Here is a 57671-nt window from a genome sequence, read left to right as displayed (position 1 = left end):
ATTGGCGAAAGCCAAACTTCTTTTTTCCATTTCCTAAACTACCCTTCAAGACAGCCACAGGATTAAATGAGGTGAGTACCAGTGCTGGATATAAGCCAGAGCAGAGTGTCCCGATCAGCACGAGTATGAACAAGCCCCCTAAGACTGTCGGACCAAACAGCAATGATTGTTCTAGTGTAATATCCATTGCCTGATTGATCAAAGGCCTGAGCAAGGCAACCAGAGCAAGTGAAGCCAACACAGCGAACAGGTTATACAGGAAAGACTCGACTAAGAATTGAATCAGAAGATTGGATTTGCCTGCCCCAACAACTTTACGTACTCCCACTTCTTTAGCACGCTTAATAGCACGTGCCGTAGCAAGATTAATATAGTTTACCCAAGCAATAATCAGTATCAACCCAGCGATAATGACTAAGAAGTAGATTTGTTGTCCTCCGCCATTTTCGCCCATATCCCAGCTAAGTCCAATAGACTCAAGGTGTACATCTCCTACTTGTTGTGACCAGAGTACTTCTCTAATGCCGCGTTGCGCATAAACCTCAGCCTTCTTGCCGTCTAGGTAGGTTTCAAGTTTCTGATCCAAGGCATCTTGACTGACACCATCCGCGACTTTCACGAACGTATAGAAGTCGTACCAACCCCAGTTACTAATAAAATCTTCATATCCTCCCCAAGTCTTCAAAGAAGTAATGAGTTCAAATTGCATGTGCGAATTCTCAGGAAAGTCTTCAAAAACCCCAGTCACCTTCAATTCGGTAGTACCACGCCAAAATATTGACTGTCCTATAGGGTTTTCATTACCGAAGTAACGTCTAGCTGTAGATTCAGACACCACAATTTGACTCGGTTGTGATAACACGTTTTGCCGATCACCATCAATCAACTTGAAACCGAACATATCGAAGAAGTTCTCATCTGCTAGTACAGCTTTGTCTTCATTATATCGAATCAATGTACCGTCATCCTGACGCACGCTATATACGCCACCACCAAAAGGTAAAATGCGCGCAGACATCTCGACTTCTGGTAAGTCGGTAAGTAGATTAGGACCCACAGCGGCATATACAGGCGCACTTTTAGTTTTCAATTCCCCCTGTCCGTACATATCCATGACCACGCGATACGTTTTATCGGCTTTTGGGTGAAAATTATCATATGTGATTTCTTCCAACACATGGAGACTAATCAGCAGACAGGCCGTGATCCCCACTATAAGTCCTGACAAATTGATAAAACTGTAGCCTTTTTGCTTTCTGAAGTTTCTCAGGCTAACGAGCATGTAATTCTTTAACATTGCGATTTGATTTGAGTTATATGACCTTTTGCCAAATGATGAGGGCCTGAAAAACCTAATCACATCCCAAACAAACCACCATTTGGCTTTGGTGGCTCCCACTTCCGTCTGTCGATAGTAAAATGCTTCTAACAAATCTCCTTGAATCTCATCCAAGAGACTGTTAGCACAATACCACTCTAGGAAGCGGTTGGCCCAGTTTGGGGGTGATATATTATCTGTTGGTCTAATCACTAAGCAGAAAAATTAAGCTTTGGCATCATATCCCATAGCTTCATTCGGTTTGACTGAATTTGCTCCAGCGTAGAAAGACCGACTTTGGTTACTTCAAAAATTCTCTTCCTTCTACCACCTCGTTCAGCAGTCGCTCCGCCCATCTTCGATTCAATGAGCCCTTTCTTTTCTAATCGTTTCAAAACCGTATGCACTGCTGAAATTGAAATGCGATTGTTCATATACTGTCTATAAGACTCCGAAACGGTATAACCATAGGCCTCATCGGGCATTACAGCCACAATTAGAAGAATGGTCTCTTCAAGGTTTCCTAGATTTTGATTCATATTTCTACAACTATTGTAGAACAAATGAAAAGAATTAAAATCATTATTACAACATTTGTAGAACTTATAGATTGGATTAATCTTCTGTTTCTACCACATCTTCTTAATCAGAGTCCTCTACGAGAGACTCTAATTGAGTGTAGAACTTATAGGTTGACTGGAGGGTAAAATTCCGCCATCTTTAATCATGTTTAAGGTGATCCAATTCCAGTCGCATCATGCTGAAGACTTCCGAAAAATCAGTGAAGAATGGATCAACGAGTTCTTGCGCCTTGAAGAACCCGATATATCGATTCTAGGGGACCCGAAACAACACATCATCGACCAGGGCGGTCACATATTCATGGCAGTCGATAATGACAATCAAGCAGTCGGCACTTGTGCCCTGGTCAAGCAATCCGAAAACCAATGGGAGCTCTGCAAATTGGGTATCTACAAATCGCACAGAGGGCACGGCCTAGGACAAAAATTGACACTAAGAACAATCGAACAGGCAGAATCTCTCGGTATTGAGCATCTGTATCTCGAATCGAGCAGCAAGCTGAAAACTGCCATTCAACTCTATAAGAAGCTTGGGTTTGTAGAAGACAAATCTTGTAATGAAGGAACATCCCAATGCGATATTAAGATGGTTCTTCATTTAAATACCTAATAATCTGGTTGATCTCAGAGTCCTCTGTGAGAGACTCTGAGTGATGAAAGATGGTCCTTCGTTTAAATGCTTAGTGATCTAGTTCCAGAATCAAACCCCCATTAACAACAAACCCTTCCAAGGGAGCCCAAACATCCAACGTCTCTGGAGTCATACTGGATCCAAGGTTGATATTCTCAAATCTTGACTGCCGTGTATCTGTGAAATTTTCAAAGTTTAAATAGACACTCACCTTTCTAAATTTTCGGAGCGCCATGAACCCCACGATCCAAAAATCATCCGTTTCAGTAAGATCATTTCGCAGCTGCCGACTGGTATAATATGTCTCCAGGCCGAGCCTCCACTTTCCCTCTTCCTCATAGACCAAAACAGCTCCAATATTATGTTTAGCAGTCAGCGGCTTTTGATCATTCAGGTTTTCATATTCAAGGCGCGTGTCAATCAAAGCGTAGTTGAGAAAAAACTTAAAATCCTTGTAGGTCAACTTCATGTTAGACTCAATTCCTCTAGAACTCACAGGCCCACTCGCATTTTCAAAGAAGAAATTGTCTGCAGGATTTTCAGCCAGTACTAGCGGATCGTTCAATCGAGTATAAAAGAAGAGTTGGTTTAAACTGAAAGTCCAGTCATTCCCAAAAGAAGTTCGGTAATTGATATCAAAGTTTCCTCCGCAGGATCGTTCAGCATCCAAATCTTCCAGGTTGAAACTGTTTAAGCCTCTAAAGGAAAATCTCTCCGTATCCTCTGTGAAAATAGTAGGTGTTTTATAACCCAAACCTCCACTTAGCCTATAGGTCAAGCTGGTATTCGGCTGATAGAAAAGTGACAGCCTTGGGAGAACAAACCAACCGTAATCATTATTTCTATCCACTCGAAAACCTGATTCTATAGAAAAGCGATCGGACAATTTAGATACCTGCTGAGCGAATAAGCCTCCAGTCACCTGGCTATAGCTCCTATCTGAGCTGACCAACTCTCCTTCCTTGAATTCATCTGAGTAGACATTCAGACCTAGTACCCAACTACTCATTTCATCGCCAAAGGAATAGGTAGCCTCACTAAAAGTAGACCACTGCTCTCCATCAAAAGCATAATTAAATTGATTGATACTCCTGTCGAAATGCAGTAGACTGTTTTTGATGACTAACTCCTTATTATCACCCCATTTACTGCTGTATGTCGCTTGATAAGACAATCGTCTGGTCGTATTCTCTTGCAAGTATTGCGTATTACTGGGTCTTTCCGCATCAATGGCATTTAGATTTCCGCCTAAACGATCCTCAAAAGTCCCATTAAGCGAGAGCCTCAGCATACTATTAGTATTAGGGTAATAAAAGAATGTCGGGTTCAAGGTGAGACTCCTTACATTGGGGATTTCTGAAAAGTTATCCGAGTTAGGATCGTAAGCATTCTGTCTATTGCCGGAGGCAAAAAAGCTATAACCAAACTTCTCATTCCTACGGGCACTGAAGGTATTCAAAGTTGTTCCTCCGGCCGATGTCTGGTCAATCATAACCTTAAAGTGTGGTTTTTCTTCAGGTTGAATACTCACGAGGTTCACCAAACCTGCAATCGCACCTCCGCCATAAAGCGTTGAGTTACTACCCTTGATTACTTCTACCTGCTTTAAATCCAATGGTGGGATCTGCATGATGCTCAAGCCACCAGAAAAGCCACCGAACAAAGGAAAGCCATCCTTCAGCAGCTGGGTATACCTGCCGTCAAGGCCTTGAATACGAATACTCTGATTGGCCGAACTGGGTGAAGTCACCTGCATTTGAATACCGGTGCTTTCGCGCAGTAACATAGCAATGTTATCAGAACGCATAACCGCCTTTTCTTCCAATTCTTCCGTACCCAGAAATTCAATTCTAGTAGGAATATCTTCTATACTTCTCGAGTTTCTAGTGGTGGTTACGATCACTTCTTCCATCTCTTCCTCTTCCATCTCCAAAAAGATCAGAATAGGTTCTGAAGTTGTAGATGGCAGCTTCACAGTTCTCGATTCTGCCGCATAACCGACAAAGGAGAAGGTCACCTTTACTTCTGTCAAGTCATTTGACAAATTCAGCGTGACCAATCCGTTGGTATCGGCAATACCTCCTATTGTCGGGCTTATACTGGCCGTTGCCCCAACCAAAGGTTGATTGGTCTCTTTATCTAATATTTTGAATTTTAGCACTTGTTGACCCAATACGCCATGGGCCATGCTCAAGCACAAAAGTGTTGAGACTAATATTCTGACATGCATCAAAGCTTTGTTTTAAAAATGGATACTAATTCTAGAGGACTCAGAACTAGATCTTGGGCGGCTGCCAAATATCAAAAGCAGGGGGAGTGTAGGTGTTGTCTTCCAGTTTTGGTTCATCAAGCGTAATTACAGCTTCTTGAAAATTGAAGGATTGAAGGGGGGCAATTGTGATGGCTGTGCAGCACAAACACGAGCAAAAAGGCAAGCAATCATCAGCCTCATCGGAAGCATCATGTTCGTTTGAAGATTCACAGACTTCTTCAGAATCACATGCAGAACTTTCCCAAGCATCGGCACATGGTGCCATACTTAGCAATAGTATAAAAATCGAAAGGATAGCACCCAAGCGTTGCATAAAGCAAAGATAACTTCAAAATACTTGCAACAGGGCATCAAGTGGTGGAATCATTCCAAATTGCTCATAAAAAATGGAAACCACCCAGGTTACCCCAGGTGGTCACACAAACACACACGACTCATCAGTAAACTGACGAGATTTTTAAATCTAAGTATTTCTATTTGATTGGCATCATTTTTTGGTGTAAACCGCCTCTCCGAATTGGCTAAAAGTGCCATTCCTTTTGACATAGTCTTTCACTTCAATTCGATCGCCTTCAATTAAACGGTATTCTGTCTTACCCTCTTCTTTTTCTGGGTCACCCCAGAACACCGTGAGCTCATTTTCTTTTAGATTATACTCCAAGCCAAACATGACTCCTCTAGAGTCAAACCAATGGCCACTGTTTTTATCAGCGCCCAGCTTATAAAAAGCCTTAGATTCCATAGTTCGAGTGGTGCCACTCTGGTCTTTAAATGAGTTACTGAATTGTAAATGGATAAATTGGTCCGATAGTACCTTTTCCCAGGTCATAGTGAAAGTAGCTGGAGTGCCAAACAGGTTACCACTTCCGACCCAATCTCCTTCTACCTGATCAAAAAATGAACTATTGGTTTGACCCCTTGTACTGAAGAAGGCTACACTAAAAACAAGTGCAAACAACAATTGATTTATTTTCATAAGTCTAAATTCTTATCCAATTGACGTCTAAAGAGCCCTATCGGGACAATCTGGACTTAATCAGCTAAAAGACAAACCAGTCACATTAGCCTCCTATCTTTTCTTGTACACTTCCGCAGTGCAGCATCACATCTCCAAAATACGGATTATTCACTTCCATCTCAGCCGCCAGCCAGAATGCACCCTTATTATTGAAAGCCATTGGGCAGTACTGTTTGTATAAAACGGTGTCACTTCCTCTTCTTCTCAGCATATCATACATTTTCATGGATAGCCCTTCAAAAGCCTTCCGCTGTGCTGCAACGTCATCATTGCTAGCAATCATTTGAAGGTCCGGAGTGAGCTGGTCATTCGTATTTACTTCCAAAAATTTAGTTGCAGCGGCCTTGGCTTTTGAAGCGTTAGTCGCAACTAGTGCGTCTTTTACGGCCAGATAGCTATCGACCAGATTTTTCTGATCACTGACTTGTTCCTTTTCGCTTTTGCTTCCACAAGCTGTTACCAACAGAGTAAAAACTGTGACAGCTAATAAGTATTTGATTCTCATTTTTCTAATTGAATTAGTCATTTCTTTTCCTTTTACTCCTATTGATTACTGATGATGGATTCGACATTTCCACAAGTGAGCATCACATCTCCGAAATACGGATTGACAATGTTTTCTTCAAGGCTAACCCAAGTCGCTCCTTTATCATTGTTAGCCATTGGGCAAAACTGGATATATAATGGATTCTCAAATGAGGTCCCAAATGACTCGATGGCATTGATTAAAGCCTTCGATAGATTGATGAAATTCAATCTTTGCTGATCGCGATCTCCCGTGTTGGTTATCAGAGCCAAACTTTCTTCCATAGGATTTAATAAATCCATCCAATGCATATGTGCCTCTCCTTTTGCTAAAGTCATATCGACATTGTCCAAGGCATTCTTAACCCTAACTCCTGCTTTTCTAATCTTAGCTCCATTGCCTTCTACCATCAAATCTTTCAAGGCAATGTATTCCTTAGATAAGTCTGTGAGCTGCTGCTGAAATTCTGGAGCCACATCCTCACTGTAGTCTTTCGCTGCAGACAGTTCGATCTCGACAAACTCATTTATATTGCCTTGACTTGCAGGATTAGAGACTGCCGTATTCATCATACTAATTTTACCTCTCAGTTGTGCTTCGGCATCCAATGTAAAGGCACCATTTGTCACCACTTCTTCACCTGCACTCAAGCCTTCATTGATAAAATATCTATCACCTACGGCATCGCCCAGTACAACCTCTCTGAGTGAAAAACTCTGTTCGTTAGGCACTTTGACATAAACAATAGATCTTTTACCTGTCCATAGCACAGCTGATTTTGGCACCGAAATACCTCCATCCTTATTCACAAAAATTCCTGTCGAGATAAACATCCCTGGCTTCAAGCTACCTGAACTGTTTTCCAAGTCGGCCCTTACTTCTACAATTCTCGTTCTTGTGTTTACTTCTGGCGAGATAAAGGAAATGGTACCAAGATGAAACTTACCCGTGGCCTTATTTTCAAAATCGAATCGATCGCCTAATTGAATCTTGCCTAAGTCCTTTTCATAGACTTCAAAGACCGCCCATACTTTAGTCAAATCGGTAATCTCCATAAGTCCACCTCCCTCTTTCAAGTGGTTCCCTGTATTCACTAATTTCTTCGTGATTACGCCATCATAATCTGCCAAGAGATCAAAATTCCGAATAGGCTCTTTCGAGGTCTCAATCGCTTGAATCTGTTCAGCCGTCAACTTCCAATGGTGCAATTTTCTTCTGGCTGCTTCTAATAGCACAGGGTTTGTAGCCTCAAGCTTCTTTGCCTCGATCAGTTCCTCTTGTGCTGACACCAACTCTGGAGAGTAGATAGAAGCGACCTTCTCGCCTTTTCTGACCAAATCTCCTTCAAAGCTTTTATAAAGAGCTTCTACTCTTCCTCCAAAATGGGTGGTCTGAACATTTACTCTTCGATCATCTACTTTCACTTTCCCACTCAGGCGTAAAATATCGTCTGCTGTGGTTAATTCGACTTTGGTAGTCTCAATATTGGCCAGTTGCACCGCATTATTAGACATTTTTAATATGGTCGGGTTGTCATCTTCTCCTTCAGCAACCGGTATCAAATCCATTCCACAGAATGGACATGTTCCGGGCTCAGATTGCCGGACTTGCGGGTGCATAGAACAAGTCCAGCTTCCATTCTCATCAAGCTCATGTTCGTGATTCTCGGCCGAAGGCTCTGGAGCATTACTGCCGCCAAAGAATATTGCACCTAGTGCAACGCCTATAACTAGGGTAAGGCCTACCGTTAGAAGTGTTGATCTATTTAATTTCATTTTGGATTTCGTTTAATGTGTAACCCGTCAAGTATTCTTGTTTGTAAACTGCCAACTGATAATCGACACTCCTGCGTACTTGTGCCAATTGTAGTTGTAATTGACGTTGCTGCGTCTCCAGAAGCTTCTCAAAGTCTTGGTTATTGTTGGTATACTCGCTGATCAATACGCTCAGTAATACATCTGTCTTGTTTATTTCAGCTGAGTACAAAGCAAGGGTTTGTCTAGCCGATTCGATTTCATATTCAATACTTGTCCAGTTGTTGCGAAGCTCATCTTTCATAGCTGATAACTCGAAGCCCTTAGCCTTCATTTTCAAGTCGGCTTCCTTCTTAATTGAACGGTTCTTTTTTCCGAAAATCGGAAGGCTCACATTCACCTGAGGTACTAAAATGTCCTTGCCATTATCTGAAATAGATACACCCTCCCGTTTGTCAATGAATCCATATTCAAGTCCGATTCCGATGTTTGGTTTACGGCCTAAATCGGCCAAAACCTTCTCTTGTTCTAGCATTTCTATCATAGATTCGATCGCCTTAAGCTTTGGCTGGTTAACCATCACGGCTTCAATATCAAGATCCCCCGTTTCAAAAATTAGCGTGTCACTGATACCGACAGAAGTTGCTCCATCTCTGTGAAGCAGTGTATTGAAATCGTGCCTTAGTGGTTTTTCTTTCAGCCTAAGCAAGTCGAGTTCCGTCTTGGCCCGATCAATACTGATTTGGACTCTAACCAAATCTGCCAATGAAACGAGGTTGGCTTCATACTTTGTTTTGGTCACCGGCTCATAGGATTTCAGAATGTTCAGATTCTCCTCCATGATTTGAACCTCTTGCTGTAACTCGTAAAGCTCCAACCACTTGGACTTCACCTGAAGAAAGAGCTCATTCCTTGCTTCCTCAAACATTTCGAACTTGGCCTTGGCGAAGCTTGCAGCAGCCTTCTCTTTAGCTTTTAAAGTTCCCATCCAAGGAAACATCTGTGCTACGGAAAGCCTAAAACGTTGAGGGCCTACTCGGGTCTCAACCGGAGAGATAAAGTAGCCAAAGCTCAGGGTAGGATCAGGAAGGACGCCTTGTTGATTTACCTTTTCTAAGGCCGCCAAATAGAGGTTAAACTTTGCTTTCAGGTTTGGATTATCTCTTGCTGCCATCTCTAAATACTCATTCAGAGTGGTCTGTCCATGAATGGAGCATCCAAGCGAAAGGAATATGATTATAGAAACTATTCTTCTCATTTTGATTTCACTTTAGGTAGCCATAATTCAATCGATCCATCATTTCTCAGGGCATCAACATGTCCCATAACACGCTCACTGCCATCAATGAAATGCATATGTAAGAAGCTTCCGTGATGGGTGAATACTCCTTCGTGCTGACTAGAGTAAAAGCCTAAGACCCGTGCATTGGCATAGTCACCCACGCCTTGAAGTCCCGCTTCTTTATAAGCATCGTGGTTTTGGGCCTTGGCTTCGGCAGCGTTGATGATATGCCATTCAATGTGGTCGAAATCTCCCACAAGCATAAAAGGAAAGGCCTTATCGATATTGACGCCAGCCTGCTCGGCCTCCTTGGCAATCAAGGCTTGCAAGTCACCATGGTCATTGATTACCTGATCCAGTTTTACTTTATACCACTCCTCAACCTGAGATGTAATCAGCAATGTTGCTTTGCGATCAAAAGTTCTGTCCATTAGCAGATCACCTTTCTGGGCTAATCCATTGAGCGGATCTCCATCGATGACCAGCACCTCACCTGAGAGACCTTCCAGAGCACCTATTGCATAGAGATTTGGCGATTGGCGATAGTCTGCCAGATCGGCATTAGCCTCCAGCTTCTGTTCCATCATGATCTCTCTTAAGACGCCAAAGTGTTCAACCGTGGGGTTTTCGCTTGGGCTTTGACAGGCCAGCAAAGAGAAAATAGCGCTTACTATGAATATGTTCTTTTTCAATTTTCAGAGTTTTTAAGGTTGAACTTCAGCTGTGCTTCCTTGTAGAATGCATAAAGCACAGGCACCACGAAAAGGGTGATCAAAGCGATCAGCATACCCCCGAATGAAGGGATCGCCATGGGGATCATCACATCTGAACCCCTTCCGGTCGATGTGAGAATCGGTAGTAATGCCAATAGAGTCGTTGCGGTTGTCATCAAACAAGGTCTTACCCTTCTCATTCCAGCGGCTATCACTAATTTTTGAATCCCTGATTTATCCGAAACCTTCTTTTGATCGAAGGACTGATTTAAGTAGGTCGCCATTAACACGCCATCATCTGTGGCAATACCAAAGAGCGCTATAAAACCTACCCAAACCGCTACACTAAGATTTACTGGTGCGACCTGAAACAAGTCCCTCATATTGGTGCCGAGTAAAGAAAAGTCCATAAAACCTTCTCTGCCGTACAACCAGAGCATCAAAAAGCCACCACCAAAAGCCACAGCGACACTACTAAATACCATGAGCGAGACTGCTACAGATTTAAACTGAAAGTATAAAATCAATAGGATGATGATCAGGGCTAAGGGGATCACAAGGCTCAGCCGCCTCTCGGCTCTCACCTGATTTTGATAATTACCTGCAAACTCATACGAAACTCCAGGCGGTAGACTTAACTGTCCCTGAGCAATGCGCTGCTCAATAAGGTTTTTGGCATCATTAACCACACTGGTTTCTGATAAGCCTGCCTTCTTATCAAAGATCACATAGCCGACCAAGAAGGTATCTTCACTCTTGATCATTTGCGGACCTTGTTCATATCTGATTGCCGCAAGCTCTCCAAGGGGAATGCTCTCTCCCATGGCCACCGGAATTAGTATGTTCTTCAAGGCCTCAGGGTCATCTCTCAAGCCCCGTGGATATCTTACCCGAATACCATAGCGTTCACGGCCTTCTACAGTTTTGGACAACTCCATCCCTCCAACGCCTACCTGTATATACTCCTGAACTTTAGCAATACTGACACCATATCTAGCCAATGATTCGCGATCTAAATCAATCAGAAGATATGGCTTACCCACAATGCGTTCGGCAAAGACTGACTCTCTTTTTACAGAAGGTAGTTCTTTGAGGATTGTTTCGAATTCTAAACCAACGGCCTCGATGGTCGCCAGGTCAGGTCCTTTCACCTTAATGCCCATGGGTGCTCTCATACCCGTTTGGAGCATGACCAACCGCGTTTCGATCGGCTGAAGTTTAGGAGCCGAAGTGACTCCTGGCAGTTTAGTAACTCGTACTATTTCATTCCAGATATCATCTGGAGACTTAATTTCGTCCCGCCATTGGCGAAAATAGGCCCCACGTTTATCCAGCATCAGATTGCCCAGTTCATCTCGAACGTACTCACCATCTTGTTTTTTGAAGCGTAATCGTCTCCCGTTTTGGTCTGTGATATACTCGCTTTTGTAATTAATCACATTCTCATACATGGAAATAGGCGCTGGATCTAAGGCACTTTCGGTACGTCCAAACTTGCCCACCACGGATTCTATTTCTGGTATTGCCGTGACCGCCATATCCAATAACCGGAGTGTCTCCCTGTTTTGATCTACCCCAGCATGTGGCATAGAGGTGGGCATTAAGAGAAAGGCACCTTCACCAAGCGATGGCATAAACTCCTTACCAATCCCTGGAAAGGTATGAGACAAATTAGAATAGGTGCGATTGGAACGAACCTGATCTCCAAAAGCATTGGGTACAAAGGCGAAGACCTTATCAAAACCCAGCCAAATGGTTATTCCCAAAAGAATAATGAAGGAAGGGATCAATAGGAACTTCCATCGGTTTCTCAAACACCAGCCGAGGATTTTCGGATAGAGCTTGATAAAAAGACTAAAGGCCCCAAGTGTCAATCCGATGATGGCGATAACAAAGACAAAATTGACAAGGATGCTTACTTCAACACCCAAAGGCATCCAATTGTAACTGAGTAAATATGAAACCGCGATCAATGCAATTGCGACATCAGCATACTTCAGGTATGCCGAAAGAGCCTTGCTAAATGCTCTGGTCAAATTCACCAAACCAAAACCAATCAAAACGAAGGCGGCCAAGCCATGACCTAATACTAATACCCAGATGCCGAAAACTACTAAACCAGTATTCAGGAGCGTCTTTACCCATTTTGACTTAGGTTTAAAGCCAAAGAACCAATAGGCAAGGGTAGGGATAATGACCAATGCAACTACGATGGCTGCCAACAAGGCAAATGTCTTGGTATAGGCCAGCGGACGAAATAGTTTTCCCTCAGCTGCCTCCATGGTAAAAACCGGAATGAAGCTAATAACGGTTGTCATTACAGCTGTGATAATGGCTGGAGCAACCTCTTTAGCCCCCTCATAGATTAAAGCCAACAGGGTCTTATCTCCTTTTTCTTTCAAATGACGGGTAATGTTCTCTGTCAATACAATGCCCACATCTACCATGGTGCCTATGGCGATTGCGATACCCGATAAAGCCACAATGTTTGCATCGACTCCAAAGTACCGCATCGCTATAAAGCACATGAGCACAGCAATGGGCAATAGGGAAGAAATCAGGATTGAGGCCCGAAGATTGAGCAGCATAACAAGCACTACTATGACGGTAATGATTATCTCCAAAGTCAATGCCTCTTCAAGCGTACCGATGGTTTCCTGGATCAATTCTGTACGATCATAGAAAGGAACAACGGTAAGTTTCGAGGCTGTACCGTCTGCCAAATACTTGGTTGGCAGGCCTTGACTGATCTCCTCAATCTTCGCTTTTACGTTTTCGATGACTTCAAGTGGGTTGGCACCATATCGGGCGACCACTACACCTCCTACTGCCTCGGCACCAGACTTGTCCAAACCTCCTCTGCGCGAGGCCGGACCCATCATAACTCGAGCCACATCCTTGATTCGGATAGATACATTATCAACTGTTTTAACAGGTGCCTGCTCCAAATCCTCGAGACTCTTGATGTAGCCTAAACCGCGGACCAGATACTCCGCCTGGTTGATTTCCAAGGTTTTGGCACCTACATCAAGATTACTCTCCCTAATTGCCTTGGTGACTTCGGCCAGTGTCACACCATAGCCTTCCATCGCATTCGGATCGATATCTACTTGATATTCCTTCACAAAACCACCAATAGAAGCTACTTCAGAAACACCTTCGGCAGAAGCCAATGCATACTTGATCGTATAGTCTTGAATGGTCCTTATTTCCTGAGGGTCCCATCCGCCAGTTGGATTTCCTTCTTCATCACGTCCTTCTATGGTATACCAAAAGATCTGCCCCAAAGCAGTTGCATCAGGGCCCAGAGCCGGCTGAACACCATCTGGCAATAAGCCTCTGGGAAGTGCATTGAGCTTTTCGAGAATCCTGCTCCTACTCCAATAGAATTCTGAAGACTCTTCGAAAATGATGTAAACCGAAGATAGACCGAAGATAGAAGAGCTTCGAATCGTCTTGACTCCTGGCAAACCCAGAAGTGATGATGTCAGTGGATATGTGATTTGGTCTTCAATGTCTTGTGGTGACCTTCCCGGCCACTCGGTAAAGACAATCTGTTGGTTCTCGCCAATGTCCGGTATAGCATCTACAGGCACAGGGTCAGTCGGCAAACCAGTGGACCATTGGAAGGGTGCAGTGATTATACCCCAAGCCGCCAGTAGCACCAGCAGTATTACCATAACCAAACGGTTCTCCAAAAAGAATTTAATAAGTGTATTGATCATTAATTATGCTTTTACAATCCGATGTAAATGAAATCGCTCGAGAATGAGCTGTGAAGTCTGTTAAGGTTTCTGTGGACTTTAGAAATGAGTGACTCTTAGCCAAAGGCAAAAGAGATGATTCGTTTCAAACAGAATGACGAAACAGAACTACTTCAGGATTGTAAAGCAGCGGGAATTTTGAGGGAATGATAAAGAATGGTAAGATCGGGCGCAGGAATATCAGGCGGCCCTGTATTATTCACCTCAACTTTATCCTGCTCTCCGGCCATCAAAGCCTCGAAATCAGCAAATGGAACTTCGAAAAGCAAATGATAAACGGCAGTAGGAGCATCAGATGATACCGAAATTTGTTGGTCATCTTCAATGATCTTAAGCGCCCATTCATCGTCACAGCAGTCGTCCATACCAGCATGCATCTCCATAGTCATACCACACTTACTCTCCACTTTTTTGAAGAGAGAAGTCTCTTTGACTCGGTCCATACACAAGTGCTGCCCTACCAAAATTCCTGAGGAAGTCAGTAGATACAGCATGGTAAATAATATGGTAGCTGTTCTTTTCAAGCTGTGCAAATATACGGATGTTTCGGAATATGGGTTTAAATGCCAGTATAAGCAGCGTATAATACCACTCAAACAATTTTTCAAAAATTCAGCACTTCCTATTTGCAACATTGTTGCTAATGCACTATTGTTGCATTTCTAAACTCAAAAGATTTGACTCATGAAAAAATTTAGTAGCATTAAGTATTTGTCACTCCTTGTGATGGCCTTAATTATATCGGCATGTGATTCTGATGACCCAGAAATGATTAACGAAGAAGAACTGATAACAACGCTTCGTGTGACATTCACAAGCCAAACCAATCCTACAGTAACGGCTACCTTCAGAGATATTGACGGCCCTGGGGGAAATGATCCTGAAATAATTAACCCAACACTTGCGGCTAATACGACTTACACTGTTGCTGTTGAGTTCCTTAATGAAGAAGAGAGCCCTGCTGAAGATATTACTTTAGAAGTGGCTGAAGAGGATGATGAGCATCAAGTATTCTTTGTTATTGGTACTGGTCTGAATGCGACTTATGCTTACACGGATCAGGATGGTAACGGCAATCCACTTGGACTAGCTGGTACTTTCACTACGGCTGCAGCCGGTGCGGGTAACCTTACGGTGACGTTAATTCATGAGCCAGACAAAACTGCTGCCAATGTAAGCAGTGGTGACCCTACTAATGCTGGCGGAGAAACTGACATTGAAGTTACTTTCAACGTAACTGTTCAGTAGATCACCGAATCAAGAATTTAAAAGGAGTGCAATGCACTCCTTTTTTTATGCGCGAAACCCAAATCACATAGTATTGCGTATGTTAGGTGTTAAATGCTTGAGATAAAAAACTTCCGGAAAGCCTTCAACGATCGGCTGATTCTTGAAATACCATCGCTTCATCTTTATCAAGGCATTCATTGGTTCAAGGGGAAGAATGGCTCCGGAAAATCAACGCTTTTCAACTGTCTCGCTGGGCTTTCTCCATACCTAGGGGAAATCAAACTCAGCGGACATAGTCTTACAAAGCAACCTGTTCTCTATAAGCAGCGCATCAACTATAGTCAGTCCGAACCGACCTTTCCTGAATTCTTAACAGGAAAAGACTTGCTTGAATATTTCGGACAACTGAAAGGTGCTAAACCTGAGCAAATAAAGGAGCTTTCCGACCAACTATCCATCAACAGCTACATGGATCAGCCTGTAGGAAGTTATTCCAGTGGCATGCTCAAAAAACTCTCTATAGGCATCGCATTTTTAGGTGATCCTTTATGGATTATTCTAGATGAACCACTGATCACTTTAGATAAAGAAGCACAAGGCATCATGCTGAATCTTCTGGTTGACTACAATAAAAAGGGTACATCATTCATCTTTGCTACCCATCAGGATTTTGAGAACCAATTGATCAAAGCAGATCATATTTATGAAGTGAAGGATCAAAAAGTTATACTCGTCTCGTGAGTCCCGTTGCCAAGGTCTTAGTAAAAACGATCGTTAAAGAATTCTATAAAGAGAATGCAGGGTTCTTTTTGGTTATCCTCGGGCTCGGCTTTGGATTCTTAAAGACACCCCAGCACATAGATATTGCCTCGGCATTGGCTTTCAGGCCTATCTATTACCTGATTCCGATGGTCCTTTGGATTTTGTACACCCTTAAAACCCTGAATTTCTTTAGCCGGATTAAACGATTACCACAAAACCGTTTTTTGACCAGCATTAGTGGGCTAGAAAACAAGAGGTTAAAGCCCCTTGTGGTCTTCATTCAATTGTTGCTACTCATTCCAATATTGGGCTATGGCATTTTCATGACCATCATTGCCATAGGTCTTCAACAAACATATTCAGCACTAATTCTTGTGGTTTCAAATGTCTTCCTATTGATGGTTGCGGCACACTTTCTCTTTCTACAACTGGTAAAACCGATAGACCCTAAGACCTCCAGCTTCGCAAGTCGTAGGATAGGAATATTGCCCAAAACCTATCCATTTCTACCTATTCATCACTTATTCCAAAGGCATAGTATCTCTTTAATCTTGACCAAGCTGTTTTCTATTGGCCTTATACTGGGCGCCACTGCCATTTTCAATATGGAAGGCGTGGATCTAAGGTACCTTGCCCTTGGCACACTGCTGAGTTCGGCTATCCATGCTAACTTCAGTTATCGGCATTATGAATTTGAAATGAGTTCATTATTGCTTTACAGAAACCTTCCTATGCCGAGAGTTAAGTCCTTTGGACAAAACGCCTTGACTTATATCATCCTCTCAATACCTGAATTTCTGGTATTTTTCGGCAACAATATCCAAAGTGTAGCTATTGTTGACCTAGTTCAAATCGCATTGATAATTCCAGTTATTTCGGTTCTGCATCACGCGATGATCAAACACCAGGCGTTCGACCTGGAAGGCTATTTCAAATACATTTTCTTCCTAACGGCCTTTCTCTTCTTTGTCATCTTGGGTTACGTTCCCATCTATTTGCTTGAGATCATCCTGCTTGCCGTGGCTTTGGCACTTGCTTCTCGAAGCGACACAAGCGAACGGGCCTACTCATAGCGGAGCGTTTTTACAGGATTACTACTTGCCGCTTTCAAGGACTGACCACCTACAGCCAAAATTGCAATAAGTACTGATCCAAATCCAGCAATTAGAAATACCGAAGCCCCTAAGCCTATGCGATAGGCAAAACCTTGTAACCACTGATTAAATAAGTAATAGGCAATCGGTGTGGATAACAGAAAGGAAACGAGTACCAAACGCACAAATTTCTTGCTCACCAATCCGAATATTGAAAACAACGAAGCACCCAGGACTTTGCGAACACCGATCTCCTTAGTGCGTTGCTGCACGGTAAAACTTGCCAATCCAAAAAGCCCTAAACAAGCGATGAAAATCGCAAGCAAGGTAAAGTACTGAATGGCATTGGCCAGACGCTCTTCCTTTACATATTGTGCTTCCAGGGTTTCATCCAAAAATGTATACTCAAATGGCCAGTCAGGAATTACCTTATCCCAAGCTTCATTGATACCACTCAGGGTCGCTGCAAGGCCAGAACCATTTCCTAGCCGTATGGTGATCTCGCCTCCCACGCTTGAAGATGTTCTCCTAAAAACGCTTGGTAAAACAGGATCATAAAGGCTTTCAAAATTGGCATCAGCCATCACACCAATCACTCTGATTTCTTCTGGTTGAGGGGCTCCACCTGGTAAAAAGGATAGCGACTTACCAACACTTTCTTCTACAGTCCAACCCAGAGCCTTAACGGCAGATTCATTGATCAGTATACCAGATTTCAAATCAGAACTGACACTTTCATCGAAATCCCTACCCGAGATTATTTCCAATCCATACATTTCGCGAAAGCCCTCACCTATCCACTTGATTCCCAAGGAGTAAGTACTGTTATCGGGTGCACCAACAATCTTGAAAGTATTGGTGAAGGCATTGGTACCTGCAACATAGCCTCTGTTGATGTTTTCAACCATTGGGTCTTTTGAAAGCATGTCTTCGAACAGATCGAATTGACTTTGCGTTAGATTTTTGCCCAGTTGTAACCGGACCACTCGGTCTTTATCGAAGCCCAAGTCTTTATTCTGGAGGAAGTCCAATTGATTATTGACGACCAGAATTCCGATAATCAATAGGTTGGATACCACAAACTGAGCAATCACCATGGCACTATTGAATCGTTGCTTCTTTCTAACTGCCCCAAATTTGTTAATCAAGCCTTGTACAGCACTCAGTCGTAATACAGACATAGAGGGTCTCAGGGCCGATAAGACAGTCATCACCAAAACGAGCACAATCAAGCCTATTAAGAAGATCAGATTCTGCCCTCCAAAAGACAATGCTTTATCGGTAAACTGATTGAAATAAGGTAGTGTGGCCATGGCCACTGCGAAGGCGATGACCGATGCAAAGGTGACCACCATCAGAGCTTCAGTCATAAACTGAGCGATCAACTGTTTCTTGCGAGCACCCATTACTTTTCTCAAACCCACTTCCTTTAATCGTTTATTGGTTTGCGCAGCCGTTAGGTTGATGAAGTTAACACAGGCAATGAAAAGGATCAGGATCGCTATAGCAGCAAAACTGTATACCTGAGTCATGTTGCCATTGGCTTGGGGTTCAGCAGACTTATCTGATTTCAAATGGATATCAAAAAGCCGTTGCACTTCAATGGAGAAGCCATCTTGGTCTTCCGTATTGAGGTGCTCTTTGGCAATGGCCTGCAGCTTACTTTCAAAAGCATCAATAGATGTCTCTGGTGCCAATAGCGCATAAACCCATGCAGCAGCCCAGTTCCAGTCTTTTTCCAGGTCATAGGTGTATTGACCCCAACCCATCCATCGTTGTCGCTGTAACTCAATGGGCATCAAAAAATCAAAGCTGATATGTGAGTTTTTAGGAACATCCTTCAGTATTCCTGTTACAATCAGGTCGTCTTCATTTTTATAACGCATTGTTTTCCCAATAGCATCCTCAGAACCAAAGTACTTCACTGCCATTTTTTCGGTCAAAACAATACTCCTCGGATCTTCCAAAGCGGTTTTCGGATTGCCTCGGACCCACTCAAAATCGAAGACTTCAAAGACACTTGTTTCTGCAAAGTACATGCCTGGTTCGGTATGCTTCTGTTCACCATACTCCAAAAGAGGAGTATCTCCACCCCAATAATAAAACCTGGCCACATCGATCACTTCAGGATAACTTTCCACCAAGGCTTGCTTCATAGGGAAGGGAAGTTTGGCTCCTTGTCTCGTTGCATTTGGCGTTTCCAGGCGATAAGTCAAACGGACGATTTGATCACCCTTCTTATGAAATTTATCGTAGGAAAGCTCGTCCATCACAAAGAATGACATCAACAGAAATGCGGAAAGCCCAGCGGCCAGGCCGAGGATATTAATGGCAGAGTAGGTGCCATGTTTTTTCATAAATCGAAAACCGATTTTCAGGTTATTAAAGAACATATGGAATGGATTTAATTGTGGATACTGTTCATGAGCCCTCCTAAAAGCGAAAGGCTGAAAAAATGTAATCACATGACCGATAAATCTTATGTTTGCATGCCTGCGACCCTTGGCTTCCGCCCTTCGGGCATAAATCTCAAGCAAATCTCCTTCAATGGCATCCACCAAATCTCTTCGGCAGAACCAATGAAAAAAACGCATGGCCCATTTGGGAGGCATCTTACTCATGTCTTAGGGTTTTGACTGGGTTGAGGGAAGCTGCTCTTAAGGATTGCCCACCCACTGCGATGGCCGCAATGCCAATTGATAGCAATGCACCAAGGACAAAAACCATAGGGCCTATATCAATTCTGTATTCGAATTCTCTAAGCCAGTTATTACCAAAATAAAAGGCCAGCGGCACAGAAATCATAAACGAAATGGCCACCAGTTTGAAAAACCGACTACTGACTAAAAATAAAATGGAGGCAATTGAGGCACCAAGCACTTTGCGCACACCAATTTCTTTTGTGCGTTCCTGAACCGTGAAAGAGGCCAAACCGAACAACCCTAGACAGGCAATGAAGATGGCCAGTACAGTAAAGTACTGAATGGTTTGACCTAAGCGCTCTTCTTGTTGATACTGCTGAGCAATTGTATCGTCCAAAAACTCAAATTCAAATGGCCACTGAGGGCTTATCTCATTCCAAATGCTCTCTATGCTTGATATACCGGCTCTTAGGTCATCTACATTGCCAGCCTCTAAGCGAATAGAAACATCTCCCCACTCAGCAAACTTGAAGACACTTGGGCGAATCGGACGATATAATGACTCTAGGTGAGCGTCCGCCAATATGCCAATCACTTTGCATTCAAAACGTGTTCTATTGTCACTGCCGCCTACATAGCTGAAGGTCTTGTTTAAGGCTTCTTCATTGGTCCAGCCAAAATTCTTGACGGCTTGCTCATTCAATAAGATAGCCTCTCGCCTATCTTTGAACATTTCCTCACTGAAGAAACGACCTTGGACCAACTCAAGACCGAACATTTCGAGGAAGTCAAAACCGACATGTTTGATACCAATACTCTTTGCTTCCTCTATTTCCTGCCCTTCAACACGAAAGGACTGCGTCCAGTCGCGCGTGCCTGCTACATAGCCCTGACTGGCCCCTTGAACAAAAGGACTCGTCTTTATGCGGTCTGAAAAGAGACTAAAATTCTCATCTAACTTATTCCCATGTTTCAGCACAATGACTTGATCTTTGTCGAAACCCAGATCTTTATCTTTTATGTAATTGAGTTGATTCTGGACGATTAGGATGCCAACAATCAAAAGATTAGAAATAATGAACTGTGAGGCCACCAGCACTTGACGCATTCGAGCATTGCCTCTACTTCCGGTGGTCGTATTGCCTTTTAAGGTTTTCACTGGCTGAAATCTCGATAGTGAAAATGCCGGATAAAGACCTGCCATTAGTCCAATCATAACAGCCCCAATAAACATGGCAAGAACCACCATGGGTTGGGTATAAGGAATGCTGAGAGATTGCCCCATAAACCTATTAAAAACGGGCAGCATCGCCTCAACGAGAAATACTCCAATCACCATGGCGATTAGGGATATTAATATTGACTCTGCAATGAACTGAGTAATCAAGTGAGGCCTGAGTGCCCCCATGACTTTTCGAAGGCCCACCTCTTTAGCGCGTTTGGCTGATCTGGCCGTACTCAGGTTCACAAAATTGATACATGCGATAATCAGAATCAGAATCGCGATCACCCCAAATCCATATACCTGACGCAGGTTACCGTTGATTTGAAATTCGCCAGACATGGCAGATTTCAAATGGATATCTGTCAGCGGCATGGCAGAGTAGTGATATTCTACAACACTATTCGGCAGACGCCCGAAATAGTCTTTCCCATCTTCAAAGAGCTTCTGGTTAAACGATGCATGGGCCTCAGGGCTTTTCAATAATGCATATTGCCATGAACCTGACCACCTCCAATCTTCTTCAAAATCATAGCTATTGTTGCCATTACCTCTGATCCATCGCTGGCGCTGAAGTTCCATGGGCACCAATATGTCAAAAGAGAGGTGGGAGTTGGAGGGTACTTCTTCCAAAACCCCAGTGACTTTCAGTAGATCATCATTCTTGTATTGGATCACCTTACCCATTGGGTCTTCTTCTCCAAAGTATTTTTGAGCCACTTTTTGGGTGATGACAATACTATTTACTTCTCGCAAAGCAGTACCTGGATCGCCTCGCTCCAGGCCAAAATCAAATACATCAAACACCTCTGGATCAGCAAAAAGAATATTCTCTTCTGTGAAGTGACTCTCTTCATATTTCAATGTTGTCGCGTCCTGCCTGTTTTGATAAAAGCGAACAATTTGCTCGACCTCAGGATACCTTTCTAGAAATAAAAACTTCAAAGGGAAAGCCGATTTCGCTACTTGTGTGCTATTGCCTCGTGCTTCGTACTGCGAATTAATTCTGAAAATCCTGTCGGACTTACTATGGAATTGATCATAGGACAATTCGTGTTTCACATAAGCGAACATCATGACAAATGCGGCTAAACCGATGGCTAAACCCAGGATATTGATTACCGCATATGATTTGCTTCTGACAAGGTTTCGGTAAGCGATTTTTAGGTAGTTACTCAGCATATCAATGGAGTTTAGTCTATGAGATCGAGGTCTTTTTTTGAGGGCAAAAGGTTGCAGAAAAGTGATGACATTTCGGAAATACCAAAAATTTGCAAGCCATCTACCTTGCTTTCTTTTGGCTTGATAAATAGCCAGTAAGTCTCCCTCCACTGCATCACATAGATCTTCCCTGCAAAACCATCGGAAAAAGCTCATCATCCATTTTGGAGGTTGAAGCGAACTCATGAGCTTCCCCCTTCCCAAACTACCTTAGGTACCGACTGCCACATATTATTGCGCAAATCACGAGAGGCATTAAGTACCTTTTTACCTGAAGCGGTCAATTCATAAAGTCTCTTTTGCCGACCGCCCCTTTCAGCAGTAGCACCACCCAAATAAGATTTGAGATAGCCTTTGTCCTCCAATCGGACCAAAGACTTGTGTACTGAACTGATCATTGGATTACGACCTGTCTGTTTTTCTAATTCATCTTTGATCGCCAGGCCGTAAGCATCATCATTTAAAATGCCAACGGTCAACAACACTAGCTCTTCAAATTCTCCGAGATAAGTACCTTTCATTTGGAATATGTTTCACCTTTGTCTATATAAATACAGAATGCAAAAAGAAAGGTTGCATGATGACCCATATATTTCTTTCACCTTTGTCTTTCTGCTCATTTTGTTGATCCAAACGAATAGTGATAAATTGGCTAGACAAAACACACCATTATGAAAAACCTTAAGCTCACCGCATTACTCGTTCTCTTTTTATCATTCTCCTGTGAAACCCCTGAGAAGGTTGATTTTATCATACTTCAGCTCAATGACGTCTATGAGATAGCGCCCATTGAAGGCGGAAAATCTGCAGGTATGGCGCGCGTAGCCACCATCAGAAAAAACCTTTTGAAAGAAAATCCTAACGTGATTACCACAGTATCAGGAGACTTTGTGAGTCCTTCATTGATCGGCACCCTGACTTATGAAGATGAGAAAATTGCCGGCCGCCATATGGTGGAAGTCATGAATGCTCTTGGGGTTGACTATGTAGTGCCAGGAAATCACGAATACGATATTGATGAAGATGAGCATTTGAAGCGGATCGCAGAGTCTGAGTTTCAATGGACAACTACGAACTGTTTTCACAAAGTTGGTAATGAGCTGGTTCCCTGGCAGCAAAACGGCAAGCCATTCCCAGATCATATTATGCACACCATTGATGGTATTGATATTGCCTTCTTTGGGTCTACAGTTCCTTTTAACAAAAAGAAATATGTTGACTACACGGACAAATATGAGTCTGTTAAATCAGTTTATAACAAAGTAAAAGATGAGGCAGAAGTACTGGTAGCCATCACTCATTTGGAAGAAGAAATGGACGATTCTCTTGCCACCTACTTTGTTCCCCAATTGGACCTCATTCTCGGTGGTCATGATCATACCAATATGAAGTTCCAATTCGGCACCACGATAATGACAAAAGCTGATGCTAATGCCAAAACGGTTTATGTTCATCGTGTCAGCTACAATAAAGCCACTGGCAAGACCACCATCAATTCAGAACTGGTTTCAATTGATGACTCAGTGCCTAGCGATCCTGAAGTAAAAGCCGTTGTAGATAAATGGGTAAACATTGGCAATGAAAGCATGGCGTCCATGGGGTACACACCTGATGATGTAGTAATGGTTACTGCTGATACCTTAGATGGTAGAGAGAGTAGCATTAGATATAGACCCACCAATTATCCAATCATGACAGCCGAATCTTTTCTATTTGTTGCACCAGAGGCTGATTTGGCAGTATTTAATAGTGGCTCAATTCGCCTTGATGATCAACTTACAGGTACGATCACTGAGTATGATATCTTAAGATCATTTCCTTTTGGAGGGGGGATTGCGCTAGTAGATCTGAAGGGTGATGTGATCGAAAGGATTTTAGAAACTGGCACAGTTACCAATGTAGGTATAGGCGGTTACTTACAGCTTGCCAATGCGGAGAAGAAAGCTGATGGTTGGTACATAAAGGGCGCCAGGCTCTCCCAAAATCAGACTTATAAGTTGGCCTTACCAGATTTTGTGATGGGTGGCGGAGAGAAAAATCTTGAGTTCCTTGAAAACTACCAAGATCAATCTACTGCTCCTGAAGATTTTAATGGTGTCAAAAATGATATCAGGAACATTATAATGGCCTATTTCAAGTCTATAGGAAGCTAAATTTCATAATTCACAAAATCGACCATATCAAGATTAAAAAGGCTTCGTAGATTAAGACATGACTAATGCTAAGACATTTTCTCACTGCTCTCCGATTTTTCCTGTTCCTGACGTTCAGGAGACTATAGACTGGTATGTGGCAAATCTTGGATTTCAGGTGGATTTTAAATGGGAAGAGCCTGCGACCTATGCGGTAATGAGTCGTGATGAAATCAAAATTCATTTCAGCCAAAGGGATGACGATTTTACACCCTCTGCTGTTCATACCGCGCTTTACATATTCACTTATGACGTAGATAATGTATTTGAGGAGTTTAAAGCAAAGGGTATAGTCACCAAAGGCCCTGAGACCTATGACTACGGCATGAGAGACTTTGACCTGACCGACCTAAATGGTTTTCGTTTGACCTTTGGTCAATCTGTTAATCATTAGAAAAGATTTGCTTGTCCTCCCTGCTGAGCAGGAATGTGTAAATCATAGCCCAGTTCATTGTTCAATCGCTTGATCAAGTGAGCCGAAAGCAAAGGCGAAGCTTTCTCAAGATTTTGGTGAACGAAGAAGTAAATATCTTTAATTCCTCCTAGGTCGATCCAAGATTTAATACGATCAAACCAATCGTCCAGTCGAGAATAATCACTCTCATGATTGGCCCCAACGTAACGGATAAATGCTGAGGGAGTCGTTAGGCGCATATGCAGCAAGTCCCTTCTACCTGCAGTATCTGTGATGATATTGGCTACTTTATGTTTCTCAAGAAGCGCAAAGAACTTCTCCGATACCTCCGGATCATTAAGCCAATCGGTATGTCTTACCTCCACTGACAAAGGAATGCCTGCTGGAAACTCACCTAAAAACCGTTCTAGCCTATCCCAATTCTTAGGCGCAAAATTGTTGTGAAGTTGTAAAAACACAACACCCAACTTGTCACCAAGGCCCGCTAGGCTATGGCAAAATTCTTCGGTATATCTGCCCACGTCTTCATTTAGCCTTTTCATGTGGCTGATCATCTGATTGACTTTTGGGAAGAACTTAAAGTCTTCAGGCGTCTTGCTACTCCAATTTTCGAATTGCTCTTTGCCATAGAAATTATAGAAAGTAGCGTTTAGCTCAATACTATTAAACTGAGTAGCATAATAGGTCAGTTCATCCTTTGTACCTCGAGGGTAAAACCCTTTCAAGTCTGTCCTATTCCACTTTGCACAGCCTACATAAATATTAGGTTTGCCTTTAAAAAAAGAGTTCTTCAATACCCGAGTGGTATCGGGATGATCTGCTGGTAATTTAAAGTCTACTAGTTCTGGCTGATCAACACTACCGAATTTCATAATCTATGCTTTTAACTCAATCTAATGTAGCCAATCCGGAAGGAGAAGGAAATAAAAAAAGTCCCAATATATCAGATACACTGGGACTGCAAGTAAAGAGTTAGGTTCATCCTTTTTAACGCTGATGCCTAGGATGAGTCAACACCAACGGTTTTCATTAATTTCCGATCAAATCTAAATAGTGGATTCACTTAAAAAAACTATTTTCGATAAATCTTCTTGAAAAATTTGTGCTGAAAAATCTGGTCCAATATATCTACACTGGGTGGTGTGGAATCATGTTCGTGATTCCAATGATCATCTTCACTCCACTGATGGTGATCCCATTGCTTATTTCACGCAAACTTGATGCCATTACCTTCTTTTTTATCCGATGCTGGGTCTACATGTTTGGCATTACCACAGGCATATGGTTTGTTGGTCACAATAAGAAATCCATTGACACCAAAAAGTCTTACATTTTTGTCATCAATCACACTTCATTTTTAGACGCCTGCGCTATCCCGATAGCCATTCCTTCGAGCCTTGTAGGCCTGGGGAAAAAAGAATTATCAAAAATCCCTGTTTTCGGATGGGTAACCAGTCGCTGGGCCGTGTGGGTAGACCGATCTAGTCCCGAAAGTAGACGAGAGGGAAGCCGAAAGCTTAAAGAAATTTTGAATGGGGGTACTTCAGTGCTGATCGCTCCCGAGGGAACCAGAAACAACACCGATGAGCTCTTACTGCCTTTTAGACACGGACCGTTTAGGCTGGCCATAGAGTCACAGATATCTGTTATACCAGTCGTGATTCATAATGCCGCTAAGCTTATGAAAAGAGGTAGCCTTCTGTTAAAACCTGGAGTTGTGCACTCCTATGTATTACCCGAGGTTCCTGTTACTGGCCTTACTGAAGATGATATTCCTGACTTAACCGATCGTGTTTTCAAAATGATGAAAGAAAAGATAGTGGAGCTCAACGGAAGCCATTAATTTTGTTTGGCATCATTTTTTCAAGAACATATGCCAAACCAAACATTGAAGCTTATGAACACTTTTTACAAAACTATCTTACTTGGGTTCATAGCACTTTCCGTTGCCGCCTGTGCAACTGGCAAAAATGCATTTGACAAGGGTGACTATGAAACGGCTTTGGACCGCGCAGTTAAGCGCCTTCAGGCCAACCCAAATAATAAAAAAGCACAAGATGTATTAATCGATGGCTATAGTGTAGCCTCAGCATTCCATCTAAGACGTGTACAGCAATTCAAAAAAGGCGGTGATACTTTTAAATGGGAAGGTATTTATAATGAGTATGCTAAACTGAATCGCTATTACAGGGATATTCAGCGATGCCCTTCCTGTATGTCTTTGGTTTCTCCAAAAGAATACATCCTTCAGCAAGAAGAAGCAGGCCAAAATGCCGCTGAGGTACAGTTAGAACTAGGTAAGGATGCATTGGCTATCAATACCATTGAAACAGGGCGACAAGCTTACAGTCATTTTGAGATGGCACTTCGATATTCCAATAACATTGGAGATATTGATTCGCTATTAACTCAGGCGCGCCAAGTGGCAACCGTTCGTGTTTTGATAGAGCCTATCCCAATTCATTCGAGAAATCTTGAATTGACAAATGAGTATTTCGAAAATAAGATGTTCGAATATCTGGATCGATATAGTCGAGATCGCTTCGTGGAGTTCTTTACTATTGACCAGTCTCAGCAAAGAGACGTTCAGCCTGATCATATTTTGTCCATGGCTTTTGACGACTTTGTTTTGGGCCAAGCCAAAATCGTTTCAAAAACTGTAGAGTTAAAGAGAGACAGTGTGGTCGTAGGCCAGTACACTGATAATAGCGGTGTTGAACATGATGTTTATGGTAGTGTGAAAGCTGAGTATACTTCAAATGAAAAGACCCTGTTTTCTGCCGGAGTCCTCAATTTTGAAATTAGAGATGCTTACACTGGTAAGGTATTAACCAACCGAAAAATCACAAGTGAAGATGTCTGGAGACATGAATGGGCATCTTTTAACGGAGATGAGCGTGCCTTGACGGATGATGAAATAAAAAGGGCCAAGCAAAGAGAGTTACCACCTCCCGGTCCTCAAACACTGTTTATCAGTTTTATCGATCGGGTTTACGGTCAGGTAGAAGGGAACATACGGCAGTTTTATCGAAACACAAAAATCTAAAATAGGCCCTCGAAAAATCGGGGGCTTATTTTTTTAATCATTTCACCCCGCTTTCGAGTTATAGTCATATAAGATAATTATGACTAAGTCCTCGCATCGATTCTGGGCCATACTAAATGCAGTGGTCCTCGCCATAGTCATGTATTGGAATTATTATGCCAATGCTCAAGGCATCAACGAAAATTCGGTTGGTTCTTTAAGCAGGGAGTATGACAATCTTTTTACCCCATCGAGCTATGCCTTTTCAATCTGGGGATTGATATATATCGCATTAATCAGCAATGCCATATTTCAGATTAAGGCCGCATTTAAAGGTACCTATGCTACCTTTTTCGATGATCTTGGCCCATTCCTCGTCTTTGCTAACATTGGAAATGCATTATGGATCTGGGCCTGGCTTACCGAAAGAACAGGCCTAAGTGTACTGATTATGATCGCTATACTGTTGAGCCTATTGACTGCGGTGTTCAAACTAGGAATACGAAGTGGTGATCGTAGCCCTAATGTTATTAAACGTTGGGTTTGGTGGCCCATTTCTCTCTATACCGGATGGATTACTGTGGCAACCATTGCAAATGTTTCCGCCTACTTGGCAAAGATCAATTGGGCTTTTCTTATGAATGAGACAAATTGGGCTTCTCTAATGATCATTGTAGGTGGGGTTGTCTACCTCTTTGTGCTCTCCAAGCGAGGCATGATTACTTTTGCCTTGGTAGGGGTTTGGGCCTTTGTCGCCATAGCGCACAAGCAATGGGGCCTCACCGCACAAGTAGCCGGAATGGCAATAGGTGTTGCTATTGCCATTTCTATATTAGCTATAGTACAGAAGGTCAAAAGCACTCAGCTTAAGTCAGCCATATGATCGATTTTTAATGTGCCTTTGAACTCATTTTCCGTTATTAGGTCATCGGATTTCTAGATCTCAATTTTTCATCAACCTTATGAAGCCTAGTTTCAAAAACATACTATTTCTTTGCGTAATTCTGACAGGCGCTTTTCTCGCATTGAAGCCCAAGTCAATCGATGAACGCCTCGCTTATGAAGAATTCTTAAAAGAGGAATACAGGTCCTTTGCCGGACAAACCAACGATGTGGAAGAAGGTGAAAGACCCGACCAGCCAGATCACGCTTACTTTCTCAATCACTTGCAAACACTAGATCCCATATTGCGGAGAGTTCCGTTGGATGGCTTGGAAAAAGCTCGAAGGCAAAGTGATATTCTAAAAGACAACTCTGGCAACAGAAGATTCAGTCAGGCGGAAACACAAAATGACCTTACATGGACCAATACACCATCAAACTTGGCAGGACGGGTCAGGCCCATCACAATTGACCCTGATCGTACAAGCACTGGCCCTACGAAGTTATGGGCAGGCTCGGTGACTGGTGGGTTGTGGGTTAACCAGAATGCCGGAGATCTTGCCTCATCATGGGAGCCAGTGGAAGGCTTACCAGAAAATGCAAGTATCAGTGCAATTGCCTTTGATCCTGACAACAGTGATATCATGTATGTCGGCACTGGCGAATCTTACACCGCGGTAAACATTTACCGTGAATCATCTTCCGTTGGAAATGGCATTTGGAAGTCTGAAGATCATGGGGAAACATGGACGCAACTTACCTCCACGTCCGGTTTTCAGTATATCAACGATATCGTGATCAAGACTGAAGGAGACAATAGTGTTATCTATACAGCTGTCGTGTCAGGACTTTATAAGGGCCAAACATTCCTGTCAAACCCTTCTGATGGTCTATTTCGCTCTACCGATGATGGGGCCAGCTGGTCTCAGGTGCTTCCCAATATTCCAAATACAGATAACCCGTATGCTCCCTCTGACATTGAGTTAGATGCCATTGGACGACTCTTTGTGGGTACAATGAGAAATAGTGACCTTGAAGGTGCTGGAGTTATTCTCACCTCAGATAATGGAACTGATTGGACTGTTTATGATGAAGTAGCAAATACTCAATTTAACCCCGAAACTGGCTACTACCCTGGTCGAGTAATTGTTAAATCAGCCCCTTCGGACCCCAATAGAGTTTATGCCATTATTAGTGGGGGGCTGACACAGTCTTCGACAGGGTGGATTAGGGATAGTGGACCCAACTCCGTGTTATTCCAATCATTTGATCAAGGCGATACTTGGTCACAATTAGAATTGCCGGATGATCAAGGAGATACTTGGTCAAACATTACATGGCACGCTGCAGACTTAGCCATCAATCCGCTGAACCCGAACACTATTATCATTGGGGCCCTTAATGGGTTCATTATGGAAAATGCCAATTCAATTCCTTTAAGGACTTGGACCAACATTAGCCGATGGAATGCTTTCGGCACAAGTCAGTTTGTGCATGCCGATAATCATACCATTATGTATGATCCATTGAAACCCGATACAATGTTCATCTCTACCGATGGCGGTGTTTTTTATTCGAAAAACATTCAAAATAGTGATCGTGGATTCATCGAGATGAATAGAGATTTTAACACGATTCAATATTACACTTTGGCCATTTCAGGAATCGCGAATGATCAATATCTAATAGCGGGTACTCAGGATAACAGCACCATCCGCTTAGAGAACTCAAACCTTGCCTTTTTTCCAGGCTCTGGAGGAGATGGCGCTTATTGTTTTATTGATCAGGACGAGCCAAACCTTCTCATGTATTCTTCTCAGTATAATGGTTTTAGAGTGGTTTGGGATAGAAGTGTCCCTCAAAACGCTTCGAACATTGCCAATCGCAATAGTGGACTATTTATCAATCCGGCCGACTATGACTGGAAAACCAATACCTTATACACCAATCGGGTGGGCATTGACATCATCAACAACAATAATAACAGTACACAGCCTATTCTAAGGGCGAGGCTCAGCAATCAAACGATTCAGGAGCAAGCGATAAATATAGGCATGGAAATCAACTCACCGATTTCTAATATCAAGATTTCGCCTTACGCTCAAGTGGGCCAAACAAACTTGTTTTTTGGTACACAATCGGGAAGGGTCTATAAGGTTAGGAACGCCCAAGGAACTCCCTCAACCCAAGAAATCACCGGTCCTGATTTCCCAACCTCCAATATTTCCAGTATTGATGTGGGTCGAGACGAAGACGAGTTGATGGTCACCTTTTCAAATTATAACGTCAACTCTGTTTGGTATACAAATGATGGTGGTGCTTCCTGGGAGTCTATAGAAGGCAACCTGCCCGATATGCCTATCCGTTGGGGTGTTTTCAATCCCTTAGACCAACGTCAAATCTATTTGGCAACTGAGCTAGGCATCTGGTTTCTCGACAGAACGGAAGGAGGTAACCTGACTTGGGAGCAAGAGCAGGTAGGCATTGAGAACCTTAGGGTAGACATGCTTAAAATCAGGCGAAGTGATGGGTGGATGGTTGCCGCCACTCACGGGCGAGGCATCTTTGAAAGCCGACTGAACGTGGAAGACTTTGTTACCTCCACCCCAGAGCTTCCGACCATAGGAGTCGAAGCCTTCCCTAACCCTACAACCAACACATTGAATATCCGAATGAATGCCAACTGGCCGGGACAAGCGAATGTAAGCCTTACCAATCTGGAGGGAAAACAGTTCTTAACTAAACGCCATTCTGAATCGACATTTCAAGTCGATGTTTCAGAACTTCCAAGAGGAATATACTTGTTAAAGGTTTGGTCTGATGGTTATCAGTCTGTCACTAAAAGAATCATGGTGCAATAACCAGCTAGTTGCTGGTCATCGCTTTCAGGATATCATGTTGGGTGATGATATGAGGTGCTCTGTTCTCATCTCTTACCATCACCGCTGGATTGTCTTTAGTGATTACTGAAGACAACACATCTAACGTGTTGTCAAGCGGCACAAACTGAAAAGGTTTGTCCATCACCTCAGAAACTGGTTTGCTCTGCAATGTTTCGTCACCGATCATCTGAGCTAGGAGCTTTGAATCTATAAGGCTTCCTACAAAGTTATCGCCATCAACAACAGGTAACTGGGAGATACTATTAGAAGTCATCACCCGGATAGCATCGGCAACAGTTGCAGTTTGAGCAATGGTGGTCAAGTTTCCATTCCCATTCTGGTGTGCTAATATATCAGCAGCTGTTTCAAACTCTCTTTCTTCCACAAAGCCTCTAGCTTGCATCCAATCATCATTGTAGATTTTCCCCAAGTATCGGGTTCCGTGATCTGGCAGAATAATGACCATTACATCGTCATCTGATAAATTCTCTTTTGCCCAATCCAAAGCTCCAGCAACTGCTGAGCCACAGGACCAGCCGCAGAACATGCCCTCTTCACGAGCAAGTCTTCTGGTCATGATTGCACCATCCTTATCAGTCACTTTCACGAAGTGATCGATCACGTCAAAATCAACATTCTTAGGAAGAATATCTTCACCAATACCTTCGGTCAAGTATGGATAAATCTCTTTTTCATCAAATACACCTGTCTCTTTATACTTTTTGAATACAGAACCGTAAGTATCAATACCAACAGAAACGATATCCGCATTTTGCTCTTTCAGGTACTTTGAGGTTCCGCACATAGAACCACCTGTTCCTACACCGGCAGCCCAGTGTGTAATCTTACCCTCAGTATCTCTCCATATTTCAGGACCAGTAGTCTCGTAGTGAGCCTGGGCATTTGAGGTGTTGTCATACTGGTTCGGATAGTATGAATTCTCGATATCCTTGTTCAGTTTCGAGGCCACCGAGTAGTAAGACCTTGGGTCTTCCGGTTCAACATTTGTCGGACACACAATCACTTCCGCTCCCACGGCCTTCAAGATGTCAATCTTCTCTTGTGACTGTTTGTCAGCCAGCGTAAAAATGCACTTATACCCTTTAGCGATAGCACCTAATGCCAAGCCCATTCCGGTGTTTCCTGAAGTTCCTTCAATGATGGTTCCACCTGGCTTTAGATCGCCTCTTTTTTCGGCATCTTCAATCATCTTAAGGGCCATTCTATCTTTCATAGAATTACCCGGGTTGAAGTATTCCACCTTAACCAAAATCGTTCCTGGAATACCCTTATTGACTGAATTTAACTTCACTAATGGGGTATCTCCGATAGTTTCGATGATTGAATTATAATAATGCATTTTCCTTTTTCTCTATAGTTTTTACAAAGCTAAGCTTTCTCAATCGATTGCGAAAAGACAAATGAGTAAACAAACGTTATTTAGAACAAGCCAGCCCTAGTCCATTCTAAGGAAGTCACTCACCTTATCGGCATAGCGATCCTTATACTCTGGACGTGTATATAGCTGGACATGATCAGCATCTTTGAACAAGACGGGATAGACATTGTAAAGTCCTTCGATCTCGGCTTCTAAGACTGTCGATGGTGTCATAGCATCTCCATCGCTGTATAGTACAAGAGCTGGCAACTTAGTATTGGATAGTAAGTAAGAGAACTTCATATTATCACTCCATCCATCAACCACTTTGTCGAATTTCTTCCATGACTGATTAAAAATGAAATCTGGAATACCCATGTCCGCCCCTGCCAGCCGGGTTGTTTCTCGGATATTACTTAATGGGCTCGCTAGAATGAGTTTATCAACTTTGAGTCCTTCTTTTTGCTGATACTCCACTAAATCAGGTCTATTTACCGCTGTTGCGCTGGCCATGGCACCCATAGAGAAGCCCCAAAGCACGAATTCTTCTTGTGCATAGCGATCCTTTAGCATCTTCATCGATGCCGTGATATCTTCGGCAAACTCATAGCCTAAAGCGGTTTTTGCCTCATCAGATTTTCCTGAGTTCCTAAGATCAGGGATAAATATATTGTAGAGCGAGTCGAGGCCTTTGTCTTTCACCAACTCCAAATATTTGAGTGTCTTCAGCCTGTTAGAGGTTCTGCCATGATTAATCATTAGCGTTTTTGAAACCTCAGGAGATGAGGATGGGATATACCAACCATTCAGCTTTAGACCATCTGTTAAGGTCTGATAATCCAGTTCGTCATAGTCAGGAAAGCCATAATCAGCTGGATTGCGATTAGTACCGATGGCATAATCAGCTACCATGGCGGTATCACTCAAGACAAAATCGAAGGTATACCTATCATAGTCAGTGATCATACTAACCGTCTTAGGAACTACTAAAAAATAGAATGCCAATACCAACAGTACTATGATGACTGCCAGAACTTTAAGAAACTTCTTCATGATCAATTATTTAGAAACGGAGGCCAAAAGGTACAAAACGGCCATTCTAACCGCTACACCATTTTCAACCTGATCGAGAATTATTGCATTATCTGCATCTGCCACATCACTGCTCAGCTCAACTCCCCTATTGATTGGGCCAGGATGCATCACCACAATTTCTTTATCTAGTGAATCCAGCAGTGCTTTGTTAATTCCGTAGTACAAAGAATATTCGCGTAGCGAAGGAAAGTATTTGATGTGCTGTCGCTCTAGTTGGATTCGAAGCACATTGGCCACATCACACCATTCTAGTGCCTTTCTTACATCCAATTCTACCTTAACGCCAAGAGAGCCGATAAACTTGGGAAGTAGTGTATTTGGTCCACAGACCATGACTTCGGCACCGAGTTTTTGCAGAGCAAAGATATTGCTCAATGCTACTCTTGAGTGTAGTATATCCCCAATGATGGCAACTTTCTTGCCGGCAACATCTCCTAGCCTTTCCCTGATAGAATAAGTGTCAAGGAGGGCCTGGGTTGGGTGCTCATGTGTACCATCTCCTGCATTGACAATATTAGCATCAATGTGTTTTGATAGAAAGTGCGGGGCGCCAGGACTCGCATGCCTCATCACGATCATATCCACTTTCATGGACAGGATATTGTTGACTGTGTCCAGCAATGTCTCTCCCTTTTTCACCGAGCTACTGCTACTAGAAAAATTGATGACATCTGCCGATAATCTCTTTTCTGCTAGTTCAAAGCTAAGTTTGGTCCTTGTAGAGTTCTCAAAGAAGACATTTGCAATGGTGATATCTCTTAAGGACGGCACCTTCTTAATCGGACGGTTAATCACGTCCTTAAACTCATCCGCTGTCCGGAAAATTAAATCAATATCTTCTGGGGTGAGGCTCTTTATTCCGAGAAGGTGTTTCGTACTCAGTTGCTCCATTTATGCCTCTTTGTTAATTAACCACACAGTATCTTCTTGCGCCTCATTTTCTCCCTTCCATTCTACCAATACCTTTTGACTGTCAAGTGTATTCACCTCTTTGCCCACATAATCTGGAAATATGGGTACATGCTTGGCATACTTTCGAACAACAAGGGATAAAAGCTCTACTTTCTCGGGTCTGCCAAAGGCATTCATGGCATCCAATGCCGCTCGAACGGATCGTCCAGTGTAAAAGACATCATCAACCAAGATCACTTTCTTTCCTTCTATCAGGAAGTCGATTTTGGTCTCGTTAGCCCTAACAGGGCTGTCTCTTCTTCGAAAATCGTCTCTGAAGAAAGTCGCATCTAAGTAACCCAAAGGCACTTCGGCATCGATAAAGGCTGAAAGTTGTTCTCTGATCTTCCTAGCCAGAAAAATACCTCTCGGCTGGAGACCTAAAAGAACGGTGTTACTAAAATTTTGATGGTTTTCTATCAGTTGCTGACAGAGGCGGCCGATGGTGATGGCCAATTGTGGATGACCTAGTAATAGCCTTTTTTGCATTTCAGGAAACAAATATAAGAAAAGGAAATGGTCGGAGAAATGCAGGTGATCAATAAATGCTAGTTATCGTCAGTACCCTCAGTACCAGCGGCTATAGAATTAATGAAAAAAACGGTGCGTACCATTGCTGGTTTAGTGGCGGATTTCACCTGCTGCACACCATATACCAAGAACTTGTTGTCATACCAACTGACAATGCCTCTATACTGGTCGATATCATTCTTAACCTTTTCACCCTCCTCAAGTAATTTGAGAGGACTCTTCTCGCCACTCTTTTCGGTAAGATTATCAAGCGTTCGAACCATCACATCTTTTTTGAAATAATAGGCATAGTGCATGCCGTCTGTTCCGGCTTGAAATGCACCAAAGCTGTTTAAATTGTTTTCGGGGTTTTGGCCAACGGTATAGCTATTGTCCGAAAGTAGTTTTCCTTCTTGATCAAGTGCCAAACTAAAAGCATGGGTTACTTCAAAATTGGGAGGCCTAACAATTACATTAGGGTTGTTTACTGCTATTATCGGCTGGCGGCTTGTCGTGTAGGGGCTGATAAAAGGATCTTCAAAACTACCAACCCTTCTATTTCGGGCACCTGGCAACATGACATCTTCGAAGGGAATAGTCCATGGAGTAAAAAAGGAAGCATTGAAGACTATCTTATCATCCGACTCGCATAAGTTCTCAATAAGTCCTTCCGTCTTATATGACCAATTCTTATCATTCTTTTTTGCCAGCAATGCTCTGGATTTAATCTTTTTGCCTCGCCTTTCCCCAAGGTGATCAAAGAAGGATTCAAACTCTCCAAAATTTCTATACGTCATGGTTTGCTTACCAAGCTTGTCAACATGGTTTACATATATACCCGTGGGGTAGGGATCGTTTCCGAGGCTGTATAATCCAACGACCACTTGAGACTTGTCAACAATAGATGAAGAGACTGCAGACCTTAACTGAAAGGAAGGGAGTGTTTCAAGTGTATACCTTCTCACAGGCTGTCCCTGATAATCATATGTGTTTACAACTACTGTACTAGTATTATCATCACCAACCTCGCTTACAAGAACATTTAGAGTTAAACCGTCATTGTTAATTCTTACTTCTAGCAACTCGGAATTCTTATTGTACAAATTAGGAAGTGTTCGTACCGTGTTTGCTGGAAGGTCAAAAGCAAAAACTGCAGGTAAACCATCCACATAGCCTGCTATTATTGCTGAAGATTTCAGCGTTTTGAATTCGACTATCTCTAGGTTACCGATGCGATCGGTTTGGTAATTGATAATTTCCTCTTTGTCATTGTCTAGTGCCACAATATTCAACAGACTATTGTCTGCAGGTGCATAAAAAAGTAAGTAGGTAATATTCTGATCATAATATTCTCCCACAAGCTGCTGCCCTTGAGGTATCTCAAAATAACCAGACCAACTTTCCTTTAGACTGTTATCAAGGTGAGTAAATTCGATTCTATCACTTTTACCAACCTTCCCTTCGATAGGCTTAATGACCATGACGCCATTTTCCTGATTAGAAATGACATCATATCTTAAATTATTCAAACGATGATCAGACTCGTATCGATGGACTTGATTGATCTGCGCAGTCAGAATATTAGTTAGAAAGATGAATAGACAGCCCAGTATTGCTCTTCTCATTAGGATCATCATAAAGCGCGTTTAACGTGATTATCAACTGAACTGAATGTACTTTTTCAGAACGATTCATACTAAAAAAGGAACACTATCAGATAGCATTCTGTTCAGAAAAAATTAGACGAAAATTAAGCGGTGAGTGATAATTCTGTTTTAGGTACTAGCTAGAGTTTACCCGCCTTTTCGGCAGGACTGACGGCTACAGAATTAATAAAGAAGACCTTTCTACTGGATGATCCGCGGCCAGAAGATTTTATTGTTTGTACCCCAAAAACCAAATATCTATTATCAAACCATCGGGTGATACCACGAAAATCATCTCGCTCAAGCCTAATCTCTTCACCTTCTTCCATTAGCGCCAGAGGCTCGGCACTGCCTTCTTTGTTCTCTTTGTCATTGAGATGTTTGACCACCAGTTCTTCATCATGATAGAACGCATAGAAAGCCTCATCCCCACTCCACTGAAAAGCACCAAAATCTTCAAGGGTAGCTTCAGGATGCTCGTCAATATCAAAGCTGGCATCCCATTTAACGTTTCCCTTTTGATCTATAACCAATGCGAAAGCATGGGTAAATGTAAAATCAGAACGTACACCAAAGTTCCTGTCAAAAGGTGCATTATTGGAATAAGGATTGAAGGTTGGGTCATTAAAGAAGGCTGGATTACCAAATCTATTCAAACTCCTCCAATTGTTTGAGGTGGTGACCGTCCATGGTTTATAAAACTCTCCCGCGACAATCAGTGCATCGTCTGTCTCAATCATTTCCCTAAACAGCGCATCGGTCTTATATCTCCAATCTCTCCGATTCTTTTTGGCTGCCAAGGCACGCTCCTTCATTTTGGGTGCTCGCCTTTTGCCTGTATGGTCTAAAAAAGTTTCAAACTCACCAAAGTTCATATAGTTCATCGTTTGCCTTCCGGTACGATCTACATGATTAATGAAAAAGCCGCTTGGATACGTTCCAGCTTTGACGCTATAAAGCCCTACCACGACCTGTTCCTTATCAATAATGGAAGATGAAATAGCCGATACTAGCTGATGTTCAGTGTCCGTTTGTAGTTCATAGCCTCTCACCACATTTCCTTCATAATCATAGGTGTTGACAAGGACCGTTCTGTCTTTCTTGTCATCGAGTTGGGAGGCTAATACATTAAAGGTCACGCTATCACTGTTGATCCTTACCTCTAATAAATCTGAATTGTTCTGGTAGACATTAGGGAGGGTTCTGACCTCATCTGCTTCCATATCATAGACAAATACAGCGGGGCGGCCTTCTATGTAACCCCCAACCACAGCTGAGCCTTTAATCGCCTCGAACTCCGAAATCTCCAAATCCACAATTTGCTTAGGTTCGAAGACTTTGATGCCCTTTCCCTTAGCATCTAAGGCCACGATTTTGACAAAGCGATTATCAGATCTCATCTGAAAAAGGAGATAGTTCACCCCACCGTGGTAGTGATAGCCTCTCATAAATTCCCCCTTCTTTACCTCGAAAAAACCGTCCCACTCAGATTCCAATTCAGTATTTAAGAAACTGAAATCCACGCGACCATTTCGGCTTGACCCAGGATTCATAGGCCTCACCAGCATCACTCCATTATCTTCGTTTGAAATGACTAAGTAATCCAAATTGTCCCAAGTATTCTCTAACTCATATCGATTCAGATGTTCTATTTGGCCAAAGGCCGGGACAAACATTGTAATTAGTAAACAAACGATGGAGGCTTTTCTTATCACGATTCAGAAAGGGCTAATACAGTATCAAATTCTTCTCTCTTTACAGGTTGAACCGACAATCGAGAGTTCTTTACCAGAACCATGTTCTCCAGACTAGGTGTCGACTTAATCTGATCCAGAGTTACGGGTTTTTTAAGCTTCTCTTTAGGAACAAAGTCTACTACCACCCAGCGATCATCATCAGTCGTTGGGTCGGGATAGTGCTCACTCACACACTCAGCAATGCCCACCACACTTTTTTCATTCACACTATGATAGAAAAGTGCTAGGTCACCCGGTTTCATGGCTTTTATATTATTTCTGGCTTGGTAATTCCGTACACCATCCCAGTGATCTTTACCCAGTTTCACCAAATCATCCCACGAATAAGTATTTGGTTCAGATTTAATTAGCCAGTAGTTCATAAAGACTTATTTTTAACTTTGATTTCCTGAATTTAAGAAAAGCAACAGGGTAAAAAAAGCCATCAAATTCACATCTCATTACAAATCATCAAGACTTGGACAGCGCAACAATACTTAAACAACTGAAACTGCAGGCTGCACTTATGGAGCTGCATGATGAAAACAGCTTTAAAATTCGTGGCTATCAGAATGCGGTATTCAATTTGGACAAAAGCGATGTTGATCTCATGGCTTTAGACCTGAAAGAACTGGAGCAATTAGACGGTGTTGGCAAAGGTATAGCAGCCACCATCTTCGAAATAGCAACCAATGGCATCTCTGAAGCCATGCAGCAATACCTTGAAAGCACACCTGAGGGGATCGTTGAGCTTCTAGATATCAAGGGCATTGGTCCAAAAAAGATCAAGGTACTCTGGAAAGAACTAGGTATAGAGAGTGGCCATGAACTCAAGGAAGCTGCTAACTCCGGTTTGGTGGCCAAACTCAAAGGTTTTGGTGAAAAAACTCAGCTCACTATTATTGAAGCCTTGGAATTCAAAGAGGCAAATGCCAATAAGCTGCATTATGCCGAAGCAGAAGTACTATCTACAGAAATTCTTGAAGTGCTATCTGCAATTACGCTAGTCAAAGAAGCAAGTACCACGGGTGGTTTGCGCAGAAAGCTCGAGGTCATCGACAAAATTGAAATTCTAGTTGCTGGAGATGATTTTGACCAACTCGAAGAGGGTATCTCCGGGCTAGAAGTGTTTACTCAAGACGTTGCCAATAGTGGCCCTAAAACATGGAGGGGTACTTTTAGAGAGCACTTGATTCCTTGTGAGTTTACTTTCACCTTGCCTGACACTTACATAAAAGACCTTTTTCTCAGAACTGGAAGTACCCAACATTTGTCAGTTCCTGTTTTAGAGAAAAATACCTTAAGAATGCTCGCCAATGAACGGTCGTTTGCTTCGGAGCAAGAACTGTATTTGGCCGCTGGCATGGACTATATAGAACCAGAACTTCGGGAAGGTACTTTCGAAATTCAGGCAGCCAAGAATCGTAGTCTGCCAAAGCTGGTGGAAATGGATGACCTTAAAGGCATACTACATAACCATTCGACCTATAGTGATGGCAAACATACTTTAGAGCAAATGGCTACTTACTGCAAGGAGCTGGGCTATGAGTATCTTGGTATCTGTGACCATAGTAAGTCCGCTTTCTATGCGAATGGTCTGGAGGAAAACCGAGTAAAAGATCAGCATGACGAGATAGATCGCTTGAACGAAAAGCTGGCTCCTTTCAAAATCTTTAAAGGCATAGAATCAGATATTCTTTATGATGGTCAGCTTGACTATGACAATGACGTTTTGGCAAGTTTTGATTTTATCGTGGCCTCTGTACACTCTGTTTTGAAAATGAATAAACAGAAGGCCACTCAACGACTACTAACCGCTATCGAAAATCCCTTTACGACAATTCTGGGTCATCCTACGGGAAGACTGTTGCTAAGGCGCGAAGGATATCCCATTGATCATAAAGCTGTAATTGATCATTGCGCCAAGCACAATGTTGTGATTGAAATTAACGCCAACCCCTGGAGGTTAGATTTAGATTGGCGTTGGGTAAACTATGCGATTGAAAAAGGAGTTATGCTCTCCATTAATCCTGATGCTCACCAAATGAATGGCTACCATCATATGAGATTTGGCCTTCTGGCTGGTCGCAAAGGAGGACTCACGAAAGAGATGACCTACAATGCGCTTTCAATGGAGGAAATTTCAACACAATTCAAAAAGAAAAGGGATCAAGCCAAAGCGAATGCCTAAAAAAGTACTGATCATCCGTTTTTCTTCTATCGGAGATATTGTTTTGACCACGCCTGTTATTCGCGTGATTAAAACACAGCTTGAGGATGTCGAGGTACACTACTGTACCAAGAAACAGTACCATAGTATTTTGGAGGCCAATCCATACATTGACAAGTTTCATTTTTTTGATAATGATCTGAATGCGCTGGCCAAAGCCCTAAAAGAGGAACAATTTGATTTTGTAGTCGACCTTCATAATAATTTACGAACGCGTCTACTCAAGAATAGACTGAAAAAGCCATCTGCCGCCTTTCCAAAGTTGAATTGGGAGAAGTGGTTAGTCGTCAACCTGAAGGTAAATAAGCTACCCAACGTGCACATAGTGGATCGGTATTTGGAAGCTGCAAAGCCACTAGGTGTTAAAAAAGATGCCTTGGGCCTCGACTATTTCATCCCGGAGAAGGATCAAATTGAGGATAATTGGCTTCCCAAAACGCATCAAAAAGATTTTGTCGCATTTGCCATTGGAGGGCAACATGAGACCAAGAAACTTCCTTTGGAAAGAATGATTGAGTTATGCGATAAAATCAACAAACCTATTGTCATTTTAGGAGGAAAAGAAGACGCTGAAAATGGCGCTAAAATTGAAGCATTTTTTGAGCGCGGTGAAGAATCAGAAGCCCAGAAAGAATCATTAGATGCCCTAGGCAAGAAAGCCGAAATCTACAATGGTTGTGGCAAGTTCAGTATCAATCAGTCAGCTTCCATTCTCAAGAAGGCTTCTTACGTCTTTACTCATGATACAGGCATGATGCATATCGCAGCAGCCATGAAAAAGAATGTGTTTTCCATTTGGGGTAATACGATTCCTGAGTTTGGTATGTACCCTTATCAAACTAAGTTCACACTGCTGGAGAACAAAAAACTGAGTTGCCGACCATGTTCAAAAATTGGATATGATAAGTGTCCAAAAGGTCACTTCAAGTGTATGAAGGATATTATCTTTGACTTTTGGCTACCATGAGCAACAAGCGATTACAAGCCTTATCCATAGTACTCCTGTTATTATCCCTATTCACAGAACTAAGTGACAGTCAGGGTTGGATAAGTTTCAATAACCCAGAATTGGCCTTTGGACTCTCCTTGGGCTTTGTGCTCTTCTCCTTGTCCTTTAATGTGAAGGTTATCAGAGCAATGGGTATTCCTGAAAAAGAAAAGAAACAAAGTCAGCGACTGACTTTTATCACGGCTGTTTATGCCTTTCTGGTTTTTGGGATTGAGTTGTTTTGAGGCAAAGATTTAAGCCGATCATCTAACCATTATTCCTCTAGTTCAGAAAAAACTTCTCCTAATCGGTCGATGCGTTAATAAAGTATGCGCTTTACTTGTTTTGCGGTCCTATTTATGTTTTTGTCTTTTCAGGCATTAGCTCAGAAGCAAAATGACCTTATCAATACTTGGTTGCCTATAAACGTTGAGGACTATACAATGGAGTCCCTATCATGGGAATCTAAACTAATGCTCTCCTTATTGACATTTAAGAATGATACATCTGGACAAATAGGATATGGAGGAACAAATTTTAATAGACGCTTCTCGTATAGACCGAGTGATGATGGTTTAGAAATTGAGTTAGGGAACAAAGAGTCATTCAAAGTATTGATTCTAGAAAAATCAGTTGGTCACCTACGCATTCTTTATGACTCTTTCAATATTGTGACTTATACACCTCTCCATGCTCCCATAGAGATTATTGATTTGGAAAAACTCAGGACAGCGTTAATCGGAAAAACTTGGGAGTTTAGAATTAAACATCAAGGAAGAAGGGATGAAATACCGGTAGACTTTAGGAAAGGTATACAAGACTCCTCACTAATACGGTCTCAATTTATCAAATATTCAAATGACGCATATTTACCAAGTTTTCTAGAACTTGATGATTACCCTCACCTATGGAATATTAGCCAAAGCAACTCCAATACCATATTAAGATTTGAGGCTGTTGGAATAAGTGATGTATCAGTCATTTCATCTTCTCTTCTTTTCATAGAAACCTACAACAGAAACACTTTAAAGGGTTACCTATGGAAAGAGGGAAGAAAGATCCGGTTTACCGCCAGTCTTAGGAAAAACTCCGAAAGGATCAAAGCACGTAATCTGTCTAATCTTACCGCAGTAAAGTGGAAATTGGAGAATGCAAAACCTGAAAAAATTAGACGAATTAGGAAAAGAGACCTAATTGACTTAGGGACGATTGGTGGAGATTTCATAGAGTATACCCCTCCAAACTATTTGCACGACAGTTCCCGTGTAGTATTGCAAAGCGATATCACCGAAAAGAGGTTGGTCTTTGACTTTAAGCAAGACAGTAGTTACACTATACTCCGGGACAGCCAACTCATTAGTTCAGGAAACTGGCAAGGGCTTTTTAATCTCAGCTCCATCAAATTTGAGAGTAAAACAGGTGAAGATGAAGATGGTATTCTACGCGGCCATATTGAAGTTCTTTCACTATCGAAAAAAAAGCTAGTCATCAAAAGACGCTTTTTCCAAAGATTAAATAACCAGTTTGAATACCCAAAGGGCCTAATTGAAACTTACAGGCCTGAAAAATCTCATTAGTTTTTCTTACTCTTTAAATATCTCTTCTTTTCTCTTTTGGACATTTCTTGAGTGATCAATTCGTCTGGGTATGATGCGGTATAACCAACATTCCGCTTTAAACGGACCCTTTCTTTATTGACAGTTCTAAATAATGGGATGAGATACCGCGTGCTTGACCATTCCCGAGAGTCAATGTCTTTATCGACTACTACCTTCATATAACTTACAGAAAAGTTAAAGTAGAGGGTCCCATCCCTCGACTTAATTCCGGCTTTAGCCATTATATCACCTGCCTTGACAACCTGATCTTCATTAACAGTCAAAGTTCCGTTGACTGCACCATAATAATTCCCCACAGTACCATCTCTATGCCGTACTTGAATAAAACTCTTTTGTGGATCACCTTGAACTACTCTAATGGTTCTAACCTGTCCATCTCTAGTAGACCGAATATCATTTGTATAGAAGCCAACACCATAATAATCCCTATAACCTCCCTCTTCGTCAGGTTTGCTGGTCGGTTCTGTTATTCCTCTTACAAGAACTGTCTCATCTTCAGCTCCAGGAATGGCGTATTCTACGTCACTAATCTCTGGATTACCGACACCATTGTAGAAATAGTATCGATAATCGAAACGTGGCTGACTGGTTCCTACAGGAGTCACCTTAAAAAGCCTGATCTTTCCAGTGGATATTGTCTTTTGAAAGGGCAAAGGGGCATCAGGCCTCCATTGATTCAGACCCGTATTAAATACCACCACTATATGGGTGTCTTTTGCAATAGAATTGAACGCATAAAAGACGTATTCACCATCCTTGGTAGGTTCATGATTGACAACTACATCACCTCTTACCTGACCGAAAACCGGACGCCATAAACCACAGAGTATTATGATTATCGAGAAGAGAATTTTAGGTTTTGACCTTCTAGGCATAAATGTGAGTTTATTAATAATCAATAAACTTAATCTTTTTCAAGCAAAAGGATTAATTGAGTCAGATTTGACTCCTAATCATTCTCGACTACGGACAAATCTCTTCTTTTCAGCCTTAGTCATTTCCTGGGTGTAGATATCATCAGGATATGTCGCGATATACATCTCGCCCTCCTTTAACTGAGACTTCTTCTTTTTGGCTGTTCTGAAAAGCGGCTTGATGTACTTGTAAGTAATCCAGCTTTCCTGATCCTTTTCGGGGTCGACATTCACCTGCATATAGGAGACAGAAAAGTCGAAATAAGTCTTTCCGTTTTCCACCAAACCTGCTACTCCCAATCTGGCACCAGCTTCAATGTATTGCCCCTTGCTGGTCTTCATAGTACCCCGCATAATGCCTTTATAAGTGCCAACAGTACCATCCTTGTGTGTAATCTTTATAAAACTCTCGTTTGGATCTCCGGCAGATGGTTTAATTGACGTCACATAACCGCTTCGTAGTGAACGGATATAGGTCACGAAAAAGCCAACACCATAATAAGCATCCAACTGGGTTTCATCAGACTCCTCTTCATTGAGGTTAGTGACACCCTTGAACTTTACCTCTTGCCCTTCCTCTCCAGGCACGGTATACTCCACTCTATTGACCTCAGGGTTTCCAAAGCCTTCAAAGAAATGGGTTTTGTACTTGAAATTATAGGTGGAATCTGCCTTGCCTTTAAGTTTGAACAGTCTGACTTTACCGGCCTTGATAGTCTTTTGAAATGGCAATGGTTGATCACACTTCCAGCGGCTCATATCCTCCTCAAAGGTCAACACCATATGGATATCATTAGCAATACTATTCACTGCATAAAAGACAAACTCACCGTCTTTTTCAGACTCGCGAATCACCTTTATGTCTTCAAGATTTTGTGCTAACAGGCCGCAGAAGGAGCAACAAAGAATGCCCAGAATCAGACATGCCTTTTTAGAATTGATTAATCTAACGTTGCCAATCATTCAGAAATACTATGTGTATTTGAAATTAACCTTATATGATCTCAAATACAATTTTCTGGATGTAAAATTATTGAGCTAGCTGTTCTAAACTACGTTGCCATTGATCAAAACTAAATCCTACCATTAATTCGGTCATCTGCGACTTAACTTTTTCTAGCGACAGATTACCAATACTTCCTTCGTGGCTATGATTCACTGTTCGTTCAGGGCTGAAGTCTCCTGCTTCAATAGCTAAGCCAACCTGTTTGTATGCATCTCTAAAAGGTACTCCACTCAATACAAGTTTGTTGGTTTCTTCTACGCTGAAAAGATATTGGTATTTCTCCTTCTCAATTAGGTCTTGATTGATCTCTACTTTTTGCAACATGAAATCACACATAAAAAGGCAATCCTTCAAATCTTGAATGGCAGGAAAAAGCACCTCCTTAATCAGCTGCATTTCACGGTGATAACCTACAGGTAGGTTGGCCGTGATCATCGCGATATCATTTGGTAATGCTTGAATGCGATTACATTTACCACGCATCAGCTCAAAAACATCTGGATTCTTTTTGTGAGGCATAATGCTTGAACCCGTGGTGAGTTCATCGGGAAATGACACGAAGCCAAAGTCCTGCCCCATATAAAGGCAAACATCCATAGCAAACTTGCCAAGGGTGGCTGCAATACCGGACATGCCCATCGCCATCGATTTTTCGGCCTTGCCTCTACCCATCATCGCATAGACCACATTATAATTCAGGTCCTCAAAACCAAGCAGATCAGTAGTCATTTTCCGGTTCAAAGGGAATGATGATCCAAACCCAGCGCCCGAACCCAATGGATTCTTGTTGACAATTTTATAGGCCGCATGCATCATATGCAGATCATCCACCAGACTTTCGGCATAGGCACCAAACCATAGTCCAAAGGACGAAGGCATTGCCACTTGCATATGCGTATAGCCTGGCATTAGCACGTTTTTGTATTGATCACTTAGGGAAGTGAGTCGGTCAAAAAGCACCGCAACTCCATCCGTAATTTCCTTGATCTCTTGGCGCATGAAGAGTTTCAAGTCTACCAAAACCTGATCATTTCGCGATCGGCCCGAATGAATCTTCTTACCGACATCACCCAAGCGTTCGGTCAACAATAACTCTACTTGTGAATGGATATCTTCCACACCAGACTGTATTTCAAAATCTCCGGATTCTATGGTTTTAAAGATGGCTTTCAGCTCGCGATGAATCGCGGTTTTCTCATCAGTAGTGAGCAAGTCAATACTCGCCAACATCTCCGTATGTGCCAGTGAACCCAACACATCGTAAGGTGCCAGTTGAATATCGAATTCTAAGTCACGGCCTACTGTATAGCGTTCTACTATGTCCGATACTTTTGTTTCTTTTTCCCAGAGTTTCATTTTGTTTCTTTTCGTCATTGCGAGTATTGTGTCGATGCAAATCGGCTAAAATCGAAGCAATCTCCATGTTCATTTTGGGGATTACTACGTCATTCGTTTCACTCTTTCCTCGTAAGGACGTTGTTTAATAGTTTTATATACAATCCTATCCCCTCCTCAATTTCACTGATGTGGATATACTCATCTGCTGTATGTGATCTGGCCGAATCTCCAGGTCCCATTTTCAAAGTCGGAAAAGGCATTAATGCTTGATCAGAAAGCGTAGGCGATCCATAGGTTTTTCTACCCAGAGCTATGCCGGCTTTCACGATCGGATGGTTGATATCAATACCGGATGGATTCAATCTGGTGGATCGTGGCGTCACTAGCGCTTCAACATTTTCTTTAATGATATCCAATGTTTCCTGATTGGAATAAGCATCAGTAGTTCTGACATCGACTACAAATCGACATTCATCAGGCACTACGTTATGTTGACTTCCGGCATCAATCATCGTTACACTCATTTTTACAGGGCCGAGTGTTTCGGATTGATTAGGAAATTCATAGGTATTAAACCACTCAATATCCTGCATGGCTCTATAAATGGCATTTACGCCTTCATTTCTTGCCGCATGACCTGACTGTCCCTTCGCAACACAATCCAAAACCATCAACCCCTTTTCCGCAATGGCCATGTCCAGCAAAGTAGGCTCTCCTACAATACCGAAATCAATTGTTGGTAAATGAGGAAGTAGTGCTTCAACGCCTCCCTTACCGGAAACCTCTTCTTCCGCTGTCGCAGCCAGTATGAGGTTATAGTTGAGATCTTTCTGATCATAAAAATGAAGGAATGTCGCTATCAATGAGACCAAACAGCCTCCAGCATCATTACTCCCCAATCCATAGAGCTTTCCGTCTTCTTCAATCGCCTGAAATGGATCCTTAGAGTAACCAGCATTTGGCTTAACGGTATCATGATGCGAGTTAAGCAGTACCGTGGGTTTAGTCTCCACAAAGTGCAGATTCTTGGCCCAAACATTATTTCCTAATCGTTCGGTCTGTACACCAATGTTCTTAAAAAATGACTGAATTAAATCGGCAGTGTCAGCCTCTTCCTTACTCAAGGATGGGGTCTCAATCAGCTGTTTTAGTAATGATATGGCTTGATCTGTCAAATTCATAGCAGAAAGTTAGTAGTTAACGTCATTGCGAGGATCAACTCCTGCGACAGCAAGGAATTGAGACGTGGCAATCTGACTGTTTGAAGTCCCCATGACAGAAGATAAAGGCCCCCATCTCGTTTCTTCCCCCTTGGGGGAAGATGGCACAGTGTGCCAGAAATGGCACTTTTGAAATCTAATATTTCTACTTACATCCTTCATGTCCCGATCAGTGTTCCGGCTTCTGCTTGATTCAAATCGGAGAATTGAAGAATCCTCACATTTTTCACCCCGGCATTAAGCGCGGCAAAGGCATTGTCCAGTTTAGGGATCATTCCATCACTGATCACACCGTTTGCCTTTAGGGAGTCATATGCTATCATATCAATGGCCTCAATGACCGTTTGATTTTCGAAGTCACTCAAAACGCCTTTCTGTTCAAAACAGTAAATCAGCCTAACTTCATAGTCTGACGAAAGTGCTCCAGAAATTACACTCGCTAAGGTATCCGCATTGGTGTTCAACAGGCTTCCTTTTCCATCATGCGTCAAGGCACAAATCACTGGTGTCAATCCGCTTTCCAAAAACTGAGATACCCTGTTCTTATTGACCCCATCACTAGTAATGTCACCTGCGAAGCCGTAATCGATAGTCTTCACTGGTCGTTTTGTAGCTTTTAGGACGTTTGCATCCGCCCCTGATAACCCAATGGCATCTTCGCCCAAAGCCTGTAGGTAACTTACAATCTTTTTGTTAACCAAACCGCCATAGACCATGGTTACCAGCTCGAGTGTTTCAGCATCCGTTATTCTTCTACCCTCATTCATTTTAGGTTCAATTCCTAACCGGGTTCCAAAGTCAGATGCGATTTTACCACCTCCGTGAACAAGGATTTTTGACCCTTTAAGCTCGGCAAAGTCTTGAAGAAATTGGTCAAGCAGCGCTTGGTCATCAATGACCTTACCTCCAATTTTTATGACACTTAGTTTTTTCATTCTTTATTCCGTCATTGCGAGGAATGAGCGAAGCGAATTAACGAAGCAATCTCCAATCAATAAGGAGATTACTTCGTTAGGCTTTCAACCTTCCTCGTAATGATGTTCTATTTATAGTTTCATTTTAGCAATTCATTAAAAACCGCCTGAGCAGCATACACTCTATTTTCTGCCTGGTCTAAATGGATAGCGTTCGGTCCATCCAATGCCTCATCCTGAATGACTAAGCCCCGTCTTACTGGAAGACAGTGCATTACCTTAGCATCATTGGTCACTTCCAAGTGTTGATTACCAATAGACCACGTCTCATCTTGAGACAGTACCTGCCCATAATGATCATAGGACGACCAGTTCTTGACATACACAAAGTCAGCACCTTCCAAGGCGGCTTTTTGATCGTGAACAACCGGCACATCTTTTCTAAACTCCGATGCTAAATCATAACCAATAGGATTCGTGATAGTCAAGTCCATATCTGCCGCGATCATCCATTCGGTAAAAGAGTTCGCTACTGCCTGTGGTAAAGCTTTGATATGAGGTGCCCAAGTCAATACAACTTTTGGCTTTCGTGTTTCAGGCCAGTTTTCCTTGATGGTCATCAAATCAGCCAAACTCTGCAACGGGTGACGTGTAGCACTTTCAAGGCTGACTATTGGAATACCGGAGTGATCCAAAAAAGCATTTAGGAGTTTCTCCGTATAATCGGCATCTCGATCTTTCAATTCTGGAAAGGTCCGAATGCCCAACACATCAAAGTATCTTCCCATCACACCGGCAGCTTCTCGGATATGCTCGGCTTTATCACCATTCATTGCAATACCGTCCTCAAACTCAAGGGCCCAGCCATCTTTCCCGATGTCAAGGACAATGGCCTCAGCGCCCAAGTTCTGTGCAGCAATTTGTGAGCTCAAGCGCGTTCTTAGGCTGGGGTTCAAAAAGATCAGGCCAACCTTTTTACCAGAAGCTATTTTCGGTTGAAATGCGTTCTTTTTGAAAGCAATGGCCTTATTCAATAGTGCGTCTAAATCGTTGACGTCTGATATCGATGTAAAGTGTTTCATAATTATCATTACCCCTCAGTCCTTCGGACAGCTCCCCTTAAATAGGGGAGCAACCAAACCAGTCTCCTCCTTTTAGGAGGAGTGCCCAACGGGCGAGGTGGTCAGTATTTCTTTAATTCTATCTCAAGTGCTTCAAAAAACTGGTCTAATTCTTCCTGGGTCACCGCCAATGAAGGCAATAACCTCAAGGTATTCTTATTTGCCGCTGACCCTGTGAATATCTTGTGATCGAAGAGTAGGCTCTTTCTTAACTGAGCGATTGGAAAATCAAACTCAGCACCAATCATTAAACCTTTACCTCTGACTTCTCTCACTTGCGGAACATCACTTAGGCGTGCCAAGGCATATTCGCCCAAGTCCTTTGCGTTTTGAATCAACTTCTCTTCTGAAATCACTTCTAGAACCGTCAAAGCAGCTGCGCAAGCCAAATGATTCCCGCCAAAGGTCGTACCCAACATTCCATGCCAAGGCTCAAAATTGGGTGCAATGAACACGCTTGCCACGGGAAACCCATTACCCATGCCCTTAGCCAAGGTGATAATGTCCGGTCTTATATCCATATGTTGGTGGGCAAAGAATTTCCCTGTTCTCCCTGCTCCGGACTGTACTTCGTCAAGGATAAAGACAGCCTCATGTTCTTCGCACAACTCCTGCGCCTTCTTCAGAAAATCCTCAGATGGAGTATAAAGTCCTGCCACTCCCTGAATGCCCTCTATTATAAAGCCCGCTACGTCATCATCAAAGGCTAGTTCCAAGCCGTCTAAATCATTCAGCGGCACAAATTCGACCTGATGATCGGCATTGAAAGGGGCAATAATCCTGGGATTATGCGTAGCCGCCACCGCACCAGAGGTTCTGCCATGAAAGGCATTTTCTACTGCAATAATTTTCTTTCGTCCTGTGTGAAAGGAGGCGAGCTTCAAGGCGTTTTCGTTGGCCTCTGCACCTGTACTGCATAGAAAAAGTGAATAGTCATAGTAACCAGAAATCTGTCCCATTTTGAGCGCTAGCTCCGTTTGCAATGAGTTCTCAACAGCATTTGAATAGAACCCAATCTGCCCTAGTTGATGACTTAGTCTCTCCATATACTTCGGGTGGCTATGGCCAATTGAAATGACTGCATGCCCACCATATAGATCGAGATATTCTGTGCCATTTTTGTCCCACAACTTAGAGCCCAGCGCCTTGACTGGCTCTATTGGATAAAGGGGGTATACATCGAATAATTCCATGTCTAATTCTTTTCTACTTTCACTTCACTTCTACTCATTATTCATATCCTAAGCCATAGATTCCGGATCAAGTCCGGAATGACGCTGTGGGTGTTAAAATGCACTCCCTTTTAGTTTAAGCCCTTCCGTCTCATTCAGTCCAAACATCAAATTCATGTTTTGAACAGCCTGACCAGAGGCTCCTTTTAATAAGTTGTCAATCACTGATTGAATCATCAAATACCCGTTATGTAAACTCAAATGCACATAACACTTGTTGGTATTGACCACTTGCTTTACATCCAGTGGCTGATCACTCACCCAGGTAAATGGATGGTCTTCGTAATATTCTTTATAAACCTGAATTGCTTCTTCTAAGGGCCACTCGATGTACTGATAAGCAGTCACCAAAATCCCTCGGGTAAAGTTTCCCCGATAGGGGATAAAATTGATCGGTTGATCATACCAAGATTGATATTGCATCAAACTCTTAGTCACCTCAGCCATATGTTGATGGTTGAAGGCTTTGTAAGTCGATACATTTCCATCGCGCCAGCTAAAGTGCGTTGTCTCCGAAGGTTTTACCCCTGCTCCAGTTGACCCAGTAATACCCGAGATATGAACTTCTTTGAGTGCGCCATTATGCGCTAGGGGTAATAAAGCCAGTTGAATGGCTGTGGCAAAACAGCCAGGATTGGCTACAAAGTCCGATGTCTTAATGGCCTCCTTATTGAGTTCAGGCAAACCATAGACCTTATCATCATCCAAACGAAAGTCTTGGCTTAAGTCGATCACTTTGACTGATGCTGGTACCTCGTGCTGCTCGAAAAACGCTGAGGAAGCACCATGTCCCATGCATAGAAAGAGTACATCTATATCGAAACTGACTTCCTTCACAAACTTCAATTGGGTTTCTCCCAACAAATCAGGATGCAACTTGCTGATCGGTTCGTTGGCCTGACTTCGGCTTTGAATGAAGTTAATTTCTACTTTCGGATGATTTAGTAGCAAACGAATCAATTCACCACCTGTATAGCCAGCGCCACCTATAATTCCTGCTCGTATCATAATTCGCTATTCACTTGGTGATAGATCGCATTTTGATTGCCGAAAATTTTCGAGAAACCTTTGACATCTTCGCCTGTCCAAGCATTATTCATCTCTCCATAGTGACCAAATTTCGCGGACATGAGGTCATGATCGGATTCAATGCCATTGACTTGAAAACGATAAGGCAAAAGGGTGATAAAGACTTTACCCGTTACTTTTTGCTGAGTGTTCGACATCATCGCTTCCATGTCACGCATGACAGGATCCATAAACTGACCCTCGTGCAACCAATTACCATAGAATGCCGCCACTTGATCTTTCCAATAGATTTGCCATTTGGTAAGCACATGCTTCTCTAAAGCCTGATGAGCCTTAATGGTGAGCATGGCAGATGCAGCCTCAAAACCGACTCGCCCTTTGATACCGATGATGGTATCGCCTACATGAATATCTCGACCTATACCAAAAGGCCCAGCCAAAGACTCCAGGTATTGGATGGCTTCATGAGGTGTCTCGAATGACTTATCATTGACAGATTTTAACTCTCCCTTTTCAAAGCCCAGCTCTAACGATTCCGATTGATCTTTTGACACTTGGGTAGGAAAGGCTTCCTCAGGCAAAAATCCATTTGAAGTCAATGTCTCCTTACCTCCCACTGAGGTACCCCAAAGGCCTTTGTTCACTGAGTAAGCGGCTTTGGCAAAGTCCATTTCAACACCTTTGGATTTTAGATATTCAATTTCCTCCTCACGAGATAACTTCATATCACGAATCGGGGTAATGATTTCGGCCTGTGGCAAAAAGGTCTGAAAGATCATGTCAAAACGAACCTGATCGTTACCTGCTCCGGTACTACCATGAGCAATGTATGCCGCGTCTAGGGTCTTAGCATATTTGGCAATCGCTAATGCCTGACTTACTCTTTCCGCACTTACCGATAAGGGATAGGTACTATTCTTCAGAATATTTCCGAAGATGAGGTACTTGACTACTTTATCATAGTAGTTAGCTGTCTCCTCAATTGTGGTATGGCTTTTAACACCAAGTTCGTAGGCACGAGCCTCTACTCCTACCAGTTCCTCTTGGGTAAAACCACCCGTATTTACCAATACCGAATGCACCTCAAGGCCCTTTTCTTCGGTGAGGTATTTCACGCAATACGAGGTATCAAGTCCTCCGCTATAAGCCAAGACTACTTTCTTATTTTCCATTTCGTTTGTTCTTTTTTTCTTCTCGTTTGAGCAGCACTGTTTTCTTAAATTTTAACCAGCGTTCGAAGAGTTTAAGGTCTTTATCGAGTTCTCGACCCTTCCACTGCGTTCGTTTTGGTTTTTGATTGTTTTCCCAAGCCGGATTGTAAAGCATAGCCGTACAAATGCAGTTTTGGCGCTTCTTTGCTGTGAGAATGTCAAAGTTTACGCAGCTTTGACAACCAGTCCAAAACTCTTCATCTTGTGTTAGCTCCGAATAGACCACAGGTTTGTAACCCAATTCTGAATTAATTTTTAGGACAGCAGCTCCGGTAGTCAAACCGAAAATTTTGGCTTGCGGAAATTTCTTCCCTGAAAGGTTGAAAGTGGCTTCTTTGATGCGCTTTGCTAAGCCTGCTCCACGAAACTTCTGGGAAACGATCAGCCCCGAATTTGCTACAAACTGTCCGTGGCTCCATACTTCGATATAACAGAAGCCGGCCCACTCTCCTTTCTTCGTGGTGGCAATGATCGCTTTGCCCTCTTTGATTTTCGACTGGATGTACTCAGGCGTTCGCTTGGCGATTCCTGTACCTCGAATCTGAGCTGACGCTGAAATCTCATCTACGATTTCCTGTGCGTAACTGGCATCTGCTCCTTGGGCTTCTTTTATGATAAACTGTGTTTTCATCTTTATTCTGGTCGTCATTCCGGGCTTGACCCGGAATCTCCTAAATGTTTGTGAGCATAGATTCTGAAACAAGCCTGCCTGTCGGTAGACAAGTTCAGAATGACGTATTAAGAGAGTTTTATCTCAAAAATTAATAATACAATACGGATTGGGAATTGATGACCACCACGTAGGCAATCGGTATGATATCGAGGCTTAGCGCCTCCTAGTCCTTGCCCTAAAAGCACTCGCTTCCACCGCTACTAGAGGTAGCTTAATGGTTTGGAAATATGTAGAAGCGTTTGACTGCATTGTTCTATTGAGACGACAAAGGAAATAAAAAGTTTAGATATCCCAAATAAGTCAAGGACTAAAAGCATCCAATTCTGATTTGATTTTCCATTAATATAAAAATATATAGCGATTAAATTATCTAATATTTATATTATTGATTCTTTAGATTTTTATTCGACTGAACAATAAACACTATGAAAAAACTTATACCCTTCATTCTTTTTACACTCCTAGTAATGCCGTCCATGGGTCAATACTGGACGGGCAGCAGCAGTACTACAAATTATATTTACCGAACCGGATCGCTTGCCATTGGCACGAATTATTCTGGTGCGAGATTCACAGTGGGTGGATCGGTTAACAAATCTCATTTCTATCATGGTACCTACGAAGATGTTTATCTAAGACCAGGCACCAATAGCGGTCGAGTAATAATGGACATTGGAAATGTAGGTATTGGCACATCTTCACCAAACTACAAGCTTGACGTAAATGGTCGAATTCATTCAAATGACAGAATTTACGGTGATAGATTGTCGGCCATAGGAGGAGTAATCGATTTGGATGCGGCTTCCGGAAGTAATTTTTGGCAATTGTATGGTGGAGCCGCTTCTTTGTATGTAAGCGGTCAACTTGGTCTATCTCAGAGAGCCGGTAATGTAGGTATTGGCACCACAAACCCGACAGAGAAACTAGACATACATGATGGTGCTTTAGAACTAATGCAAACGAGTGGTGTAGCGGATAATGGTAAAGGGGTCATAAAGTTTGGAGAAAACAGCGTTCGCCTGTTTGCAATTCAATACAACGGTTCGCAAAGCAATCCCAACAATAAGCTGATGATCAAAGGGTCTACTTCGTCTGACGACAGCTACAACCTCAACCTAATGACGTTTGATCAAAATGGTCATGTTGGTGTTGGAATGTCTAGTCCTCAGACGAAACTCAATATATATGGAAAATCTCAAGATTGGGACCCTTCTGTTCAAGGACATTCTCTGGGCACCATCCATCTAAACCCAGGAAGTTCAAATGACAATTATGGGAATGCAATCACCTTTGGTGCATCTGATTCTGGCAGTGGACAAGTAGCTCATGCTGGTATCTACGTCCGAAGTGATGGTGCGTACGGTACTAAAATGTACTTTTCAACTACCAATGCCTATATCACTGGCTCAAAAACTGGTTTGATGATAGACCATACCGGGAGTATCGGTATAGGAACCTCAGACCCAACTGAGAAGCTCTCAGTAGATGGCACAGTATTAGCCAAAAAAATTCGAGTCTCGACCACTGGAGTTGATTGGCCAGACTATGTCTTCTCTCCTGAATACAAACTAAAAACTTTAGGTGAGCTTGAGGACTACATCCAAGCCAATCAACACCTCCCAGAAGTCCCATCAGCCCAAGAGATTGAAGAAAAGGGTCAGGATTTGGGGGATATTCAGGCTACACTGTTGAAGAAGGTGGAGGAGTTGACGCTTTACATCTTGGAGTTAGAAGCTGGGAGAAAGGAGTTAGAAGTTAGAAGCAGGGAGTCAGAGGTCAGAAGTAATAAACTTGATGCCCTCAATTCACAGCTCCAAACGGAAAACGCTGAGCTTAGGGCCATGTTCCTGGAGCTTAAAAAAGAAATCGAACTGATCAAGGCACAAAAACAATAAACACTATGAAAAAACTATTCTTTATCCTCACTGGAATTTTCTGCATTTCCATTTTTACTCAAGCCCAAACCACTCACAATACAGGGCTAACCACATTAACGAATCCGGCAGCTGGTGGGCGAACACTGGAAATTAGAAAAGACAATGACGATGGCTTTATAACATTTCATGACCCTGGTGAATATTGGTACTCCATGGGTTTGCAAAGATCTACTGGATACTTCAAGATCAATCATGGCGGAGACATCAATACAACCAAGCACTTTTTAATGAATACGCTTGGGGATATAGGATTTGGAACGTTTCCTGGTGCCCGTCTTGACATTTTGGGTAAGACTTTTACCCTACCCCTAACAGAAAAAGTGGCAGCGCTAAGACTCAAAAATGAGTACAAGGAACCTGGAAGATATTTTAAGAACTCAGCGGTTGATTTCATGCTTAGCAGATGGGAAGCTGGCGGTAATCATATGCCAGAGACACAACTAGACTTTAGACTCTCGGGTAATGCAAGTCAGACCTATGACAATGATTTACCTAACGTAGATGTAATGACTTTAAGGTCTGATGGTAATGTAGGGATTGGCACCACTTCACCAAAGTCTGCCTTGCATGTCGCAGGCAACACTCCGCTTGATTGGCAGGGAAGTTCAAAGGGCTCAGGGCTATTAACGCTTGCAAACCCAAGCGGCAACGGTTCTCTTTTTATTAATACGCCTACCCATAATTCATTTTACTCTGCGGGGCTAGGTATTGATGGGAGCTACGATAATCGTCATTCTGAAATAAATATCAAGGCTTTTGGAGTCAAGTATAATTCATGGTATTCATCATTGGTTTTTCATACTTCAAATGGTGAAAACCTGAATGAGGTCATGAGGCTGGATCGGTTAGGGAATGTTGGCATAGGCACAAACTCTCCATCAGAAAAACTGGAGGTGAATGGCACCGTCAAAACCAAAAAGGTTAAAGTAGAAGCGAACGGCTGGCCTGACTATGTCTTCTCTCCTAACTACAAACTAAAAAACCTGAGTGAGCTTGAAGCTTATATCCAAGCTAACCAGCACCTTCCAGAGGTTCCTTCCGCCAAAGAGATTGAAGAAAAGGGTCAGGATTTGGGGGATATTCAGGCTACACTGTTGAAGAAGGTGGAGGAGTTGACGCTATATCTGATTCAGGAGAATAAGGAAAAAAAGGAATTGAAAAAAGAAAACCAAGAGCTCAAAGAACTCTTCCTGGAACTCAAAAAAGAAGTTGAATCGCTTAAAACACAAAAACAATAAGCATTATGAAAAAGATATTCTTCTTGCTAATATTACTATCAGTCGCTACCGTGACTCAGGCCCAATGGACCACTGTAGGTAACGAGTTGTACTATAATTCCGGTAATGTCGGAATAGGCACCACTAACCCTGCATACCTGCTTCACTTAGAGAGTAATGCAACAACAAGTATGTTGTTGCATACAAGCTCTTCAAGTTTCAGTTCTAGATTGTATTTCAAGGGACAGCGCGAAACCACTGGTATTTCTACCCATTATAT

Annotated in this window: 49 protein-coding genes and 1 pseudogene (2 of these 50 only partly in view); 17 read left to right on the top strand and 33 right to left on the bottom strand. The window is 42.5% G+C overall.

What is annotated here, in order from left to right; translation table 11 throughout:
- Both BFP97_RS18405 and BFP97_RS18400 read right to left on the bottom strand, forming a co-directional pair.
- Nucleotides 1-1531, bottom strand: partial view of an ABC transporter permease gene (locus BFP97_RS18405; RefSeq protein WP_083262657.1) — the 5' portion only. 1130 nt of this gene lie to the left of the window's left edge; only the first 1531 of its 2661 coding nucleotides appear in the window; the start codon lies at nucleotides 1529-1531; its stop codon lies off the left edge, out of view.
- A complete protein-coding gene (locus BFP97_RS18400; protein WP_069843826.1) occupies nucleotides 1531-1857 on the bottom strand; it encodes a PadR family transcriptional regulator in 327 nt (108 codons plus the stop codon). The genes BFP97_RS18405 and BFP97_RS18400 overlap by 1 nt, the downstream gene beginning before the upstream one ends.
- A gap of 187 nt (nucleotides 1858-2044) precedes the next feature.
- Here BFP97_RS18400 and BFP97_RS18395 point away from each other — a divergent pair, with 187 nt between their 5' ends.
- A complete protein-coding gene (locus tag BFP97_RS18395; RefSeq protein WP_069843825.1) occupies nucleotides 2045-2509 on the top strand; it encodes a GNAT family N-acetyltransferase in 465 nt (154 codons plus the stop codon).
- A 70-nt stretch (nucleotides 2510-2579) separates the two neighbouring features.
- Here BFP97_RS18395 and BFP97_RS18390 read toward each other — a convergent pair whose 3' ends face one another.
- The 9 genes from BFP97_RS18390 to BFP97_RS18350 all read right to left on the bottom strand — a co-directional run bounded on the left by BFP97_RS18390 (nucleotide 2580) and on the right by BFP97_RS18350 (nucleotide 14383).
- Nucleotides 2580-4760 (bottom strand): TonB-dependent receptor domain-containing protein, encoded by a 2181-nt coding sequence (locus BFP97_RS18390; protein ID WP_069843824.1) that lies wholly within the window; start codon nucleotides 4758-4760, stop codon nucleotides 2580-2582.
- A gap of 46 nt (nucleotides 4761-4806) precedes the next feature.
- Nucleotides 4807-5115 (bottom strand): DUF6660 family protein, encoded by a 309-nt coding sequence (locus tag BFP97_RS20960; protein ID WP_069843823.1) that lies wholly within the window; start codon nucleotides 5113-5115, stop codon nucleotides 4807-4809.
- A gap of 174 nt (nucleotides 5116-5289) precedes the next feature.
- Nucleotides 5290-5778: a hypothetical protein gene (locus tag BFP97_RS18380; RefSeq protein ID WP_069843822.1), complete on the bottom strand. Its 489-nt coding sequence runs from the start codon at nucleotides 5776-5778 to the stop codon at nucleotides 5290-5292.
- 85 nt (nucleotides 5779-5863) lie between these two features.
- Nucleotides 5864-6346, bottom strand: a complete 483-nt coding sequence (locus tag BFP97_RS18375; protein WP_083262655.1) for a DUF3347 domain-containing protein — start codon at nucleotides 6344-6346, stop codon at nucleotides 5864-5866.
- A gap of 17 nt (nucleotides 6347-6363) precedes the next feature.
- Complete coding sequence (locus tag BFP97_RS18370; protein ID WP_069843820.1) at nucleotides 6364-8121, bottom strand: efflux RND transporter periplasmic adaptor subunit; 1758 nt, start codon at nucleotides 8119-8121, stop codon at nucleotides 6364-6366.
- A complete protein-coding gene (locus BFP97_RS18365; RefSeq protein ID WP_069843819.1) occupies nucleotides 8108-9358 on the bottom strand; it encodes a TolC family protein in 1251 nt (416 codons plus the stop codon). The genes BFP97_RS18370 and BFP97_RS18365 overlap by 14 nt, the downstream gene beginning before the upstream one ends.
- Nucleotides 9355-10074 carry an acetolactate decarboxylase gene (locus tag BFP97_RS18360; protein WP_069843818.1) on the bottom strand — a complete coding sequence of 240 codons (720 nt, stop codon included), beginning with the start codon at nucleotides 10072-10074 and terminating at the stop codon, nucleotides 9355-9357. The genes BFP97_RS18365 and BFP97_RS18360 overlap by 4 nt, the downstream gene beginning before the upstream one ends.
- The gene (locus tag BFP97_RS18355; protein WP_069843817.1) at nucleotides 10071-13820 is read right to left on the bottom strand and encodes an efflux RND transporter permease subunit; all 3750 of its coding nucleotides are present in this window, start codon (nucleotides 13818-13820) and stop codon (nucleotides 10071-10073) included. The genes BFP97_RS18360 and BFP97_RS18355 overlap by 4 nt, the downstream gene beginning before the upstream one ends.
- 152 nt (nucleotides 13821-13972) lie before the next feature.
- A complete protein-coding gene (locus BFP97_RS18350) occupies nucleotides 13973-14383 on the bottom strand; it encodes an HYC_CC_PP family protein (protein ID WP_139135369.1) in 411 nt (136 codons plus the stop codon).
- Between the two features lie 160 nt (nucleotides 14384-14543).
- On the opposite strand from BFP97_RS18350, the gene BFP97_RS18345 reads away from it, so the two are divergent.
- From BFP97_RS18345 to BFP97_RS18335, 3 genes are all read left to right on the top strand, one after another.
- A complete protein-coding gene (locus BFP97_RS18345; protein WP_069843815.1) occupies nucleotides 14544-15107 on the top strand; it encodes a type 1 periplasmic binding fold superfamily protein in 564 nt (187 codons plus the stop codon).
- A 93-nt stretch (nucleotides 15108-15200) separates the two neighbouring features.
- Nucleotides 15201-15830 (top strand): ABC transporter ATP-binding protein, encoded by a 630-nt coding sequence (locus tag BFP97_RS18340; protein WP_069843814.1) that lies wholly within the window; start codon nucleotides 15201-15203, stop codon nucleotides 15828-15830.
- Nucleotides 15827-16924 carry a hypothetical protein gene (locus BFP97_RS18335; protein ID WP_069843813.1) on the top strand — a complete coding sequence of 366 codons (1098 nt, stop codon included), beginning with the start codon at nucleotides 15827-15829 and terminating at the stop codon, nucleotides 16922-16924. The genes BFP97_RS18340 and BFP97_RS18335 overlap by 4 nt, the downstream gene beginning before the upstream one ends.
- On the opposite strand, the gene BFP97_RS18330 is transcribed toward BFP97_RS18335, so the two are convergent.
- The 4 genes and pseudogenes from BFP97_RS18330 to BFP97_RS18320 all read right to left on the bottom strand — a co-directional run bounded on the left by BFP97_RS18330 (nucleotide 16915) and on the right by BFP97_RS18320 (nucleotide 22551).
- On the bottom strand, nucleotides 16915-19566 hold the full coding sequence (locus BFP97_RS18330; protein WP_069843812.1) for an ABC transporter permease: 2652 nt from the start codon (nucleotides 19564-19566) through the stop codon (nucleotides 16915-16917). The two genes, BFP97_RS18335 and BFP97_RS18330, sit on opposite strands and share 10 nt — an antisense overlap.
- Nucleotides 19559-21991 (bottom strand): ABC transporter permease, encoded by a 2433-nt coding sequence (locus tag BFP97_RS18325; RefSeq protein WP_069844388.1) that lies wholly within the window; start codon nucleotides 21989-21991, stop codon nucleotides 19559-19561. Before BFP97_RS18325 ends, BFP97_RS18330 begins: the two co-directional genes overlap by 8 nt.
- A gap of 42 nt (nucleotides 21992-22033) precedes the next feature.
- Nucleotides 22034-22189 (bottom strand): annotated as a pseudogene (locus tag BFP97_RS20955) (permease prefix domain 2-containing transporter); the annotation flags it as partial.
- A gap of 23 nt (nucleotides 22190-22212) precedes the next feature.
- Nucleotides 22213-22551: a PadR family transcriptional regulator gene (locus BFP97_RS18320; RefSeq protein WP_069843811.1), complete on the bottom strand. Its 339-nt coding sequence runs from the start codon at nucleotides 22549-22551 to the stop codon at nucleotides 22213-22215.
- Nucleotides 22552-22701: 150 nt separating this feature from the next.
- On the opposite strand from BFP97_RS18320, the gene BFP97_RS18315 reads away from it, so the two are divergent.
- Both BFP97_RS18315 and BFP97_RS18310 read left to right on the top strand, forming a co-directional pair.
- Nucleotides 22702-24183, top strand: a complete 1482-nt coding sequence (locus BFP97_RS18315; protein ID WP_083262653.1) for a bifunctional metallophosphatase/5'-nucleotidase — start codon at nucleotides 22702-22704, stop codon at nucleotides 24181-24183.
- A 58-nt stretch (nucleotides 24184-24241) separates the two neighbouring features.
- On the top strand, nucleotides 24242-24616 hold the full coding sequence (locus BFP97_RS18310) for a bleomycin resistance protein (RefSeq protein WP_069843809.1): 375 nt from the start codon (nucleotides 24242-24244) through the stop codon (nucleotides 24614-24616).
- On the opposite strand, the gene BFP97_RS18305 is transcribed toward BFP97_RS18310, so the two are convergent.
- Nucleotides 24613-25509, bottom strand: a complete 897-nt coding sequence (locus BFP97_RS18305; RefSeq protein ID WP_069843808.1) for a DUF72 domain-containing protein — start codon at nucleotides 25507-25509, stop codon at nucleotides 24613-24615. The genes BFP97_RS18310 and BFP97_RS18305 overlap by 4 nt on opposite strands.
- Before the next feature lie 230 nt (nucleotides 25510-25739).
- Here BFP97_RS18305 and BFP97_RS18300 point away from each other — a divergent pair, with 230 nt between their 5' ends.
- The 4 genes from BFP97_RS18300 (at nucleotide 25740) to BFP97_RS18285 (ending at nucleotide 31405) form a co-directional block, all read left to right on the top strand.
- Nucleotides 25740-26480, top strand: coding sequence for a lysophospholipid acyltransferase family protein (locus BFP97_RS18300; protein ID WP_083262652.1), 741 nt, complete (start codon nucleotides 25740-25742; stop codon nucleotides 26478-26480).
- Between the two features lie 54 nt (nucleotides 26481-26534).
- Nucleotides 26535-27683, top strand: coding sequence for a hypothetical protein (locus tag BFP97_RS18295; RefSeq protein WP_139135368.1), 1149 nt, complete (start codon nucleotides 26535-26537; stop codon nucleotides 27681-27683).
- 79 nt (nucleotides 27684-27762) lie between these two features.
- Nucleotides 27763-28545, top strand: coding sequence for a hypothetical protein (locus BFP97_RS18290; RefSeq protein ID WP_069843806.1), 783 nt, complete (start codon nucleotides 27763-27765; stop codon nucleotides 28543-28545).
- Between the two features lie 79 nt (nucleotides 28546-28624).
- A complete protein-coding gene (locus tag BFP97_RS18285) occupies nucleotides 28625-31405 on the top strand; it encodes a T9SS type A sorting domain-containing protein (protein WP_069843805.1) in 2781 nt (926 codons plus the stop codon).
- 4 nt (nucleotides 31406-31409) lie between these two features.
- On the opposite strand, the gene BFP97_RS18280 is transcribed toward BFP97_RS18285, so the two are convergent.
- From BFP97_RS18280 to BFP97_RS18250, 7 genes are all read right to left on the bottom strand, one after another.
- On the bottom strand, nucleotides 31410-32786 hold the full coding sequence (locus BFP97_RS18280) for a pyridoxal-phosphate dependent enzyme (protein WP_069843804.1): 1377 nt from the start codon (nucleotides 32784-32786) through the stop codon (nucleotides 31410-31412).
- A gap of 96 nt (nucleotides 32787-32882) precedes the next feature.
- Nucleotides 32883-33857, bottom strand: coding sequence for an alpha/beta hydrolase (locus BFP97_RS18275; RefSeq protein ID WP_069843803.1), 975 nt, complete (start codon nucleotides 33855-33857; stop codon nucleotides 32883-32885).
- A gap of 6 nt (nucleotides 33858-33863) precedes the next feature.
- Nucleotides 33864-34790: an aspartate carbamoyltransferase catalytic subunit gene (locus BFP97_RS18270; RefSeq protein WP_069843802.1), complete on the bottom strand. Its 927-nt coding sequence runs from the start codon at nucleotides 34788-34790 to the stop codon at nucleotides 33864-33866.
- Nucleotides 34791-35339 carry a bifunctional pyr operon transcriptional regulator/uracil phosphoribosyltransferase PyrR gene (gene pyrR / locus BFP97_RS18265; RefSeq protein WP_069843801.1) on the bottom strand — a complete coding sequence of 183 codons (549 nt, stop codon included), beginning with the start codon at nucleotides 35337-35339 and terminating at the stop codon, nucleotides 34791-34793. It lies immediately after the preceding gene.
- A 59-nt stretch (nucleotides 35340-35398) separates the two neighbouring features.
- Nucleotides 35399-36985 carry a hypothetical protein gene (locus tag BFP97_RS18260; RefSeq protein WP_139135367.1) on the bottom strand — a complete coding sequence of 529 codons (1587 nt, stop codon included), beginning with the start codon at nucleotides 36983-36985 and terminating at the stop codon, nucleotides 35399-35401.
- 161 nt (nucleotides 36986-37146) lie between these two features.
- Complete coding sequence (locus BFP97_RS18255; RefSeq protein ID WP_069843799.1) at nucleotides 37147-38682, bottom strand: hypothetical protein; 1536 nt, start codon at nucleotides 38680-38682, stop codon at nucleotides 37147-37149.
- 35 nt (nucleotides 38683-38717) lie between these two features.
- Nucleotides 38718-39125, bottom strand: a complete 408-nt coding sequence (locus tag BFP97_RS18250) for an EVE domain-containing protein (protein ID WP_069843798.1) — start codon at nucleotides 39123-39125, stop codon at nucleotides 38718-38720.
- Nucleotides 39126-39220: 95 nt separating this feature from the next.
- On the opposite strand from BFP97_RS18250, the gene polX reads away from it, so the two are divergent.
- The 4 genes from polX to BFP97_RS18230 all read left to right on the top strand — a co-directional run bounded on the left by polX (nucleotide 39221) and on the right by BFP97_RS18230 (nucleotide 43537).
- Nucleotides 39221-40933 (top strand): DNA polymerase/3'-5' exonuclease PolX, encoded by a 1713-nt coding sequence (gene polX / locus BFP97_RS18245; RefSeq protein WP_069843797.1) that lies wholly within the window; start codon nucleotides 39221-39223, stop codon nucleotides 40931-40933.
- The gene (locus BFP97_RS18240) at nucleotides 40926-41939 is read left to right on the top strand and encodes a glycosyltransferase family 9 protein (protein WP_069843796.1); all 1014 of its coding nucleotides are present in this window, start codon (nucleotides 40926-40928) and stop codon (nucleotides 41937-41939) included. The genes polX and BFP97_RS18240 overlap by 8 nt, the downstream gene beginning before the upstream one ends.
- On the top strand, nucleotides 41936-42205 hold the full coding sequence (locus BFP97_RS18235; protein WP_069843795.1) for a hypothetical protein: 270 nt from the start codon (nucleotides 41936-41938) through the stop codon (nucleotides 42203-42205). Before BFP97_RS18240 ends, BFP97_RS18235 begins: the two co-directional genes overlap by 4 nt.
- 84 nt (nucleotides 42206-42289) lie before the next feature.
- Complete coding sequence (locus BFP97_RS18230; RefSeq protein WP_139135366.1) at nucleotides 42290-43537, top strand: hypothetical protein; 1248 nt, start codon at nucleotides 42290-42292, stop codon at nucleotides 43535-43537.
- Here the strand turns inward: BFP97_RS18230 and BFP97_RS18225 are convergent.
- The 10 genes from BFP97_RS18225 to BFP97_RS18175 all read right to left on the bottom strand — a co-directional run bounded on the left by BFP97_RS18225 (nucleotide 43534) and on the right by BFP97_RS18175 (nucleotide 54213).
- On the bottom strand, nucleotides 43534-44454 hold the full coding sequence (locus BFP97_RS18225; RefSeq protein ID WP_069843793.1) for a hypothetical protein: 921 nt from the start codon (nucleotides 44452-44454) through the stop codon (nucleotides 43534-43536). The two genes, BFP97_RS18230 and BFP97_RS18225, sit on opposite strands and share 4 nt — an antisense overlap.
- Nucleotides 44455-44532: 78 nt before the next feature.
- Nucleotides 44533-45456, bottom strand: coding sequence for a hypothetical protein (locus BFP97_RS18220; RefSeq protein WP_069843792.1), 924 nt, complete (start codon nucleotides 45454-45456; stop codon nucleotides 44533-44535).
- Nucleotides 45457-45523: 67 nt separating this feature from the next.
- The gene (gene argH, locus BFP97_RS18215) at nucleotides 45524-46855 is read right to left on the bottom strand and encodes an argininosuccinate lyase (protein ID WP_069844386.1); all 1332 of its coding nucleotides are present in this window, start codon (nucleotides 46853-46855) and stop codon (nucleotides 45524-45526) included.
- 98 nt (nucleotides 46856-46953) lie between these two features.
- Nucleotides 46954-48018 (bottom strand): M20 family metallo-hydrolase, encoded by a 1065-nt coding sequence (locus BFP97_RS18210; RefSeq protein ID WP_069843791.1) that lies wholly within the window; start codon nucleotides 48016-48018, stop codon nucleotides 46954-46956.
- Nucleotides 48019-48215: 197 nt separating this feature from the next.
- A complete protein-coding gene (gene argB / locus BFP97_RS18200; protein ID WP_069843789.1) occupies nucleotides 48216-48992 on the bottom strand; it encodes an acetylglutamate kinase in 777 nt (258 codons plus the stop codon).
- Between the two features lie 119 nt (nucleotides 48993-49111).
- Complete coding sequence (locus tag BFP97_RS18195; protein ID WP_069844385.1) at nucleotides 49112-50053, bottom strand: N-acetylornithine carbamoyltransferase; 942 nt, start codon at nucleotides 50051-50053, stop codon at nucleotides 49112-49114.
- A gap of 101 nt (nucleotides 50054-50154) precedes the next feature.
- Nucleotides 50155-51285, bottom strand: a complete 1131-nt coding sequence (locus BFP97_RS18190; protein WP_069843788.1) for an aspartate aminotransferase family protein — start codon at nucleotides 51283-51285, stop codon at nucleotides 50155-50157.
- A gap of 93 nt (nucleotides 51286-51378) precedes the next feature.
- Nucleotides 51379-52332 (bottom strand): N-acetyl-gamma-glutamyl-phosphate reductase, encoded by a 954-nt coding sequence (argC, locus tag BFP97_RS18185; RefSeq protein ID WP_069843787.1) that lies wholly within the window; start codon nucleotides 52330-52332, stop codon nucleotides 51379-51381.
- Nucleotides 52329-53525 carry an argininosuccinate synthase gene (locus BFP97_RS18180; RefSeq protein WP_069843786.1) on the bottom strand — a complete coding sequence of 399 codons (1197 nt, stop codon included), beginning with the start codon at nucleotides 53523-53525 and terminating at the stop codon, nucleotides 52329-52331. Before BFP97_RS18180 ends, argC begins: the two co-directional genes overlap by 4 nt.
- Nucleotides 53515-54213 carry a GNAT family N-acetyltransferase gene (locus BFP97_RS18175; protein WP_410527949.1) on the bottom strand — a complete coding sequence of 233 codons (699 nt, stop codon included), beginning with the start codon at nucleotides 54211-54213 and terminating at the stop codon, nucleotides 53515-53517. Before BFP97_RS18175 ends, BFP97_RS18180 begins: the two co-directional genes overlap by 11 nt.
- Nucleotides 54214-54662: 449 nt before the next feature.
- On the opposite strand from BFP97_RS18175, the gene BFP97_RS18170 reads away from it, so the two are divergent.
- The 3 genes in view from BFP97_RS18170 to BFP97_RS18160 are tightly spaced (at most 5 nt apart) and all read left to right on the top strand, a layout consistent with a single transcriptional unit that may run on beyond the window.
- Nucleotides 54663-56132, top strand: a complete 1470-nt coding sequence (locus BFP97_RS18170; RefSeq protein ID WP_139135365.1) for a hypothetical protein — start codon at nucleotides 54663-54665, stop codon at nucleotides 56130-56132.
- Between the two features lie 5 nt (nucleotides 56133-56137).
- Nucleotides 56138-57412, top strand: coding sequence for a hypothetical protein (locus tag BFP97_RS18165; protein WP_069843784.1), 1275 nt, complete (start codon nucleotides 56138-56140; stop codon nucleotides 57410-57412).
- A 5-nt stretch (nucleotides 57413-57417) separates the two neighbouring features.
- Nucleotides 57418-57671: the start of a hypothetical protein gene (locus tag BFP97_RS18160; protein WP_069843783.1), read on the top strand. The gene runs 1045 nt beyond the window's last position; the window shows 254 of its 1299 coding nt (coding positions 1-254); the start codon lies at nucleotides 57418-57420; the stop codon falls past the right edge of the window.

Source organism: Roseivirga sp. 4D4 (assembly GCF_001747095.1).
Taxonomy (GTDB): domain Bacteria; phylum Bacteroidota; class Bacteroidia; order Cytophagales; family Cyclobacteriaceae; genus Roseivirga.
Note: the sequence above shows the minus strand (reverse complement) of the source record. Positions and strands in the feature narration are given on the sequence as shown.

Bases quoted from the DNA above. Each gene is read 5' to 3' on its own strand.
- BFP97_RS18400 (WP_069843826.1), bottom strand. From the start codon at position 1,857: ATGAATCAAAATCTAGGAAACCTTGAAGAGACCATTCTTCTAATTGTG.
- BFP97_RS18395 (WP_069843825.1), top strand. From the start codon at position 2,045: ATGTTTAAGGTGATCCAATTCCAGTCGCATCATGCTGAAGACTTCCGA.
- BFP97_RS18390 (WP_069843824.1), bottom strand. From the start codon at position 4,760: ATGCATGTCAGAATATTAGTCTCAACACTTTTGTGCTTGAGCATGGCC.
- BFP97_RS20960 (WP_069843823.1), bottom strand. From the start codon at position 5,115: ATGCAACGCTTGGGTGCTATCCTTTCGATTTTTATACTATTGCTAAGT.
- BFP97_RS18380 (WP_069843822.1), bottom strand. From the start codon at position 5,778: ATGAAAATAAATCAATTGTTGTTTGCACTTGTTTTTAGTGTAGCCTTC.
- BFP97_RS18375 (WP_083262655.1), bottom strand. From the start codon at position 6,346: ATGACTAATTCAATTAGAAAAATGAGAATCAAATACTTATTAGCTGTC.
- BFP97_RS18370 (WP_069843820.1), bottom strand. From the start codon at position 8,121: ATGAAATTAAATAGATCAACACTTCTAACGGTAGGCCTTACCCTAGTT.
- BFP97_RS18365 (WP_069843819.1), bottom strand. From the start codon at position 9,358: ATGAGAAGAATAGTTTCTATAATCATATTCCTTTCGCTTGGATGCTCC.
- BFP97_RS18355 (WP_069843817.1), bottom strand. From the start codon at position 13,820: ATGATCAATACACTTATTAAATTCTTTTTGGAGAACCGTTTGGTTATG.
- BFP97_RS18345 (WP_069843815.1), top strand. From the start codon at position 14,544: ATGAAAAAATTTAGTAGCATTAAGTATTTGTCACTCCTTGTGATGGCC.
- BFP97_RS18340 (WP_069843814.1), top strand. From the start codon at position 15,201: ATGCTTGAGATAAAAAACTTCCGGAAAGCCTTCAACGATCGGCTGATT.
- BFP97_RS18330 (WP_069843812.1), bottom strand. From the start codon at position 19,566: ATGAGTAAGATGCCTCCCAAATGGGCCATGCGTTTTTTTCATTGGTTC.
- BFP97_RS18325 (WP_069844388.1), bottom strand. From the start codon at position 21,991: ATGCTGAGTAACTACCTAAAAATCGCTTACCGAAACCTTGTCAGAAGC.
- BFP97_RS18320 (WP_069843811.1), bottom strand. From the start codon at position 22,551: ATGAAAGGTACTTATCTCGGAGAATTTGAAGAGCTAGTGTTGTTGACC.
- BFP97_RS18315 (WP_083262653.1), top strand. From the start codon at position 22,702: ATGAAAAACCTTAAGCTCACCGCATTACTCGTTCTCTTTTTATCATTC.
- BFP97_RS18310 (WP_069843809.1), top strand. From the start codon at position 24,242: ATGACTAATGCTAAGACATTTTCTCACTGCTCTCCGATTTTTCCTGTT.
- BFP97_RS18305 (WP_069843808.1), bottom strand. From the start codon at position 25,509: ATGAAATTCGGTAGTGTTGATCAGCCAGAACTAGTAGACTTTAAATTA.
- BFP97_RS18295 (WP_139135368.1), top strand. From the start codon at position 26,535: ATGAACACTTTTTACAAAACTATCTTACTTGGGTTCATAGCACTTTCC.
- BFP97_RS18290 (WP_069843806.1), top strand. From the start codon at position 27,763: ATGACTAAGTCCTCGCATCGATTCTGGGCCATACTAAATGCAGTGGTC.
- BFP97_RS18285 (WP_069843805.1), top strand. From the start codon at position 28,625: ATGAAGCCTAGTTTCAAAAACATACTATTTCTTTGCGTAATTCTGACA.
- BFP97_RS18280 (WP_069843804.1), bottom strand. From the start codon at position 32,786: ATGCATTATTATAATTCAATCATCGAAACTATCGGAGATACCCCATTA.
- BFP97_RS18275 (WP_069843803.1), bottom strand. From the start codon at position 33,857: ATGAAGAAGTTTCTTAAAGTTCTGGCAGTCATCATAGTACTGTTGGTA.
- BFP97_RS18270 (WP_069843802.1), bottom strand. From the start codon at position 34,790: ATGGAGCAACTGAGTACGAAACACCTTCTCGGAATAAAGAGCCTCACC.
- pyrR (WP_069843801.1), bottom strand. From the start codon at position 35,339: ATGCAAAAAAGGCTATTACTAGGTCATCCACAATTGGCCATCACCATC.
- BFP97_RS18260 (WP_139135367.1), bottom strand. From the start codon at position 36,985: ATGAGAAGAGCAATACTGGGCTGTCTATTCATCTTTCTAACTAATATT.
- BFP97_RS18255 (WP_069843799.1), bottom strand. From the start codon at position 38,682: ATGTTTGTCCCGGCCTTTGGCCAAATAGAACATCTGAATCGATATGAG.
- BFP97_RS18250 (WP_069843798.1), bottom strand. From the start codon at position 39,125: ATGAACTACTGGCTAATTAAATCTGAACCAAATACTTATTCGTGGGAT.
- BFP97_RS18240 (WP_069843796.1), top strand. From the start codon at position 40,926: ATGCCTAAAAAAGTACTGATCATCCGTTTTTCTTCTATCGGAGATATT.
- BFP97_RS18235 (WP_069843795.1), top strand. From the start codon at position 41,936: ATGAGCAACAAGCGATTACAAGCCTTATCCATAGTACTCCTGTTATTA.
- BFP97_RS18230 (WP_139135366.1), top strand. From the start codon at position 42,290: ATGCGCTTTACTTGTTTTGCGGTCCTATTTATGTTTTTGTCTTTTCAG.
- BFP97_RS18225 (WP_069843793.1), bottom strand. From the start codon at position 44,454: ATGCCTAGAAGGTCAAAACCTAAAATTCTCTTCTCGATAATCATAATA.
- BFP97_RS18220 (WP_069843792.1), bottom strand. From the start codon at position 45,456: ATGATTGGCAACGTTAGATTAATCAATTCTAAAAAGGCATGTCTGATT.
- argH (WP_069844386.1), bottom strand. From the start codon at position 46,855: ATGAAACTCTGGGAAAAAGAAACAAAAGTATCGGACATAGTAGAACGC.
- BFP97_RS18210 (WP_069843791.1), bottom strand. From the start codon at position 48,018: ATGAATTTGACAGATCAAGCCATATCATTACTAAAACAGCTGATTGAG.
- argB (WP_069843789.1), bottom strand. From the start codon at position 48,992: ATGAAAAAACTAAGTGTCATAAAAATTGGAGGTAAGGTCATTGATGAC.
- BFP97_RS18195 (WP_069844385.1), bottom strand. From the start codon at position 50,053: ATGAAACACTTTACATCGATATCAGACGTCAACGATTTAGACGCACTA.
- BFP97_RS18190 (WP_069843788.1), bottom strand. From the start codon at position 51,285: ATGGAATTATTCGATGTATACCCCCTTTATCCAATAGAGCCAGTCAAG.
- argC (WP_069843787.1), bottom strand. From the start codon at position 52,332: ATGATACGAGCAGGAATTATAGGTGGCGCTGGCTATACAGGTGGTGAA.
- BFP97_RS18180 (WP_069843786.1), bottom strand. From the start codon at position 53,525: ATGGAAAATAAGAAAGTAGTCTTGGCTTATAGCGGAGGACTTGATACC.
- BFP97_RS18175 (WP_410527949.1), bottom strand. From the start codon at position 54,213: ATGACGACCAGAATAAAGATGAAAACACAGTTTATCATAAAAGAAGCC.
- BFP97_RS18170 (WP_139135365.1), top strand. From the start codon at position 54,663: ATGAAAAAACTTATACCCTTCATTCTTTTTACACTCCTAGTAATGCCG.
- BFP97_RS18165 (WP_069843784.1), top strand. From the start codon at position 56,138: ATGAAAAAACTATTCTTTATCCTCACTGGAATTTTCTGCATTTCCATT.